The organism is Streptococcus sp. A22, from assembly GCF_043674215.1.
Taxonomy (GTDB): Bacteria; Bacillota; Bacilli; order Lactobacillales; family Streptococcaceae; genus Streptococcus; species Streptococcus suis_V.
On record NZ_JBIMJQ010000014.1, the window covers coordinates 1 to 52664 of the forward strand.

Annotated in this window: 48 protein-coding genes and 3 pseudogenes; 7 read left to right on the top strand and 44 right to left on the bottom strand. The window is 43.6% G+C overall.

Annotated elements, in window-relative coordinates; all coding sequences use genetic code 11:
• The 6 genes and pseudogenes from ACHBHN_RS06800 to ACHBHN_RS06825 form a co-directional block, all read right to left on the bottom strand.
• Positions 1-2864, bottom strand: a 2864-nt coding sequence (locus ACHBHN_RS06800) for a YSIRK-type signal peptide-containing protein (protein ID WP_394733829.1), incomplete at its 3' end; no start/stop codon positions are given.
• A 134-nt stretch (positions 2865-2998) separates the two neighbouring features.
• A pseudogene (locus tag ACHBHN_RS06805) lies at positions 2999-3352 on the bottom strand (ISAs1 family transposase); the annotation flags it as partial.
• Between the two features lie 36 nt (positions 3353-3388).
• A pseudogene (locus ACHBHN_RS06810) lies at positions 3389-4253 on the bottom strand (IS982 family transposase).
• Between the two features lie 191 nt (positions 4254-4444).
• The gene (gene budA, locus ACHBHN_RS06815) at positions 4445-5161 is read right to left on the bottom strand and encodes an acetolactate decarboxylase (protein ID WP_394733830.1); all 717 of its coding nucleotides are present in this window, start codon (positions 5159-5161) and stop codon (positions 4445-4447) included.
• A 3-nt stretch (positions 5162-5164) separates the two neighbouring features.
• The gene (locus ACHBHN_RS06820) at positions 5165-6394 is read right to left on the bottom strand and encodes a tetratricopeptide repeat protein (protein WP_394733831.1); all 1230 of its coding nucleotides are present in this window, start codon (positions 6392-6394) and stop codon (positions 5165-5167) included.
• Positions 6384-7550 (bottom strand): AI-2E family transporter, encoded by a 1167-nt coding sequence (locus tag ACHBHN_RS06825; protein WP_105106807.1) that lies wholly within the window; start codon positions 7548-7550, stop codon positions 6384-6386. Before ACHBHN_RS06825 ends, ACHBHN_RS06820 begins: the two co-directional genes overlap by 11 nt.
• Positions 7551-7685: 135 nt before the next feature.
• Between ACHBHN_RS06825 and ACHBHN_RS06830 the strand changes: the two genes are divergently transcribed.
• Both ACHBHN_RS06830 and ACHBHN_RS06835 read left to right on the top strand, forming a co-directional pair.
• The gene (locus tag ACHBHN_RS06830) at positions 7686-8696 is read left to right on the top strand and encodes a lactonase family protein (RefSeq protein ID WP_394733832.1); all 1011 of its coding nucleotides are present in this window, start codon (positions 7686-7688) and stop codon (positions 8694-8696) included.
• Positions 8697-8751: 55 nt separating this feature from the next.
• Positions 8752-8937, top strand: coding sequence for a hypothetical protein (locus ACHBHN_RS06835; protein WP_105122886.1), 186 nt, complete (start codon positions 8752-8754; stop codon positions 8935-8937).
• Positions 8938-9227: 290 nt separating this feature from the next.
• Here the strand turns inward: ACHBHN_RS06835 and eno are convergent, their stop codons facing one another.
• Positions 9228-10535 (bottom strand): surface-displayed alpha-enolase, encoded by a 1308-nt coding sequence (gene eno / locus ACHBHN_RS06840; protein WP_099871461.1) that lies wholly within the window; start codon positions 10533-10535, stop codon positions 9228-9230.
• Between the two features lie 151 nt (positions 10536-10686).
• Between eno and ACHBHN_RS06845 the strand changes: the two genes are divergently transcribed.
• Positions 10687-11136, top strand: a complete 450-nt coding sequence (locus ACHBHN_RS06845) for a DUF1694 domain-containing protein (RefSeq protein WP_105138268.1) — start codon at positions 10687-10689, stop codon at positions 11134-11136.
• Between the two features lie 50 nt (positions 11137-11186).
• On the opposite strand, the gene ACHBHN_RS06850 is transcribed toward ACHBHN_RS06845, so the two are convergent.
• The 5 genes from ACHBHN_RS06850 to ACHBHN_RS06870 all read right to left on the bottom strand — a co-directional run bounded on the left by ACHBHN_RS06850 (position 11187) and on the right by ACHBHN_RS06870 (position 15680).
• Complete coding sequence (locus tag ACHBHN_RS06850; RefSeq protein WP_394733833.1) at positions 11187-11720, bottom strand: DUF6630 family protein; 534 nt, start codon at positions 11718-11720, stop codon at positions 11187-11189.
• 12 nt (positions 11721-11732) lie between these two features.
• Positions 11733-12179, bottom strand: coding sequence for a hypothetical protein (locus ACHBHN_RS06855; RefSeq protein WP_394733834.1), 447 nt, complete (start codon positions 12177-12179; stop codon positions 11733-11735).
• A 1-nt stretch (position 12180) separates the two neighbouring features.
• The gene (pepF, locus tag ACHBHN_RS06860; protein ID WP_394733835.1) at positions 12181-13983 is read right to left on the bottom strand and encodes an oligoendopeptidase F; all 1803 of its coding nucleotides are present in this window, start codon (positions 13981-13983) and stop codon (positions 12181-12183) included.
• Between the two features lie 72 nt (positions 13984-14055).
• Positions 14056-14697 carry a hypothetical protein gene (locus ACHBHN_RS06865; RefSeq protein WP_105122881.1) on the bottom strand — a complete coding sequence of 214 codons (642 nt, stop codon included), beginning with the start codon at positions 14695-14697 and terminating at the stop codon, positions 14056-14058.
• Between the two features lie 41 nt (positions 14698-14738).
• Positions 14739-15680 (bottom strand): competence protein CoiA, encoded by a 942-nt coding sequence (locus tag ACHBHN_RS06870; RefSeq protein WP_105122880.1) that lies wholly within the window; start codon positions 15678-15680, stop codon positions 14739-14741.
• Between the two features lie 61 nt (positions 15681-15741).
• Between ACHBHN_RS06870 and ACHBHN_RS06875 the strand changes: the two genes are divergently transcribed.
• Positions 15742-16308: a GNAT family N-acetyltransferase gene (locus tag ACHBHN_RS06875; protein WP_099831660.1), complete on the top strand. Its 567-nt coding sequence runs from the start codon at positions 15742-15744 to the stop codon at positions 16306-16308.
• Between the two features lie 29 nt (positions 16309-16337).
• Here ACHBHN_RS06875 and metG read toward each other — a convergent pair whose 3' ends face one another.
• Entirely contained in the window at positions 16338-18344 is a 2007-nt protein-coding gene (metG, locus tag ACHBHN_RS06880; RefSeq protein WP_394733845.1) for a methionine--tRNA ligase, read from the bottom strand.
• A gap of 145 nt (positions 18345-18489) precedes the next feature.
• On the opposite strand from metG, the gene ACHBHN_RS06885 reads away from it, so the two are divergent.
• Together ACHBHN_RS06885 and ACHBHN_RS06890 are read left to right on the top strand one after the other, a co-directional pair.
• Entirely contained in the window at positions 18490-19083 is a 594-nt protein-coding gene (locus tag ACHBHN_RS06885) for a DUF1361 domain-containing protein (protein ID WP_105123247.1), read from the top strand.
• 149 nt (positions 19084-19232) lie between these two features.
• Positions 19233-19826 (top strand): DUF1361 domain-containing protein, encoded by a 594-nt coding sequence (locus ACHBHN_RS06890; RefSeq protein ID WP_105123246.1) that lies wholly within the window; start codon positions 19233-19235, stop codon positions 19824-19826.
• Positions 19827-19867: 41 nt separating this feature from the next.
• Here ACHBHN_RS06890 and ACHBHN_RS06895 read toward each other — a convergent pair whose 3' ends face one another.
• From ACHBHN_RS06895 to ACHBHN_RS06930, 8 genes are all read right to left on the bottom strand, one after another.
• Entirely contained in the window at positions 19868-20611 is a 744-nt protein-coding gene (locus tag ACHBHN_RS06895) for a hypothetical protein (protein ID WP_394733836.1), read from the bottom strand.
• Between the two features lie 431 nt (positions 20612-21042).
• Positions 21043-21249, bottom strand: a complete 207-nt coding sequence (locus tag ACHBHN_RS06900) for a hypothetical protein (RefSeq protein ID WP_105123244.1) — start codon at positions 21247-21249, stop codon at positions 21043-21045.
• Between the two features lie 16 nt (positions 21250-21265).
• Positions 21266-21877 (bottom strand): DUF3885 domain-containing protein, encoded by a 612-nt coding sequence (locus ACHBHN_RS06905; protein WP_394733837.1) that lies wholly within the window; start codon positions 21875-21877, stop codon positions 21266-21268.
• Between the two features lie 54 nt (positions 21878-21931).
• Positions 21932-22270 carry a YlbF/YmcA family competence regulator gene (locus tag ACHBHN_RS06910; RefSeq protein WP_394733838.1) on the bottom strand — a complete coding sequence of 113 codons (339 nt, stop codon included), beginning with the start codon at positions 22268-22270 and terminating at the stop codon, positions 21932-21934.
• A gap of 9 nt (positions 22271-22279) precedes the next feature.
• Positions 22280-23383, bottom strand: a complete 1104-nt coding sequence (locus ACHBHN_RS06915; protein ID WP_257104265.1) for a prephenate dehydrogenase — start codon at positions 23381-23383, stop codon at positions 22280-22282.
• Positions 23384-23390: 7 nt separating this feature from the next.
• Positions 23391-24557, bottom strand: a complete 1167-nt coding sequence (gene aroC, locus ACHBHN_RS06920) for a chorismate synthase (protein ID WP_167785557.1) — start codon at positions 24555-24557, stop codon at positions 23391-23393.
• 1 nt (position 24558) lies between these two features.
• The gene (gene aroD, locus ACHBHN_RS06925; protein WP_105123240.1) at positions 24559-25233 is read right to left on the bottom strand and encodes a type I 3-dehydroquinate dehydratase; all 675 of its coding nucleotides are present in this window, start codon (positions 25231-25233) and stop codon (positions 24559-24561) included.
• On the bottom strand, positions 25230-26390 hold the full coding sequence (locus tag ACHBHN_RS06930) for a class I SAM-dependent rRNA methyltransferase (RefSeq protein WP_105123261.1): 1161 nt from the start codon (positions 26388-26390) through the stop codon (positions 25230-25232). The genes aroD and ACHBHN_RS06930 overlap by 4 nt, the downstream gene beginning before the upstream one ends.
• A 204-nt stretch (positions 26391-26594) precedes the next feature.
• Here ACHBHN_RS06930 and ACHBHN_RS06935 point away from each other — a divergent pair, with 204 nt between their 5' ends.
• The gene (locus tag ACHBHN_RS06935; RefSeq protein WP_394733846.1) at positions 26595-28790 is read left to right on the top strand and encodes an LTA synthase family protein; all 2196 of its coding nucleotides are present in this window, start codon (positions 26595-26597) and stop codon (positions 28788-28790) included.
• 212 nt (positions 28791-29002) lie between these two features.
• Here the strand turns inward: ACHBHN_RS06935 and ezrA are convergent, their stop codons facing one another.
• From ezrA to ACHBHN_RS07050, 23 genes and pseudogenes are all read right to left on the bottom strand, one after another.
• A complete protein-coding gene (gene ezrA / locus ACHBHN_RS06940; RefSeq protein ID WP_394733839.1) occupies positions 29003-30727 on the bottom strand; it encodes a septation ring formation regulator EzrA in 1725 nt (574 codons plus the stop codon).
• A 98-nt stretch (positions 30728-30825) separates the two neighbouring features.
• Complete coding sequence (gene gyrB / locus ACHBHN_RS06945; RefSeq protein ID WP_105110973.1) at positions 30826-32778, bottom strand: DNA topoisomerase (ATP-hydrolyzing) subunit B; 1953 nt, start codon at positions 32776-32778, stop codon at positions 30826-30828.
• A 404-nt stretch (positions 32779-33182) separates the two neighbouring features.
• Positions 33183-33839 carry a phosphate signaling complex protein PhoU gene (gene phoU, locus ACHBHN_RS06950; RefSeq protein WP_105123238.1) on the bottom strand — a complete coding sequence of 219 codons (657 nt, stop codon included), beginning with the start codon at positions 33837-33839 and terminating at the stop codon, positions 33183-33185.
• Positions 33840-33869: 30 nt separating this feature from the next.
• Positions 33870-34628 carry a phosphate ABC transporter ATP-binding protein PstB gene (gene pstB / locus ACHBHN_RS06955; RefSeq protein ID WP_105110975.1) on the bottom strand — a complete coding sequence of 253 codons (759 nt, stop codon included), beginning with the start codon at positions 34626-34628 and terminating at the stop codon, positions 33870-33872.
• A gap of 12 nt (positions 34629-34640) precedes the next feature.
• Complete coding sequence (gene pstB / locus ACHBHN_RS06960; protein WP_105123237.1) at positions 34641-35444, bottom strand: phosphate ABC transporter ATP-binding protein PstB; 804 nt, start codon at positions 35442-35444, stop codon at positions 34641-34643.
• Positions 35445-35468: 24 nt separating this feature from the next.
• Complete coding sequence (gene pstA, locus ACHBHN_RS06965) at positions 35469-36356, bottom strand: phosphate ABC transporter permease PstA (RefSeq protein ID WP_105123236.1); 888 nt, start codon at positions 36354-36356, stop codon at positions 35469-35471.
• Positions 36346-37263, bottom strand: coding sequence for a phosphate ABC transporter permease subunit PstC (gene pstC / locus ACHBHN_RS06970; protein ID WP_105123235.1), 918 nt, complete (start codon positions 37261-37263; stop codon positions 36346-36348). The genes pstA and pstC overlap by 11 nt, the downstream gene beginning before the upstream one ends.
• A 2-nt stretch (positions 37264-37265) precedes the next feature.
• On the bottom strand, positions 37266-38135 hold the full coding sequence (locus ACHBHN_RS06975) for a phosphate ABC transporter substrate-binding protein PstS family protein (RefSeq protein ID WP_105110979.1): 870 nt from the start codon (positions 38133-38135) through the stop codon (positions 37266-37268).
• A gap of 136 nt (positions 38136-38271) precedes the next feature.
• A complete protein-coding gene (locus tag ACHBHN_RS06980) occupies positions 38272-39573 on the bottom strand; it encodes an RsmF rRNA methyltransferase first C-terminal domain-containing protein (protein ID WP_172010044.1) in 1302 nt (433 codons plus the stop codon).
• Entirely contained in the window at positions 39570-40331 is a 762-nt protein-coding gene (locus ACHBHN_RS06985) for an inositol monophosphatase family protein (protein ID WP_105123233.1), read from the bottom strand. The genes ACHBHN_RS06980 and ACHBHN_RS06985 overlap by 4 nt, the downstream gene beginning before the upstream one ends.
• Positions 40321-40599, bottom strand: coding sequence for a UPF0223 family protein (locus ACHBHN_RS06990; protein WP_105123232.1), 279 nt, complete (start codon positions 40597-40599; stop codon positions 40321-40323). Before ACHBHN_RS06990 ends, ACHBHN_RS06985 begins: the two co-directional genes overlap by 11 nt.
• Before the next feature lie 6 nt (positions 40600-40605).
• On the bottom strand, positions 40606-41007 hold the full coding sequence (locus ACHBHN_RS06995; protein WP_105110983.1) for a Spx/MgsR family RNA polymerase-binding regulatory protein: 402 nt from the start codon (positions 41005-41007) through the stop codon (positions 40606-40608).
• A gap of 79 nt (positions 41008-41086) precedes the next feature.
• Positions 41087-41818: a potassium channel family protein gene (locus tag ACHBHN_RS07000; RefSeq protein ID WP_394733840.1), complete on the bottom strand. Its 732-nt coding sequence runs from the start codon at positions 41816-41818 to the stop codon at positions 41087-41089.
• Positions 41811-42734 carry a bifunctional riboflavin kinase/FAD synthetase gene (locus ACHBHN_RS07005; RefSeq protein ID WP_394733841.1) on the bottom strand — a complete coding sequence of 308 codons (924 nt, stop codon included), beginning with the start codon at positions 42732-42734 and terminating at the stop codon, positions 41811-41813. The genes ACHBHN_RS07000 and ACHBHN_RS07005 overlap by 8 nt, the downstream gene beginning before the upstream one ends.
• A 33-nt stretch (positions 42735-42767) precedes the next feature.
• Positions 42768-43643: a tRNA pseudouridine(55) synthase TruB gene (gene truB / locus ACHBHN_RS07010; RefSeq protein WP_394731885.1), complete on the bottom strand. Its 876-nt coding sequence runs from the start codon at positions 43641-43643 to the stop codon at positions 42768-42770.
• 148 nt (positions 43644-43791) lie between these two features.
• Positions 43792-44820 (bottom strand): YeiH family protein, encoded by a 1029-nt coding sequence (locus ACHBHN_RS07015; RefSeq protein ID WP_394733842.1) that lies wholly within the window; start codon positions 44818-44820, stop codon positions 43792-43794.
• Between the two features lie 132 nt (positions 44821-44952).
• The gene (locus tag ACHBHN_RS07020) at positions 44953-46314 is read right to left on the bottom strand and encodes a glycoside hydrolase family 32 protein (protein WP_394733843.1); all 1362 of its coding nucleotides are present in this window, start codon (positions 46312-46314) and stop codon (positions 44953-44955) included.
• An 18-nt stretch (positions 46315-46332) separates the two neighbouring features.
• A complete protein-coding gene (locus ACHBHN_RS07025) occupies positions 46333-47943 on the bottom strand; it encodes an ABC transporter substrate-binding protein (protein ID WP_394733844.1) in 1611 nt (536 codons plus the stop codon).
• A gap of 46 nt (positions 47944-47989) precedes the next feature.
• Positions 47990-48876 (bottom strand): annotated as a pseudogene (locus tag ACHBHN_RS07030) (carbohydrate ABC transporter permease).
• Positions 48877-48885: 9 nt separating this feature from the next.
• Positions 48886-49806, bottom strand: coding sequence for a sugar ABC transporter permease (locus tag ACHBHN_RS07035; RefSeq protein WP_105110989.1), 921 nt, complete (start codon positions 49804-49806; stop codon positions 48886-48888).
• A 156-nt stretch (positions 49807-49962) separates the two neighbouring features.
• Positions 49963-50952, bottom strand: coding sequence for a LacI family DNA-binding transcriptional regulator (locus ACHBHN_RS07040; RefSeq protein WP_394733847.1), 990 nt, complete (start codon positions 50950-50952; stop codon positions 49963-49965).
• 372 nt (positions 50953-51324) lie between these two features.
• Positions 51325-51873: a hypothetical protein gene (locus ACHBHN_RS07045; RefSeq protein WP_105160656.1), complete on the bottom strand. Its 549-nt coding sequence runs from the start codon at positions 51871-51873 to the stop codon at positions 51325-51327.
• An 82-nt stretch (positions 51874-51955) separates the two neighbouring features.
• Positions 51956-52366 (bottom strand): VOC family protein, encoded by a 411-nt coding sequence (locus tag ACHBHN_RS07050; RefSeq protein WP_105123258.1) that lies wholly within the window; start codon positions 52364-52366, stop codon positions 51956-51958.
• Positions 52367-52664: the final 298 nt, after the last annotated feature.

Sequence of the window (52664 nt, forward strand, 5' to 3'; positions counted from 1 at the left end):
GGATCATAGCCAAACTCATCTCCTGTCTGACCATTGAGTGCTTCTGTGAATTTAACGGAATTATCGCTAGTATCCACAAATTTCACACTACCTGTTTGAGCTGCTTTCGCATACACTACTGTCTCAACGAGATCATAGTTTCCTGTTGAGATGAGATCAGCTGTGTCGATATTCTCAACTACTGATACTGCAGTAACTGTACCGTAGTTTGAAGTGACAGACTTAACGGAATAGCCGGCAAGAGTTGGAAGAGCTTGACCTTCAAGAATTGTATCGCCATTCTTAGCTGTCCAAGAATTCCAAGTCACCGATCCCGTCACTTCATTTCGAGTTCCTGTTCGCTCATATGTGACTGTTGTTGTATAAGGAGCCGCAACCTGACTACTATCTTCTTCTTTAATATAGTTAGTAGTTCGAGTAAAGACTAACGGATTATCTGTAACTTGAGTAGTTTTTGGTGTCAACTCAAATACAAACTCTTGAACATTTCCATCAATGGTATCATAGGTACCAGTTGAGCTATAGCCATCCTTGTTTACTACGGTATAGCCAAGAGCTTCGAATTCCGCAATTTTGGTAGCCGGATCCCAACCGAAAGTTTCTGCAGTTTTACCATTTAAGTTTTCTGTATATTTAACACTTGAATCAGTAGTGTCAACAAATTTCACAGCTGCAACTTGAGGATTTGCAGTATAGTAGTACGAAACGTCTGACCCTGTAGAAGCAGTTTGAGTCAAACCAATAGAGAAAGACATCCGTACAGAACTTGTCTTAGTTGGAGCAGTTGTATCCGTATTTAGTACATACTGCGCTGTAAAGGGTACAGACACTCTGCCTGGATTAGTTGTTGTAACTTCAACTGGAGAGTCAGAAACGGTTGGCAAAGCTAAAACTTCTGCAGGAGTAAAATCAGAATAATCATTTGGGTACTGAGCCAACAAACTAGAAGGGTTTCTTAATGGATATACTCCCGTCTTATCTGTTGTAAAATAATCTCCAAGCTTTTTAGTTGCATTCACAGGTGAGTTTAATGTATGCCCTCCTGATAATGTAACACCGTCAGCCTGGGTGGCCGCAAATAGTTTATCTGTGATAATATTTAAAGTTCCCGCTTCCAATTGAGCGAAAAACTCCTCTGGAGAAGGAGTACTTGCCGCATCCCCAATAACTTGATAATACTCAGTGTATATTGTCGAAGTGTCTGTATAAACTAGCTTTCTGTATAACTGTGTTTCCTGTGTCCCAATAATTTTACGAGTCTCTTTGACATCAGAGTTATAGATATTAATTGGTGAATTTGACTTTTGATAGAGTACATCACCAGCTACATAGTTCCGTCCATGGTTAATATAGGAATCTGTATTCCCTGAGTCGCCAACTAATGTATATCCAGGAATATCAATTGGTGCGGTTGTATAAGTATCGTATCGCCAACCTTCTTGAACATAGATTGGTGCTAGTTCGGCACCTGTAGTTTTGTCTCTATATTTAGTCAACTGATATGTATACGGACTAAAAGTCGCACCAAAACCATTACTAGGGGAATTATCTGTATCTACTTCCCCCATTTTGAAAATAGGATCCAAACTTTTATTTGAGCTTGAACCAAAAGAATAGGTGGCCGTTGGCAGATTTGAACCACGAACCCGAACAGGTGTGTCGAGACTAATTGTCCCACCATCGAAAGCTACCGTTGTCCCCGCTGGTTGGGTCAAATCAACAACAATACTAGCTTGAATAGAGTTGGTATTGTTGGCATCTACTTTTGTTAAGTAAAGCTTAGTTGGAATATCATTCCCAGCAGCATCTGTAGCTGTGTCTTCCTTTCGAGTAGAATAGAGGACATAGCTGGTTAGAACATTATTCGTATATTCTTTAGCTATAGCTTGGACATGGTAACCATTAGGATCTTGAACTGGAGGAACCAATTCTGTTACAGTATAGCCATCACGCACTTCTGGAGTTGCAGAAGGATTGGTACGGAAACCTGAAGAACCTGAAGTCGTTGGTTCAGAAACCAGGGTTTCGTCTTCTTTTTTCTTAGTAACAACAAATGATAAAATATTAGTTTGCTTTTCAAAAATTTGTTGTACTAAAACTGGAGACTGGCCATCAGCAAGTTCATACCCTTCAGGAAGACTAGCAATGACTTTTACATATGTCGTTGCATTCAAACGATTGGTCTCAACAGCTTCAGTATGAGCTGTACGAGAAACACGTTGTCCAGTCTCCTCATCAATGTATCGAACCTGGTAGGTAATACCTGCTGTCCGAACATCACCAATTGCTTCCTCATCAGTAGCGATCTGATTGATTTGTTTCGCTACTTCCTCGCCATCTTCAACAGTTAAAGTGGTTTCAACTGGTGCTACAAGATCAGCAGCAGAAACAGTCGAAGACTCCTGAGAGCTATTATCTGTAATTTCAGATGATGCTGACTCAGAGCTAAGTTCTGAACTCTCATTTAAAGCTTCAGAAGATTCATTAACTATTGCCGACTCACTTTCAACATCCTGCGATGTAGTTGAATCCAGCGAACCTGAATTCACTGAAACCGATGAATCTAAACCTGTTTCTGCAGAAGTTACTGAAGAACTTGAAGTTTCATCATCTGTTTTGATTGACTCAGGCTGAGTAGAATCTGTAGTTGGCACTATCGTTTCAGAAATTTTCTCTGTTGAGCTAGTTACACCTTCAGTAGAAGTAATCTCTTGCGCTGAAACAAGTGGACTACCTGCTAGAAGTAGGAAGGCCGCTATGACCGTGGAACCAACACCAACGTTGAATTTCCTGATTGAAAAACGATATTGCTTCTCACCAAACATACGCTTCTTTTTTTGAAACATATCTTTTCTCTTTTTCATGATAGACTCCTTTCAGTTTATCATCATTATAATATCATATCTTGATACATTCTGCAAGCAATAAATATACAAAAAACGCCGTACACATGGAAAATTTCTTCTCTCCTTTTGCCCATGCACCTAGATGTTGTAAATCATGATAAATATTTACCACCTTTTCCTCGATTTCCAAATAATTGTGGCAAATGATTCTCCAAATGGACAGAAATATAGCGTTGTTTGCGTCGGTAACTCCGCTTCTGCTTAGGAAAGATTTTCATTTGCAAGAGATGGAGATAAGCCTTACGAATATCATTTAAATTGAAGGCCGCTCGCTTATCTAAGGTTTGATTCTTATCTACTCGGTAAACCACATCTAACAACTAATGTAGGCACTCAACCGACCAATGACCGCGAATAACCTGAGAAAAAGTCTGTACGTCACTCTTGAAACGGAGGATAAAGTATCGAACTTCTTCCGTAATGACGCCGTCTTTATCAATATAGTTAAATGAAATAAAAACAATACTTTTATACCCGTGGTGCTAGTTCATTTCAAAATAGCGTAAGTTATGAGCTAGAATAATTTGTTCCATTCGTAGCTGTAGTCCAGCTATCCCTCTAGCAAGTGTATGTTCGATGTCAAAGAAACGACACAGTTCAGAAAAACGTATTGCAATAGTTCGTCTCAGAGCCATCACCTTCCAATCATTATGTTCTTAGGCCCCTGTCATGTTTTTACGAAATGGCGTACATAGATGGTAACCTTGTTGATCTAAGTCCTTCTTGAGTGCACTGCTCAGGTAGCCTAAATAACCTAGGATAACCGATAGCTTACACCCCTCTAATAGCTAAAAACCCACCTCAATATCGTGGACAGAGGCGGGTGTAAGCACATAGTTAAAAATATAATCAGATAAGGTCACCAGCATATGAACCTTGAAGCCGTAGAACCTAAGATGTATAGAGGCATTGTGGCAAATATTGGCTAATACTTTAAAAATGGTAGGTCTGTGATTGCGAACGGGTTGGCAAAGTGGCAAGGGAAAACTATCTATAATGGCTAGTTTATCAGATGGAAGCATTTCACTCATAGCTTTTCGGATGAATTGGACGATCCAAATCATTTGTTTTGACCGATGATTGAAACGACTTCTTTCTAGTAACTGACCACAAGGAAAGAGGTGGCAGATGGTGTAGAAATGGCCTTGTGATGTTATGCCTAGTTCTGCTTGTAACAAAAGCAAGACAAGAAGAGATTCATCTGAAACTTTGGCTAAACTATCATTAGGCCGATGTTTGAAGGAATCTGGACAATAGTTTTGGTAGGAGTGATGGCAAATTTGTGATAATTGGCGTACATTCCATTGCAAATGATGAGATTTTAGCGGTATACTGTAAGTGGCTCATTTGGACTAACCTCCTGTATGTTTCATCACTTACAGTATGGTCCATTTGGGCTTTTTATTGTATTTTGAAATGAACTAGCACCACGGGTATTGTATACAAATAGGTTTCATTCCTAAAAGTATGAGTGTTAGTCTGAAACTAACAAAATTAACTTCCTTTCTAGCTTAATGTTACAACTAGAATTAGCATTATTACTCCGCCTTATCAATATCTTCTCTAACTTCCTTAGCATTGAACTTAGCAAACAGATACTGGCGGTCCTGAACTGGAAAGCGTTGATCCAGCTGATCGACTGGGCCAACCTCGATATTTCCTTGTGAAATGATATAGTCCATAACATGGCCCCCAAAGGTCAAATCGTCTGAGATAAAATGCAAATGATAACCTGCCACACTGACCCCGTGAAAAATCTCTGGTGTCCAAATACCAACAATAGTACCCGAAATGTTCTCAGCGGTATATTCGGGCTGACGGCTAGCCACCTCCGCAAATCGAACATCCGAAGCCGATTTTGGAATCATGCGCACGTGCATCCGTGAAAACGTCCCTTTGATTTTGATAGAACGAAAGAGATTTTCTCCATCATAATAGGATTCAATCCGCTGGTGCAATTCATCGCTGGTCATTTCAAAGCGTTGCTTGAAAATCACTTCTGCCTCATGGAAAATAACCGCCGCATAGGGAACCTTCATATCAGAAGGAACTTCAACCACTTCTGGTTTCTCCCCTGCCCCCTTGGCCTGATAAGCCTTTCCATCTAGGACAATCAGCTCACCATCAATAGAATCCAGAGTTCCCAAGCCTAAATCACCATGTTCCAGCAATTCGCCAACCGTCAAAGAACCGTCATATAAACCCGCCATCAAGGCACCGAGTGTATTGTATTGAAATAATCGATTTACTTGCATAACTTACTCTTCATTCAAAAATTCTTGCATGGCTAAATCGTCTGGCACCAATTGGATATAACGGCTAGCTTGCTCTCTTGCCTCCTCCAAACGACCAAGTTGACGTAATAACCCTACATAATCAACCAAAAATTCAGGATTCTCAGCCAATTCTCCAACCAATTCATCGTAAAGCGCAATAGCTTCATCATCTCTTTCTAGAGCTTGATAGGCTTTGGCCACATTCCAACGCGCCAAGACATTGTCCAGCTCCTCGTCAAAGAGGGCCACAACCTCATCAAACCGCTCCTGCTCCAAATAGAGATTGGACAAGCGGAGGGCTAATTCATTACTATCATCTGCCACCTCTTTTACCTTGAGAAGATAGTCTTCAGCAGCTTCCTCATCGTGCATTTCATAGGCATACTGAGAAGCTTGCAGCAAGAGATTGGCATCAAAATCATTTTTGGCCAAGCCCTTTTCTGTCATTGCCAAGGCTTCTTCAATCTTATGCTCGGCATGAAGGGATTGAGCGTAGGCATATTCATAACCCTCAAAATCAGGATTGATGGTATCCAGCTGCTTGAAGTAGAGATTGGCCTTTTGGTATTCTTCGCTTTCAAATAGCAGAGCAGCTAACTCAAAAACAGTCTGGTCATCGTATTCCAACTCGACAGCTTTTTCCAGAAATTCAATGGCCGCTTCAAATTTCCCCAAACTTGCATAGGCAAGACCGATTCGCTGGTAGGTAGAAACCCCAGTTAATTCGTAGATTTCACGATTATCCAGCGGGGCATAGTAAGAGATGGCTTCATTAAAAAATTCCAACTCCATATCCAACTCTGCTAAGCCAAATAAAATAATTGGTTCATCAGATATGTGACTAGCTTCTAACAATTTCTCACGCGCCACATCTGACAATCCTTCTGCCTGATATAGGTCCGCCTTGACCAACAAGACTTCTAGATAGGCAGGACTGTCTTCTGAAATTTCCTCCAAGTATCCGAAAGCTTCTTCAACCTGGCCATCCTCAAAAGCAATCTGAGCCAGTTGTAAGGCTAACTCAGGAAAGTCAGGCAAGAGCTTGATATAGATATCCCGTGCCTGATGAAAGAAACCAATACTCTCCAGATAGGCAGCCAAGGACAAAAGCGTTTCGCTATCATCCTGCACCAAGGCGCGCTTGAAATACTTATCTGCCTTGGCTAAATCCTGCTGGTCCAAACAAGACAACATTTTTTCACTATTGTTCATTCAAAACCTCGTTCTTTTCTTCTTCATATAAATGGCTATTTGCTTTGTACCACTCAAATACTGCCTTGACTAACACTTTAATGGATGCATAGATTGGAATCCCCAAAAGCACCCCAAGAACTCCATACATTTGACCAGCTGTTAAGAGTACAAACAAGATGGTAATCGGGTGAATATTCAAAGAAGAACCAATGATTAGGGGAGTTACAAATCGCCCTTCAATAGTTTGTTCCACCATAAAAACAATTAAAACCTTAATCAGCATAATAGGTCCCGCAATTAATCCTAATATAACTGCTGGAATCATGGCCAAGAATGAACCAAGATACGGAATTAGATTGAGGAAACCAGCCATCACCCCCAATGTTACTGGATAGCTAAGACCGATAATTGAAAACATGATTGAAAACATCAGGGCAACAATGATTGCAACTGTCACCTGTCCCCTCACATAGTTTGCTAGCTGGCTGTTAACATCCGTCAAAACCGTCCCAATCGGATTTCTCCATTTAGTTGGTAAATATTGGGTAATATGTTTATTCAAATGTTGCCCGTCACGTAAGAGATAAAAAAGGATAAAAGGCATAATCAGAACGGCAACAATAATTTGTGATGCAGTCGAAATCAAATTACTTGCCCAATTCACAGCACTTGAGGAAAACTTCTGAGCATAGGCAACGACCTGATCATTGACCTTATTTAACATCTCCAGAGCTGTTGGTCTAAATTGTTCAAAGCGCTGATCCTGCAAGAGCCCTGTTACCTGTCCTTCGATTTTCTGGATATTTGCTGGCAAGTTCCGTGCAAAAGATACCACCTGTTCTTGGATACTAGGAATGGCTACAGCCAGCCCCCAAACAATAAGCAGACTAATTAGGACAAATAAAATAGAAATGCCAATTGTACGAGAAATCTTATGTTTCTCCATCCAATCAACCATTGGATTTAATAGATAATAAAGAAGTCCTGTTAAAATCATCGGTAAGAGTAAAATCTCCAAAAAACTACCAATGGGTCTTAACAAAAAACTAATCTTACTAAATACAAAAATAGTCAAAAAAGTTAGCAAAGTAACCAACAAAAAGATTACTGCTTGGCTGTTTAAAAATAAACGAAAAAACCATGTTAAACTAAATTTTTGATGTTGATCATCCATTACACGCACTCCGCATTCTTTTTTTTCTATTGTATCATTTAATGAGATATTTGAAACAAATGAACTATGAGATTTCTCAGACTTTACAGGAAAAATATGGTATAATTTTAAAAATGATTTACATAGGAGATAGCCATGACTGTTTATTTCGGTACCTACACAAAACGTGATTCAAAAGGGATTTATAAAGCCCAATTCAATAGTGAAACTGGTCAACTCAGTAACTTAGAATTGGTTGCTGAAGAGCCAAACCCAACCTATCTTGCTTTTGATAAGGCTGGTCGACTATACTCAGTCGGGGCTGAAAATGAGCAAGGGGGAATCGTAGCTTTCGATACAGATTTCAGCTTGCTAAACCATATGGTTAGCGAGGGTGCTCCCCATTGCTATGTTGCTGTTGATGAAGAAAGAAATCTAGTTTATGGTTCAAACTTTCATAAAGGTCAATTGCTTGTTTACAAACGTTTAGAGGATGGCTCCTTAGAACTGGCTGATGTAGCTCAACATGAAGGATCTGGACCACATGAAAACCAAGCGTCTGCCCATGTCCACTTTTCCGATTTAACACCTGATAAGTTCTTGGTGACCTGTGATTTAGGTGCTGACCAAGTTGTGACCTACAAGGTTTCAGACCAAGGAAAAGTAGAAAAATTGGCAACCTATCAGGCCGCTGCTGGAAGTGGCCCACGTCATATCGTTTTCCATCCAGTTGCGAAAATTGCCTATCTCATCTGCGAACTTAATTCAACTATTGAAGTTCTTATTTACGATGGCTGGGGAGAGTTCGAGCACCTACAAACTATCTCTACACTTCCACAAGACCATACAGGTTTCAACGGCACAGCTGCTATTCGTATCACCAAAGATGGAAAATTTGTCTACGGTTCTAACCGTGGTAACGACTCAATCGCCGTCTACAAAACACTTGGCGATGCCAGTCTTGAATTGGTCCAAATCGTGTCAACCCAGGGCAAGACACCCCGTGACTTTACCCTAAGCCCAGACGAGAAACACCTAATCGCTGTCCACCAAGATTCTGATAATGCGACTGTTTTTTCAAGAGATACAGAAACAGGTCAACTAACGGAACTTTCTCATGATTTTTACCTACCAGAAGCTGTATGTGTCACATTTTTTGAAGACTAATTATTTGTGAAATCGCTCTACTTTTGGTTTAATATTTGTATAGGAGGTGAATTACATGAATCCAGTAGATCTTTTCAACCAAGTTAAAGACTTAATCGCAAACAAAGACTTTGACGGAGCTAAACAATTTATCGAAGAAAACAAAGACAACTTCGGCGAATACTTGGAGCAAGCAAAAGGCTTGTTGTCAGGTTCTGAAGGCGTAAGCGGTCTTTTGGACAAGGTTAAAGGCTTGTTCTAATACATGTAAAAACTAGGATGAGAATGTTCAGTCTAGTTTTTTGTTATTATTTCAAGAATAATAAGTAGAAAAACCTTCGCTTTTCTAGCTCAGGTATAAAACAGTCTCCCAGACATTGAAAAACAAGTCCGAAGTTTTTCGGACTTGTTCTTACTATATCCCTCGTTATTCTAACTCGGGGATAAATTAGTACACCGTACTACGAAAAACAAGTCTGGAAATTTCCAGACTTGTTCTTATTATGACCCTCGCTATGCTAGCTCGGGGATAAAACAGTCTCCCAGACTGTTTTATTTTTTCAAGTTGTAGAATGAGTTCAAGCCTTTGTAGACTGCAACTTCACCAAGTTGATCTTCGATACGGAGCAATTGGTTGTATTTAGCGATACGGTCTGTACGTGACAATGAACCTGTCTTGATTTGGCCAGCGTTAGTTGCAACTGCGATGTCAGCGATTGTTGAATCTTCAGTTTCACCTGAACGGTGTGATACAACGGCAGTGTAGCCAGCTTCTTTAGCCATTTCGATAGCTTCGAATGTTTCAGTAAGAGTACCGATTTGGTTAACTTTGATAAGGATTGAGTTAGCAGCACCTTCTTTGATACCACGTGCAAGGTAGTCAGTGTTTGTTACGAAGAAGTCGTCACCAACCAATTGAACGCGTTTGCCAAGACGCTCAGTAAGAGCTTTCCAGCCATCCCAGTCGTTTTCATCCATACCATCTTCGATAGTGATGATTGGGTATTTGTTAACCAATTCTTCAAGGTAGTCGATTTGCTCTGCAGATGTACGAACAGCAGCGCCTTCACCTTCGAATTTAGTGTAGTCGTAAACTTTACGCTCTTTGTCGTAGAATTCAGATGACGCACAGTCGAAACCGATCATGATGCCGTTTTCACCAGCTTCGTAACCAGCAGCTTCGATCGCTTCGATGATTGTTTCAACACCGTCTTCAGTTCCTTCAAACTTAGGAGCGAAACCACCTTCGTCACCAACAGCTGTTACCAAACCACGAGCTTTCAAGATTTTCTTCAAAGCGTGGAATACTTCAGCACCCCAACGAAGACCTTCTTTGAATGAAGGAGCGCCAACTGGCAAGATCATGAATTCTTGGAAAGCGATTGGAGCGTCTGAGTGAGAACCACCGTTGATGATGTTCATCATTGGAGTTGGCAATACTTTAGTGTTGAATCCGCCAAGGTAAGTGTAAAGTGGCACTTCAAGGTAGTCAGCAGCTGCACGCGCAACAGCGATAGAAACACCGAGGATTGCGTTTGCACCCAATTTACCTTTGTTAGGAGTACCGTCAAGAGCGATCATAGCGCGGTCGATAGCTTGTTGATCACGAACGTCGTAACCGATGATAGCGTCAGCAATCACGTTATTTACGTTGTCAACAGCTTTTTGAGTACCAAGACCAAGGTAACGAGACTTGTCACCATCGCGAAGCTCAACTGCTTCGTGCTCACCTGTAGAAGCTCCTGAAGGAACCATACCACGTCCGAAAGCACCTGATTCAGTATAAACTTCAACTTCAAGTGTAGGGTTACCGCGTGAGTCAAGGACTTCGCGAGCGTAAACATCAGTAATAATTGACATTATATTACTCTCCTTATGAGTTTAAAATTGTTACAAAGCTATCATACCTTAAAAGCAGGGATTTTTCAAGAAAAAATAGGTTATTTTGCTGAAAGAAATGATGTAAGCGTCTTCCTTGGCGAACTTTTTCAACTATGTTATACTAATCAACATGACTGATTTACATTCTACCATTTTACAAAAAGCATCTGGCGAGACCAGACTGGACCCTGACCAACAGCGTAAATACATGGGAACCTTCCGCGAACGGGTGGTCCTCATTCTCAATTTTGAAGAGGCCAATCATCCTGATCTGGCAAAGAACTTTGCTTCTATCTGCCAAAAACTCCTGTCAGAAACCAGTCCTCTCTTTCTCAAGTTATCCCCTTCCCTGTCCGATAGCCTGCAAATCGCATTGATGAAAATTGCTCAGCAGGGTAGCATCACAGCCAGTATTATTGATGAGAAAGTTGGTGCTTCTCCTTATGCTCTCCTATTCCACACGGACCATGCTGTCGATAAGGAGGATATTGCATTCGCAGCAAACTTTCCAGAATGGATGACAAAAACAGAAAAAAAGGAAGATACAAAACCCTCCTTCTGGAAAAAATTATTTGGGTAAGCAAGGCTTGCCCTTTTTATTCCCCAAAATAACACATTCATACTCAATGATTAGGCAATTACAATATCAAGTCCTTGTGCCAGCTGCTGCAACCGGGCTACTTTTTCAATCTGATTAAAGAAAACATAAAACTTGTCTTCTGTAATTGACAGCAAGCCCGCAGCCAAGCCTTCAGCTTCAAACTTGGCATTAATCGTTACGAGCCACTGGGCAAGATTGGCGCCTGGATTGAGTCCATCCGGATCCAATTTTAGTAAAACACCTGCAGCACGTACCTGTTTGAGCTGATCGAAACCATTGATAAAATCCGTCAAGTCAACTTCTATATCACAAGGGAAAATATAGTCCTGCTTGGTTAACAGCGTGACTAAAATCAACCATAAATTGTCTTTTTCTGACTCCGTCACCTGGTCCAAAAATTGGTCAAACTCCTCAGCTGACAAATAGGATTCGAACATATTCAAAATATGATTGGGATTCGTTGCAAAAACTACCTCTTTCAACTGTGCGAACAGGTCTCTGTCGCTATTTGACAGGATTTCAGCTATTTCAAAAATATCCTGCAATTGATTTTCTGTTAGCATGCTTCCTCCTTCTTAATTCGTAGGAAAATCCCACTGGACATGGGGAGCGACTTCTTGCACAAAATGGTAAATGTCGTTAAAGTCCGCTCCAGCCAGGGCATTCAAATTCACTTCAACTAACAAATTTCCTGTATTTCCAACAATCCTCAGCTTACGCGACAAAAAATCCCGATAAATTGGCCGCACTATATAGCGCATCTCTCCAATTTCTTCCATTGAAAAATGCTGGCGTGGTGAGCCGATTTTTTCCTGAAAGTCCAAGCCTTCAGCTGTTAAGAGAAAGACTTCACCCTGCTGGCGCAAGACATACGCATAGATAGCCGATAGGATAGCGACCAGGAGAAAGACAAATCCTAGTCCAACTGCAGGTTCTGGTTTGGTCATCACACCGATGCTAATCAGCGCCGCAAGGTTAAAACTGACAAGCGGATAGACTAAAGATCGTTTGTAGGAAATCATCTTATAGGTGCACACCTTTCTCAACGAGAGCTTCCAACTCTGTCAAGCGGGCTTCAAAGACCTTGAAGGCATCGTTGAGATAGTCTTCCTTGGTCATATCCACGCCAGCTTTTGCAATGACATTGAGTGGATAATCAGAGCTACCAGCCTTGAGGTAGTTGAGGTAGTTTTCCTTGTCCTCTGGGCTACCATTGACAATCTTATCTGCCAAAGCAGACGCTGCCGCAAAGCCAGTTGAATATTGGTAAACATAGAAATTGTAATAGAAATGTGGAATACGAGCCCACTCATACTGAATCAATGGATTTTCTTCCGCAGACAAGCCATAATATTTCTCATTGAGTTCACCGTAAAGCTGGTTGAGGAAATCAGCAGTCAAGACTTGGCCTTCCTGGTCAGCCTTGTAAATAGCCTGCTCAAACTCAGCAAACTGGGTTTGACGGAAGACCGTTCCACGGAAGCCGTCGAGGTAGTGATTGAGAATAGCAAAGCGGGTCTTTTCGTCTTCTACTTCTGCCAAGAGCTTCTCTGTTAAGAGATTTTCGTTGGTTGTAGAGGCAATCTCAGCCAAGAAAATCGAATAGTGGCCGTATACATAAGGCTGGTTCTTGCGGGTTAACATAGAGTGCATAGAGTGACCAGTCTCGTGAATCAGGGTATACATATTGTCCAAATTGTCCTGCCAGTTGAGGAGCATGAAGGCGTTGGTGTCATAGGCACCACCTGAATAGGCTCCTGAACGTTTGCCTTCGTTGACATGGACATCAATCCAGCGGTTTTCAAAGGCTTCTTTGACGATAGCTGCGTACTCATCACCAAAGATGTTCAAGGTATCCGCACAGGTAGAAAGAGCTTCTTCGTAGCTTACTTTGGTCTCTGTGCTCGAAAGCGGTGTGTACATATCGTACATCTTGAGATCATCGATTCCCAAGAGTTTCTTACGCAAATTGATGTAGCGGTGCAAGAGCGGGAGGTGCTTGTTGACTGCTGACACTAATGTATCGTAAACGGACTCTGGGATAAAGTTGGCAGAAAGGGCTGCGTGGCGAGCAGAGTCGTACTTCCGCAAACGAGCTTTCAGGTTATTGACCTTAACGTTAGACTGAAGGGTCTTGGCGTAGGTATGCTGGAACTGCTCGTAGGTTTCGTAGAGTGCCTCATAGGCCTCTTGACGCACTTCACGGTTTTTGGACTCCATAAAGGAGATGTAATTGCCGTGAGAAAGGGGCACCAAGTGACCGTCTTCATCTGCGATTTCTGGGAAACGCAGGCTGGCATTATCCAAGACAGAGAAGGTTTCAGACGGTGCATCGAAAATCTCGCTTGTCGCTGCAAGGACTTCTTCTACTTCCTGTGACAAGATGTGGTCCTTGGCTGCCAAGAGTTTTTCAAATTGGTGACTGTACTGAGTAAGAGCTGGCTCTTCTGCCTTGAAAGCCTCCAGTTGCTCCTCAGTAATGGCCATAAATTCAGGCTCATAGAAGGCAAAAGCTTGTGAAAAAGCAGAATAAAGCCCCATAGCTTTAGCTTGAAATTCCTGGTATTTTCCTTCGCGAGTATCTTGGTCGTTTTTCATAGACGCATAGACATAGAGCTTTTCAAGTCGGCGCATAAGTCCAAGCTGGGTTTCGCTAATCTCCAAGAGGCTCTTAGCTGAGTCCAGCAAGTGACCAGCAAAGACCTTGGCTTTTTCTGTTTCTGCTTGGAGAACAGCCAACTCGGCTTCCCAAGCCTCATCTGTTGGGAAAATAGTCGCTAAATCCCACTGGTATTTTTCTTCAATTTCATGACGTTGTTTTGACATATCTAATCCTCCGTTCCTACTATTTTACCACAAAAAAGCCCCGCTTTCCATTGGAAAGTGAGGGCTTACAACCTACTCATCAGTAGTCAAGTAGGTCTTGGCATCTGCTACCACTTCTTTGACAAAGCTGTCATAAAAGGCAAGATTGGGGATACCATATTTATTTAACAAATCGTCAACGTAACTGCTTCCTTCAGCATCTTTAATATTACCTTTTTTCTCCTTGCCATCATACTGGTGGGTGAAATTTCCTTGTAAATCAATGAGGAGGGCGCCATCATTTGCAAAAGAAATAGAATAGCCACTGTCTACAAAATACTGTCCGACCTGTCCCTTAGCTGTACTTGCTTTCTCTTCGCCTTCGTATTCATCTGTCGCTACAGTATAATCACCACTTTCAACGAAATAGGTTACCTTACAACCACTTGGATAGGAAAGCATATAATATTCCCCAACGGTTGTATCGGAGACATGAACATACTCAGTTCCATCATCAAAGGTAATGCTGGTACCTCCGCTTTCCGCTATTTCCTTAGAGACTACTTTCTGACTATGTAGGGAGGTAAACTTCTGTACTTCATCCTCATTGATTGTTTGCACTTGCTGACTCGAGGCAGTGCTTGTTTGCCCTTCCTCATACCTGACAGCACAAGCTGATAAGCAAGCTATTAGCAGTAAAGAGGCAGTTACTAAGGTAAAACGACTGAATTTCATTCCACGAACCTCCTTGTAAACCTTTTTTATTATATCATTATTTACATAAATTGTCTATACATTATAGGTGGATACAAGATTTGTCTACTCTTATCTTTTGCTTTGTCGTAAAACCGATCAAATGCTTGGTAAATCGGTGTCAGGTCTTGCTTGATTTGGGCAAAGCCAATAGCAGAGCGGGGCAGACGGATTTGGGGATAGAAGTCTTCCAAGGACTGACTGAGCAAGTTTTTTCCTTGCTGATAGGCCTCCGCCTGTAAGTTCATCCACTTGGGAGTACGGTAATAGAGTTGTTTAGCAACATAGTCTAGCAAGCCCTGATCACACGAACAAGTGAAATATGACAAGGATTGCTTAGCAAATGGTGACCGAAGAACAGACAGCAAATCTCCCTGACCAAAAGGAAAGACCTTGGTCAGACAATGAACCTTGCCCCGCAAGTCTTCATGAATGAGGTAACGAAGTCTTAACTCATTCTTCTCATCATCTAACTCCCACAGATGAAAACCCATGTTCATACTAAAGGAGAGAAATTGCTTGTGCAAATTGGTCAGTCGTCCCTTGAGCCACAAATCCTTGCCAAGCAACCAAACAACCTGATAACCTGCAACATGATAGGCTATTGTTCTCGCCTGCAAACGAGTAATGGGGAGGCTAGAACATTGAACTTCCAAGGCCAGACTATTATTGAACAATAAATCAGCGACCTGGCCAATCTTTGGCAGGCATTTTTCAAGTTCAACCAGTTCGTTTTTAGCCAACCAGTTATAGAGACTGGACTTAAGTGACAGGTGCTGGGCGGACTCATTCTCGGAGAAGTAACTACAATCCCGCAGGGAAACATGGGCAAAGTGCGAACGCAGAACCTTTCCGGACTTGTATCGGACCGGTCCTCCACAACCTGGACAGGAAAAACTGCCTTGCGGCGCAGGATTTTCCAAGACATTAAAAACTTGTCCATCTTCATCAAGTGCAACTAACATAAAACCTCCTCTCTTTATTTAGTTCGCAAGTTGTGGTAAAATGATGAAAAGGAGATGGAAAATGACCAAAAAAATTGCCAAATGGGAAAAGGACGGCTTTGTCCTACAGTCCTTTCAAGCGGGCTTTGCGGAGAAATACTATGAGGACTGTTTTACCAAGCCTTCCGTTGAAATTGATCGTCTGACAGGGAGTTCGGGAACTTATAAGAAAGAGGATGTTGTCAGCTACTACAACCGGATTGTCACTGACCCTGACCGGTTTGATTTTATAATGATTGCACCTGACGGGACCTTTATCGGTGAGTCGGTTATCAATGAACTGGATTGGGAGAACAGCTATGCTAACTTCCGTATCGTTATCTTTGACGAGGACTATCTGGGACAAGGTCTGGGCACTTGGGCAGTCGAGAAAACCAGAGACTTTGCTTTTGAGCAGGTTGGCTTACATCGCTTGGAACTGGAAGTTTTTTCCTTCAATCCGCGTGCGAAACGTGCCTATGAAAAAGCTGGCTTTCGTTTGGAAGGCATCAAGCGTGACAGCCAGAAGACAGCAGACAGTTATGCCGATACACTCATCATGGCAATCCTAGAAGAGGAATGGAAAGCACTCAAAAAACCAGCTGACTAGGGCTGGTTTTTGTGTCTTTTTAAGTAATTTTACCCAATCTGACTGCCGTTTGGCACAGATGGATCAACTGTTAAGAGTGTTAAATTGTCACCATGTTCGGCTGAGAGGATCATGCCCTGACTGAGCAAGCCCATCATCTTACGTGGCTTAAGGTTGGCAACGATTTGAACTTTCTTGCCGACCAACTCTTGCTCATTTGGATAGTACTTGGCGATACCAGACAAGATTTGGCGGTCTTGTCCATCACCAGCGTCCAGACGGAACTTGAGCAACTTGTCAGAACCCTCTACTTTGGCTACTTCTTTGACTTCGGCCACGCGGATTTCCACCTTGTCAAAGTCCTCGAACTTGATTGCAACTTTCTCGTTTTTGAGCTCCACGTCAGCTGGGTTCCACTCTTTTTCTTCCTCTTGGGAAATAGCAGAGCTGCCACCCATTTGAGCTTGGATATAGGCGATTTCCTCTTCCATATCCAGACGTGGGAAGATAGGCGTTCCTTTTGCGACCACTGTCAAACCAGCTGGAAGACCTGCAAAGTCAAGGTTTTCAAGATCAAATTCTGTTCCCAAACCAAGTTGTTCCATAATGGCATTAGACGTCGTCATCATAAATGGTTGAATGAGGTGCGCCACCACACGAAGACCTGCTGTCAAGTGAGCCATAACCGCTGCCAACTTGTCACGGTCAGCTTCTTCTTTTGCCAAGACCCACGGTGCTGTTTCATCGATGTACTTGTTGGTACGGGAGATGATATTCCAAACAGCTTCCAAGGCACGTGGATAGTCAACAGCTTCCATATATTTGTGGTAGCTTGCTAAGTTGTCAGCAACTACTGCCGCCAAGTCCGCATCAAAATCTGTCACGTTGGCAACAAAAGTCGGTACCTGACCACCGAAGTACTTGTTAATCATAGCAACGGTACGGTTGAGCAAGTTTCCAAGGTCGTTAGCTAGTTCGTAGTTGATACGACCAACATAATCTTCTGGTGTAAAGGTGCCGTCAGAGCCAACTGGTAGACTACGCATGAGGTAGTAACGGAGCGGATCCAAACCGAAACGCTCGACCAGCATTTCTGGATAAACCACATTGCCCTTAGACTTAGACATCTTGCCATCTTTCATGACAAACCAGCCATGAGCAACCAAGCGGTCTGGCAACTTCATATCCAACATCATGAGCATAATTGGCCAGTAAATGGAGTGGAAACGAAGAATGTCCTTGCCAACCATATGGTAAACTGTTCCATTCCAGAACTTGTCGTAGTTGGCTGTTTCTTCCTGACCATAGCCCAAGGCAGTTGCGTAGTTGAGTAGGGCATCAATCCAGACATAGACAACGTGCTTTGGATTTGACGGTACGGGCACGCCCCAGGTAAATGAAGTACGGGATACGGCCAAATCTTCCAAGCCTGGCTCGATGAAGTTTTTCATAATTTCATTGAGGCGGCCGTCTGGCTGGATAAAGTCTGGATGAGCATTGAAAAACTCAACCAATTTATCCTGATACTTGCTGAGGCGGAGGAAATAGGACTCTTCTGACACCCAGGCAACCTCGTGGCCGCTCGGAGCGATACCACCTGTTACCTTGCCGTTTTCATCTCGGAAGACCTCTTCTAATTGGCTCTCGGTGAAGAATTCCTCGTCTGATACGGAGTACCAACCAGAATACTCTCCCAAGTAAATGTCGTCCTGCGCCAGCAATTTTTCAAAAACAGCCGCCACCACTTCCTCGTGGTAATCATCGGTCGTGCGGATAAATTTGTCGTAAGAGATGTCCAACAAGTTCCAAAGCTCTTTGACACCAACCGCCATACCGTCAACGTAGGCTTGAGGTGTCAAACCAGCTTCTTTAGCCTTCTCCTCAATCTTCTGACCGTGCTCATCAAGCCCTGTCAGATAGAAAACCTCATGGCCCATGAGACGCTTGTAGCGAGCCAGTACGTCACAGGCAATGGTCGTATAGGCCGAACCAATGTGGAGCTTACCCGATGGGTAATAAATAGGCGTTGTAATATAAAATGGTGTTTTTGACATGATATAATCCTTTCAGAAGGCTAATGAAACCTTTTTCTAAACGCTTTATTTTATCACATTTTTATGCAAAAACAAAGCGACTTCCTATTCCAAACCCTCCACTATGTGATATACTAGTAAACAGTTATGAAAAAGTTTGAGGTTTCCTATGTTTTCTCCTAAGAATTTATTGATTCATCTATTTTATGTACTGATTGTGGTCGGTCTCTTTTTATATGGAGCCCAGGATTCACCCCTGATTGGCAATATGACCATGGCCCTCATCGCCTTGGATTTGGCCATTTTAGTCAAGGAAAACAGCCATGTGGCAAGCAAGCTCCTCCTGACACCATTTTGGCTCTTCTTCTATCCCAACACCTTCTTTATGGTGACCCAGCTAACCAATCTCCAGCTGGCCAGCAATACCCTTTGGGAACAAACCAGTCTGATTCTCTTCATGTTGACCATTCCTGCTATTTTATTCGGTATTATGGCTGGGGTAGAGAGCTTGGAGCTGATTTTCAAGGGCTACAATATCAGACATTACAGCTTGCGACTCCTAGTAATTGGCACCTTGGCTCTGACATCTAGCTACGCTATTTATGTCGCCCATTTTGCCAATCTTCATTCTTGGGATATTTTCGTTCAGCCCTTCATCGTCTTAAATTCTATGTTGGCAGCTATTTCTTGGGAAACCTTCCCCTTCATCATCGGCTTCACCTTCATACAAATCATGGTCTTGGTCTTTGCCGTTGATGAATAAAGGAGTTGAAAGAAACAGTTCAGCTGTTTCTTTTTTGTTTTCTAGTACTTAATCCATTCTTAAACATGTTCAACAATACAATGCCTACTCCCCCTTTTCTTCCTGAATGTGATATACTAGCTTTTATATTTTAATGAAAGAGGTTTGTCATGTTTACAAAGAAAAATGTTTTTATTCATATTTTTTTCCTCATCATCGCTGCTGGTCTAAAGCGTTACGGTGTCACAGCACCTGACTTGACTTGGAATATGTTTTTGGCTTTGGTAGCACTTGATTTTGCCATCCTCACCAACCACACAAAATCTAATATCCTCAAAATCATTGCTGGACTCCTCTGGCTCTTTTTCTACCCCAACACCTTTTACATGGTGACGGACATTGTCCACATGCACTTTGCCAACACAGTCCTTTGGCAGCGAGAAAGCATGATTCTCTTCATGCTCTATGTCCCAAGTATTTTCTATGGGGTCATGACTGGCGTGGAAAGCCTGCGGCTGATTTTCTCTGCCTTTTCTATCAAGTCCTACTGTTTTAGACTGTTTCTGATTGGTGGTCTTTCCCTTCTATCCAGCTTTGCCATTCACATCGGACGCTATGCACGGCTCAATTCATGGGACATCTTTACCAGGCCAAACCTAGTTGTCAGTGAATTGATTGAAGTCGTTTCCTGGGCTGCCTTGCCCTTCATCCTGGGCTTTACCTTTATTCAAATCATGGTCTTAGTCTTCTCCATTGACGAATAACAAAACCGGCAACAGCCTTGTACTGTTACCGGTTTTTCTTATCAAAAATGGAGTTGTTGGAATAGATCTTCCAAGTCGTCAATGATCTCCCGATGAAAATCCAAATAATAGGTTTTCTGGTCAGAATCTGGCAGTTTTTCAATATCTGCTAAAATGTCCTTATAGCGTCGAAGAAGCTTCTCACCAGCCACTTTATCTATCTCATTCATTTCACCGATACCTGCTGCTATGTCATCTAAGTTGTCATATTTTGTCAGCATAGCCTCAGTCCACTCCCGCTTGTCCTTGTTGAGAGTGACAATCTTTTCTGTCAACCAGTCTTCAAACCTTTCCACTTCTGTCAAAGACTGGCTAGTAGCAGCCTTAATCACTTGGTCAGTCCTACTTGAACGAAGGTAATTCCGATAAAACCAAACGGCAAAAAGAATGACTAGAATGATATTGACTGGAAAAACAAAGCTAAGGGTGAACAGTACGATCAGCCACAAAATCAACTTGACATTTCTTGTCGCTTTCTCTGCCCGTTTGTTTTTTTCTTCCCACTCGTCCAATATAGCCTGGGCTTGTGCAGTATAGGTTTCAACCAATTTTGCCAGTCGTACCTTTTTCTCTGGGTCATCTTCCAACTCCACTGCCAAATAGGCTTGATTGGCCCTAGCCTTGGCTGCTTCATAGGTCTGAACTGTCCCCAAATAGGCCGCATTGCTATTCATCTCATTCAGCAAGCGGTCCGTCTGCCCTTTGATAAAAGACCGATCTCTTGATGTTAATTTACGGTAAGGCATAATAACCCCTCCCTGTATATCTGAAATATACTACCATTTTACGATAGGTTATATTCTTTTGCAATGCTTCAATATCATTATTTCCTTCTGCCAAATAATAGACTTAAAATGTCAAAACCACCTGCCAATGCACCAATGATTACAGAGAGGCACAGTTTACGATAAAAACCAAGGCAATACTTTGTCCATCTGTCCTTCCTCCTATTTCCTACGAAAGAATATGAAAGCTATCGCAATAGCAATAATTCCTACCAGATATCAAATCGCAAATGTAAGAAATAGAAACGAACAATTTATTTCTCCAAAAATTTAGTTGATTTGTCAAACTTCATAATTTCAATTTACTTTATCAACTTCAATCTATAATTCATTTAACATAGGAATAAAAAAATATTGTAAAACTGTAACGATTATTTTTTCATAAATCTATGTCACTCATCTGACTGATAATCTTTATAGTACAAATCATACCATTCTATCATAGCTTGTGCTGTTTGAAATGAAATATTTTCTATTTCAGCACGACCATCCTTTAATGCAATTAAACTCATTTCTCTTGCTTTACCCTTAGTATCTCTAAAGATTCTATAGCCTGTAACTTTTTGTTTTTTTAGCAGATGAACAATAGTGTACATCATCTTAAAACAAGGTTTTCTAACTTTCCATCCTCCTCACTATCTCCTCCATATCATAGTCAAAAAGCAGGTCATGGCAGTCCGTAAAAAGCTGACGGCGCTTGTCATCATCCACCACCGCGACATCCACTCCCCTATCATCATAGCAATGATACAGAACCTTTTCCTTGCTAGATAGAAAGATAAGAGAAGCAGAAAGGTAGTTAAAGCCACCATGGTCAGCCTTGATAATCTCCCACAAGAGAGCTTTCAAATCTTGGTCAGCGACCGGAAAAAGATAGCGTTCATAGACCAGCACTTCTCCCGTACAGTCCTCCACTTCAACCAAGTCAGGTTCAGGACACTTGTTAAAGTTAAATTTCGATATAAAATGCCAGAGGTAGGTGTCAATCTCTCTTCCTTCCTCATGAAGTAGGGAGAGAACTAAGTAATCATATTCTGAAGCCGCCTGCTCCATCAATTCAACTGCACGCGCATAAGCATGATCAAGATAAACTTTTCTAGGAAGAGTCTCAGCCTCCTCTGCAGGACCAATCTCAAATCGGAGCGCCAGAGGGGTCGCATAGAAAAATGGACCTACCAATGGCTTGTTTTCTAATCGAAACTCCTCGATCCAGTTCTTAAAAATCATCGTTTGCTACCTTTCAAAAAAAGCAAGTCATTTTCATGACATGCTCCAATTTTTTTACAACAATTCATTCAACGGGGTAAAAATAATGCGCTCCAAATCAGCTACGTAGGTTCCCAACTGCTGTTGCTTGCTGAAGTACTCTGTCAAAAGAGCGTTACCTTGAACCTGCTTATTGAAGTCCAGCATCGTATGTTGATCATTTTCAGTCGGAACCTCACCCGCCTGCAATTTAGCCTGAATAGACTTTTGGAACTCAATGTAGCCTTCCAAAATAGACTTGGCTTCTGGATTAGCTTCCACAGACACCTTAACCGCTTCAACCGCCTTGTATTCAGGCAAATTGCGGATAGCACGCTCCAACTCATTGGCAATATCATAGATATTTGTTGACATAATTTTCTCCTAATCTAGGTGGATTTGGTAGTCCGTCTGCTGACGCAACCTTCCAGCAGCATCCTCCAAATCTTCCTTATTTTTAAACGTAATTTGCAAGATACCGTAAATATCCTCACGGTTTTCCTCGTTGATACGGATATTGACGATAGAAATTCCTCGCAGGACCTCCAGCACCTTCAAGACCGTGTCTTCCTCATCCGGAACATTGATAAACAAATCATAGAAGGAATCCACACCAGCCCGCTTATGAATTTCCATAGCCTTGCGCATCTTCCGTCCATGGTCGAAAAACTCCCAGATAGCATCCTGGTCTTTTGTGGACAATAGCTGAGCTACTTGGTCCAATCTCGCCTTAAATTCCTCAATCCGTCCCAGAATCGGCTCTGGATTGGTCACCAAAATACTGGTCCACATGCCAGGCTCACTCTCAGCAATCCGCGTCATATCCCTGAAACCACCTGCCGCAAAATTATTAGTGAAAGGATGGTCCAGAGCATAGTCCCCAGCCTGATTCATCAAACTAGATGCCAAAACGTGAGGAAAATGGGAAACCTGACTGGTTACCCGGTCGTGCTCCTCCGCATCGATTTGCACAAAACGAGCACCGGTCCCCGACAACAAATCTGTCAATCGTGGCACTGCATCTGGCTTGGTCAGACTAGAAGGCGTCATGATAAAATAGGCATTTTCAAAGAGCAAGCTATCTGCCGCCTCAGCGCCCGATTTATGGCTACCTGCCATGGGATGTCCACCAATAAAGTTGATACCTTTGGGTGCCAGGTATTCCTCAGCTGCTGCCACAATGGCCACCTTGGTCGAACCTGCGTCAGTCACAAGGACATTTTCTTTTAAGTCCAATTGGCTCAGTTCTTTGATAAATTCGATAGTCTGCTGGATAGGCACACAGAGAATAATCACATCTGCCTGACCTGCATACTGGGTAAAATTGTCTGTCGCCAGGTCCACCATGCCCCGCTCCAGAGCCACGCGCCGCGATTGCTCACCGCGATTGTAGCCAATGATTCGGTAATCTGGGTGGGCCTTCCGAATACCCAGGGCCAAAGAGGCCCCAATCAGCCCCAAGCCTGCAATATAAATCGTTTTTGTCATGAGACTCCTAGAAATTCTTCACATAGTCACGGTGGCTAGCCACAGCTGCCTTGAGTTCTTCCAGGTTATCAGATGAGAACTTGTCCAAGATTTCTGTCGCAAGAACTGTCGCCACAACAGCCTCCATGACCACTCCCGCCGCTGGCAAAGCCGTCGGATCGGAACGCTCCACCGTCGCCTTGTAAGGCTCATGAGTGTCAATATCCACTGACATAAGCGGCTTGTAGAGGGTCGGAATTGGTTTCATCACTCCCTTGATGACCAGGGGCTGACCATTGGTCATACCGCCCTCAAATCCACCGAGATTGTTGGTGCGGCGAGTATAGCCCTCTTCTGCATTCCACAGGATTTCGTCCATGACCTGGCTACCTCTCAAATAACCTGCTTGGAATCCTACTCCAAATTCTGCTCCCTTGAAGGCATTGATAGACACAACGGCCTGGGCCAATTTTGCATCTAATTTTCTATCCCATTGCACATAGGAACCAAGACCAGCAGGCACTCCACCGACAACTGTCTCGACAACACCACCAATCGTGTCTCCGTCGCGTTTGATTTGATCAATGTAATCCTTGATTTCCTGCTCACGTTCCTGGTTGACAATAGACACTTCAGACTTAGCAGCCAATTCACGAATTTCTGCAACAGTCAGACCATCTGGAACGTCGATTTCCTTGCCACCGAAGACGACAACGTGGTTGGCAATTTCAATGTCCAACTCAGCCAAAATGCGCTTGGCAACGGCACCTACCGCCACCCGCATGGTCGTCTCACGCGCAGATGACCGCTCCAAGGAATTACGAAGGTCGTCAAAACGGTATTTCATCCCGCCGACCAAGTCCGCATGACCTGGACGAGGATGCTTGATCCGGCGTTTTGACTTGAGCTTGTCCTCAATATCTTCCACTGCCATAATGTCCAGCCACTTCTGGTGGTCTTTGTTGGTCACATTGAGCGTAATCGGTGCCCCAGTCGTCTTACCATGACGAACACCAGCCGTGATTTCCACACGGTCTGTCTCGATTTTCATCCGACTTCCGCGACCGTAACCGCCCTGACGGCGAATCAAGTCCGCATTGATGTCATCTGCAGTCAATGGAAGGCCGGCAGGCACTCCCTCAATAATAGCCGTCAAACGTGGTCCATGGGACTCTCCAGCAGTTAAATATCTCATCCTAATTCTCCAAAATCTCTAAAAACTTTCGGGTATTGGCCAGGGACATTTGCCCAGGCGCAGAAACCTCATCTAAACTTGCAAAAGTCCAGCATGAACCAGTTATGTGACCAGCGATGCGAGTGAGTTTACCCAGCTCACCCATGGAAATCGTCGCAAAGGTCTGCTCTGCATTGAGGGTTTTGAAACCTCGTGTGTAGTTCATCACATCCAGAACATCCTGCTCTGACTTAGCCATCACAGCAATCTTAACAACAGCTGGCGATAGACTAGTCAATTCAGACATGATTTCCAGATAGTTGGCCGGTGTCTCCTCAAAGTTGTGGTAGCTCAGGACCAAATTTGGAAAGTCCAGCATCTGGTCGAAGACGGCCTTATATGAATAGTATTCAAAATCAATGTACTCAGGCTGATAAAGTCCAGCAACTTCCTTGATTAAGTCCACATATTCCTGGGCATCTAGGTCCAGATAGCCACCCTCACGCGTCGTACGAACTGTGAAAATCACTTCCTTACCGTTGCATTTTTCAAAAATAGCAGGCGCAAGAGTCAAGATAGCTTCTTTTTGCAGATAATCTGCCCGCCATTCAATCAAGTCCGCTTCGGCCAGACGCTCAACGTCTAAGGCTTCCACTTCCTCAAAATTTCTAGGCATAATCGGAATGACTATTTTCATTTTTTCACCTGTATTGTAAAGACCTTTAGGTAATTACTACTTTCATCTTTTTTATTGTATACAAAATCCGACGGAAGACGATAGGTCGTCACATAGCGATGCTTGACAGCACCGAATCCTTTTTCAATCTGGTCCTTGAATTTCTCCAGGGAAAGATTGGCCGCATTGGTTGACAAAATCAAATGACCATTTGGCACTAAAATCTCCACCGCCTGACTGACCAGCTTATGGTAGTCCTTGGCAACCGAAAAAGTTTGTTTTTTATTACGGGCAAAGCTTGGTGGATCAATAACGATAACATCGTAGGTCAAGCCCTTACGCTTGGCATATTTGAAGTATTCAAAAACATCCATGACCACAAAGCTATGTTGGTCAACATCCACACCATTTGCCTCAAAATGCGCCTGGGACAGCTCCCGAGATCGCTTAGCCAAATCAACAGAGGTCGTCTGGCTGGCTCCGCCCATAGCCGCTGCTATCGAGAAGGCTGCCGTATAGGAAAACATATTGAGCAGGGATTTTCCAGCTGCGAGACCATCTATCAGTGAGCCACGGACCTCATGCTGGTCCAGAAAAATTCCCGTCATCAATCCATCGTTCATGAAAACTTGATAGCGGACACCATTTTCCAAAACCGTAAAGGTATCTGGAGCCTCCTGACCGTATAGATGTGCACTCTCATAATCCAATCCTTTAAAACGAATCTTTTCATAGGCACCTGCAAGTTCTTGATAAACCTGGCTAAAGGCAGAAATAATCACCTCTTTGATGCCATAAACAAAGGAATTATACCAGGAAAATACAGCATAGTCAGCATACAAATCCACTGTAAAACCACCAAAACCATCGCCATCTTGATTGAAGAGACGGAAGGCAGTCGTCTGCTCCGAATGGAAATAGGCCTGCCGCTTAGATTTGGCTGTCTCAAAGAGTTTGACAAACCATTTCTCTGTCACTGCCTGCTTGGTAGAACTAACCAACCAGCCATAGCCCTTATTCTCTTTGGAAATATAGGCCTGACCAATAAACTGATTGGCTTGATTATAGAGTTCCACCCACTTGTCCAGCTCCGGTTGAACCAAAAAATCGTGTTCCAGGAGCCCATGCTGTCCTCTTTTTAGCCTTTTTTCAGCTTTGGGATGTAGAATCAATTTCATGGAAATATTATACCAAAAAATTATTCGATTCACAAAAAAACTCCTAGAATTCAAGCATGTTTTGAAAATGTGGTATAATGTGGTATAATGATGAGAACCTATATTCACAGACCGGAACTCTTATATAGAGTTAGTTTCTAAATCTGCCTTCGGTGTGAAGGGGCTTATAAAATTTTTTGAAAGGACAGAGAGGACTTTAGAATGGTGAAAAAGATTAGCCAATGGATGAAACAGCAACTGAGTGGCCGACTGGCTTTTATTCTTGCCCTCTTGACCAGCTATTGGCTCAAGGCCTTGTGGGCCTATTTTGTTGACTTTAACCTGGACCTATCCAACCCCTACCAGTTGCTGATTGCCATTATCAACCCTATTCCACTGGGGCTGCTGCTGCTGGGGCTGGCCCTCTATATCAAAAATAGCAAGCTCTTTTACGCAACTGCAGGGACAATTTACTTTCTCCTCATTGCCTGGCTGTTCGCAAATGCCGTCTACTACCGAGAATTTTCAGATTTCTTCTCCGTCTCGACTATTTTGGCATCTTCCAGCGTTTCCGAAGGGTTTAAGGGACAAGCAGTGACCAAGTTATTTCGTCCCTGGGACCTGGTTTATTTCTTAGATTTTGTTGGCCTGATTTTCCTGATTCGTGCAAAAAAAATAAGATTAGAACGTTCAGTTTTCCCTCAGAACCAGGCTCTGGCCCTAACGTCACTATCTGTTCTGCTTTTTTCGATCAACCTATTCTTAGCAGAAATTGATCGCCCAGAGCTCTTGTCCCGCGGTTTTTCCAATACCTATATCGTTCGGGCCCTGGGCTTGCCAGCCTACTTAAGCTATAATGCCAACCAGACCTATTCTGCGGAGAAGGACCGTTCCGGTGCCAGCGCAGCCGATTTGGAGCCTGTGCAAAGCTTCATCCAAACCAATTATGCAGCACCAAATCCTGAATTTTTTGGCAAGGCCAAGGGGAAAAATGTCATCTACCTGCACCTGGAAAGTCTACAGCAGTTCATCATTGATTACAAACTAGAGGTCGACGGCCAGGAATACGAGGTTACTCCCTTCCTCAACTCCCTCTACCATTCCAACTCTACCCTTGCTTTCTCAAACTTCTTCCACCAGGTCAAGGCGGGGAAAACCTCCGATGCTGAGACCATGATGGATACATCTTTATTCGGACTCGACCAGGGTTCCTTTATGGTCCAGTATGGGGGAAGCAATAGCCAGCAAGCTGCTCCCTATATCCTATCCAAGTTGGCCGGTTACGACTCAGCTGTCTTCCACGGAAATACCGGCACCTTCTGGAACCGAAACAACACTTACAAGCGCTGGGGATACAACAACTTCTTTGATATTTCCTACTTCTCAGAACCGACGGAAGAAAATTCCTTCCAATACGGGCTCAATGACAAGGTTGTCCTGGCTGATTCCATTCAGTATCTGGAGCTTCTCCAGCAACCATTCTACGCCAAATACATTCTCGTATCCAATCACTATCCATTCACAACCAGCTTGAGCGGCGACGAAGTCGGCTTCCCACTGGCCAAGGGAGAGGATGCGACCATCAATAGCTACTTTGCTACAGCAAACTATCTCGATGCAGCAGTCAAGGCTTTCTTTGACTACCTGAAAGAAAGTGGCCTCTACGAAAATTCTATCATTGTCCTCTACAGCGACCATTACGGTATTTCTAATTCCCGTAACCCGGATTTGGCTGCCCTCATTGGCAAGGACTCAGAAACTTGGTCCGAATACGACAACGCCATGTTACAACGGGTTCCCTACATGATTGTGGTACCTGGAATGACAGAGGGACGAATCATTGATACCTACGGTGGCGAGATAGACTCCTTGCCAACCATTGAGCACTTACTAGGCATTGAAACCAATCAATTCCTACAAGTTGGACAAGATTTACTGTCACCGCAGAAACAACAGATTGTTGCCATGCGAACAGCAGATACCTTTGTTACACCAGAATATACATCCTATGCTGGCAAGCTCTACTACACCGATAGTGGCATCGAACTCACCAATCCAGATGAAACGACTTTGGCTAAAATCGAAAATATAAAAAATCGGGTAGCTTCTCAGTTAGCAACTAGCGATGCTATTCAAACTGGCGATCTCTTCCGTTTCTTAAAAACCGATATCGGATTCCCAGATGTTTCAACTTATTCCTATCAAGATTCCCTGAAAAAACTGCTAGAAAGAGAAGAAACACTTGGTCAAGAGTCAACCAGCCTCTGGGCACAAAAAAATAAACAATCGACCGTCAGTCTCTTTAAAGCACCGAGCTATCAGGAATTACATAAAGAAACAGCTGAGACAAGTGCGACAACTTCCAGCGACACAGATGATTCTGACACAACAACGGAAACCAGCACCAGCGCAGGGAATTAGGAAATGGGAGATAAGCTAACTTCCTTTCCCTGTGTCATTAATTTGAAACCTGTTGACATATTTCACTACTCCTTAGAATGACCATTCTGAGGAGTTTTTCTATGCAGATTGCACCTATACAACTGTCCTTTCAACCTTAATCCAATTGCTTCGCTGCAATCTCCAAAGCGCAAACAAGGACCGAAGCTACTGCTTCAGTCCTTAATCTTCTGTTAATAACGAATGCTTTCGCGAGTCTTTTCGTATGAACGAACAAAACGTTCTGTAACGCCTGGTTCAACTGCTTCCAAGGCAAATGAGATTTCTTCAAATGATGCTTGATAATCAAAATCTTTTTCAAAAATTGCAAGCGAACGATTGAAGGCTTTTTGAATATTCTCGTCGAATGAACGGTAGCGGTTAGAATACTGAAGCAACTGCTCTGTCAGTGTAGAATACTGAACGATTGAGTAGGCAATTTCTTCTAATTTTTCCATATCATAGGTCGCATTCTCCAACAATCGATTAATGATTTCAATATTGATTTTTGAATACTCTAACTCTGCCGCCAAAGCTTCCACCTGATCGCTGGTACGGAAGAAACTTGAAAGGAAATATTCTGGAATACCAGGAAGATTTCGTTTTTCCATAAAGCGTTTCAGGGTGTGCAGCTTATGAATGTAGAGATTTGCTTTGATACGAGCCGATTTTTCTGAATCCTCTTGGGTCTTGAGATAGTCTGCCAAGACTAGCTGCTCTTCTTCAATTTCTTTCAAACTTGCAAGGGCATGTTCCAAGCGCTCCTGAAGAATTGAATAGGCTACCTGAGGATTGTCCAAATCTTCAACACCTTCTGTCACAACAGCATCCAGTGATGTCAAGCGATTTGCCAATTGTTGAATACGAGAAACCTTGCTATCCGCCAAAACGTAGGTAGCTTGAAGAAGGTTAACCTCTTCTGTCAATTTATCTGAATTGCTGCGGATATGCTCCAAATACTTGGGTAGGGTTTTGCTGATTTTAACTGTCACTTTGTGAGCATCAATTTCCTTCTGGAATACATCATAGAGATGGTCAATGCGCTCTTGAATGTGGGTATTTTCAGCCTCAGCCACATCCAAATCAAATGACACGATGAGGGCTGAATTTTCACGAATAGCAACACGGATTTCCTGGAAAGTCGACTCAATGTCCGTCTCTGTGAACAGGTAATTCTGCTCAACCAACTTACGGTAACCAGACTCCAAATCTTCCAACTGCTCTGGGAAGTCTACATCCACTTTCTCCACCAAGGCAGGGATTAGATCCATGATTTGATTGAGGGCAATCATGTGCTCCTCTGTCTTGTTCAGAATTTCAGCTGCCTCAAGCGGATCACCAGAAGAATTGAGCATAACGAATTCTGAAAATTCCACTTCGATATTCTTAACTTGCTTTTCAAGCTCTGGAAGTGTATCGCCGTACTTGCCTGAATTTTTCTGCAGAGTTGCCTGCAATTCTTCAAACATATCCAAGGCGTATTTGACACGACCAGTATTTTTCTCTTCTTGTTCGGAAAGCTCTGCCAAGCCTTGACGGATTGACGTGATATCTTCTTCAATCAGGTCAATCTGGCTCTCAATGCTGTCAATAGCATTCTTTGTGCTGACAAAGCGGAAAGCATTGTTAAACCCTTCTGCTTCAAAAATATGGTTCTCAATATCTGCAAATGAATTGAGGGAAAGATCCACCCATTTTTGATTCCACTCGCGGAAGGAAATTTGACTCTGACCAATCAAGTGCAAGGTCTTAACTTGCTCAACTTCATCGTTCACTGGTAGGTTGAATAGCTCTTCCTTACGATCCTCCAATTGAAGCAACTTTTGCTCGTTTTTCTTTCGGATAATAAGGCAGGCTACATAGGCAACAATTAATATAACAACAATCGCTACGATTAAATAGATTGTTCCTTTAGACATGTAGTTCTCCTTAGATAGTATAGTAATTTACTAGAATATATCGCCTTATTATACCATATATTGCTAGCTAGTGCACAATTTTTTTCAGTGAATATGTTCTAAATATCCAATGTTGAGTAAACCGCATTTTCCTCGATAAACTCGCGACGGGGTTCAACCTTGTCTCCCATCAACATATCAAAGATTTTATCTGCCTCAGCAGCATCATCTACTGAAACTTGTGCCATAAGACGATTTTCAGGATTCATGGTTGTTTCCCAGAGCTGGTGATCGTCCATTTCTCCCAAACCTTTGTACCGCTGAATGGTTGGCTTGGAACGTCCTGTACTATGTCTTTCTAAGGCTGCCTGGAGTTCTTGTTCTTGATTGGCTCCTGGTTGGATGTATTCCTTAATCTCACTTCCGACCTTGACACCATAGATTGGTGGCTGGGCAATATAGACGTAACCCGCTTCGACAATCGGACGCATGTAACGGTAAAAGAGGGTCAAGAGAAGGGTTCGGATATGAGCTCCGTCGACATCGGCATCGGTCATAATGACCAATTTTTGGTAGCGAGCTTTCTCAACATCAAAATCTGCCCCAAAACCAGTCCCCATAGCTGTAAAGAGACTACGGATTTCTTCGTTGGCCAGGATTTTATCCATGCTGGCCTTTTCCACGTTCAAAATCTTACCACGGATAGGCAGAATGGCCTGGAACTCACGGTCACGACCAGATTTAGCCGAACCACCAGCCGAATCCCCTTCGACGATAAAGAGCTCTGTCTTAGTCGCGTCATTTGACGAACAATCAGCCAATTTACCAGGCAGGTTGGAAATCTCCAAACCTGACTTCTTACGGGTGACTTCACGCGCCCGCTTGGCAGCAATACGAGCCTTGCTGGCCAGAATGCCTTTTTCTACAATTCGACGGGCAATTTGTGGATTTTCCAAAAGAAACTCCGCAAAGGCGTCTGAGAAGAGACGGTTGGTGATTTTAACAACTTCGCTGTTGCCCAGCTTGGTCTTGGTCTGACCTTCAAACTGCGGTCCAGGGTGCTTGACAGAGATAACGGCGGTCAGACCCTCACGAACATCCTCACCAGTCAGATTGTCCTCATTTTCCTTGAGGATTTTATTTTTCTTAGCATAGTCATTGATAACACGAGTCAGGGCCGTACGGAAACCTTGCTCATGGGTACCGCCTTCATGGGTATGGATATTGTTGGCAAAGCTGACCACATTTTCATGGTAGCTGGTCGTGTACTGCATGGCCACTTCGACGGTGATGTCGTCCATCTCACCGTCTGTGTAAATCGGCGTCTCAAAGATGACATCCTTATTTTCATTGAGATATTCCACGTAAGAGGCAATACCGCCCTCATAGTGGTACTCCTTGGTCTGCTCCTGCCCCTCACGCTTATCGCTGATGGTCAACTGCAAACCACGGTTGAGGAAGGCCAATTCCTGGATACGTTTATTGAGCTTAGCAAAGTCAAACTCGGTCGTTTCCGTGAAGATTTCTGGGTCTGGAATAAAGTGAACGGTAGTACCATTGCGGTCTGTCTCACCAATGACCTTCAAATCATCTACCACTTCACCACGACGGTATTCTTGATAATATACCTGACCATTTTTATAGACATGGACATCCAGCTGGGTAGACAGGGCATTGACGACCGATGAACCTACACCGTGCAAACCACCTGACACCTTGTAGCCACCACCGCCAAATTTACCACCGGCGTGGAGAACGGTAAAGACTGTCTCAACGGCCGGACGACCTGTTTTTTCCTGAATATCAACCGGGATACCACGGCCATTGTCAACAACCGTAATCGAATTATCCGGCTCAATAAAGACTTCAATCTTGCTGGCAAAGCCTGCCAGTGCCTCGTCAATCGAGTTGTCGACGATTTCCCAAACCAGGTGGTGGAGGCCTTCTTTAGAAGTAGACCCGATATACATACCCGGACGCATGCGAACAGCCTCCAGTCCCTCTAGGACCTGAATTTGACTGGCATCATATTCCTGGGCTTTTTCTTGTAAATCTTTGATTTCTTCTGTCATGTTCATCCCTTATTTTTCTAGTTATACTTAATGAAAATCAATCTAGCCTAGCTTCAACTGTTTGGGGAACAGTTGAAGGCTGGAAATAGAGCGAACTTGTTCGCCTCAAAAACGCCGAAGGTAGAACTCTGTCGTTCTCTCGTTTCAAGGCGACAGGCTGAAAACCTCCCCCGGGGCTTTTCACTCACCAATGCGCTTGACGACGGATATTTTTGATTTTCGAAGAGTATTAAAACATTCTAACGAATACCCTTCATTATACCATATTTTAGCGCCAATTCCTACTAAAAGCAGACAATTCCCCTGAGAAGCAGACCCTAACTCTCACCCCAACAATCAAGACACAGAACCCAAGAAAAAAGCCTCTAGACGGATGCTAAAGACTTCAATAGTTTATGCTATTCTTACAATTCTGTGATATCACCTGTGCGGAGATAGACCATCCACTCACAGATATTTTTCGCGTAATCCCCTACACGCTCCAGGTAGGTCAAGACTTGGAAGTAATCACGTCCGGCAATCAAAGCGTCCGGATTTTTCTTGATTTCTTCAGTGGTCAATTCCTGGATTGTCGCGTAGAAATTATTGATGATTTCATCACGAGCTGCCACTTCGTAGGCTATTTCGATTTCTGATGCATTCAAGTAGAGATCCAGAGCCGCTTCTACCAGATTACGGACTTCTTTACCCATCTTCTTGATTTCATCTTCAACAATCTGGATACGAACTTCACCCTTCATGCGGATAGTCGCCTTGGCGATAGAAACAGCATGGTCTCCCATACGCTCCAAGTCGCTGGTTGCCTTCAAGACAGTGATAACACGGCGCAAGTCTGTTGATACAGGCTGTTGCAAGGCAATGATTTCAAGTGACTTTTTCTCAAGTTTGACTTCAAACTCATTGATTTTGCTATCTGCCTCGATGACTTCCTTAGCCAATTCACGGTCATGAGTTGTAAAGGCACGGACTGCATTGTTGATTTGCGCCTGTACTTCGTTCCCCATGGCATAGAATTGATTATGCAATTTTCCTAATTCTTCTTCAAATTGTGCTCTTAACATATATATCTCTTTTCTATATCTAAATGAAGATTAACCGAATTTACCAGTAATATAGTCTTCGGTTTCCTTGTGAGCTGGATTCAAGAACATTTCCTTGGTTTTATTGTACTCAATCAAGTCGCCATCCAAGAAGAAACCAGTACGGTCTGAGATACGGGACGCCTGCTGCATAGAACGGGTAACCAGAACCATGGTGTACTTTTCTTTCAAGCCATAGAGCGTATCTTCAATCTTACCAGCCGAAATCGGGTCAAGGGCCGAGGTAGGCTCATCCATCAAAATAATCTTAGGACTGGTTGCCAATACACGGGCCACACAAACACGTTGCTGCTGACCACCTGACAAACCCAAGGCCGAGTCATGGAGACGATCCTTGACCTCATCCCAGATAGAAGCACCTTTGAGCGAACGTTCTACTGCCTCATCCAAGACGGCCTTATCCTTGATACCATTGATACGAAGACCATAGACAACATTCTCATAAATGGTCATTGGGAATGGGTTGGGTTGCTGAAAGACCATCCCGATTTCCTTGCGCAAGTCAACAGTATCTGTGCGTGGACTATAAATATTCTTGCCGTTGTAATCAATAGCTCCTGTCAAGGTTACTTCTGGGTTCAAATCGCCCATACGGTTGATAGACCGCAAAAGCGTTGATTTACCAGAACCTGAAGGACCAATCAAGGCTGTAATCTCATTTGGGTAGAAATCAATAGAGACACTGTTCAAAGCCTTTTTCTTATTGTAGTAAACAGACAAATCTTTTACTTGTAAAATAGGTGTTGTCATGGTGTCTCCTTTCTATCCGAAGTGTCCTGAAACGTAGTCGCTGGTTGACTTGAGTTTGGCATTTTGGAAGACGTTTGATGTCTTATCATACTCAATCAAATCACCCAGGTAGAAGAAGGCTGTATAATCGCTGGCCCGGGCTGCTTGTTGCATGTTGTGAGTCACGATGATAATCGTATAATTCTTCTTGAGTTCAAACATGGTTTCTTCCAACTGCATCGTCGCAATTGGGTCCAGGGCTGAAGCTGGCTCATCCATAAGCAAAATCTGTGGTTTTACAGAGATAGCACGCGCGATACAGAGGCGTTGCTGCTGACCACCTGACAAGGTAAAGGCTGACTTGTGCAAATCGTCTTTGACCTGGTCCCAGAGGGCTGCTTGCTTGAGCGAGTTTTCCACGATTTCATCCAAGACTTGCTTGTCCTTGACACCTGCACGCTCATGGGCAAAGGTAATGTTTTTGTAGATGGACTTAGCAAATGGGTTGGGACGTTGGAAAACCATACCGATGTGCTTACGGATTTCGTAAACGTTCATGTTTGGCTTGTTAATGTCAATTCCTTCATAGAGGATTTGGCCGGTTACCTTGGCAATATCAATGGTATCATTCATCCGATTGAGACTGCGAAGGTAAGTCGATTTCCCACAACCTGACGGACCAATCAAGGCTGTGATTTTATTTTTCTCGAACTGCATATCAATGCCCTTGATAGCCTCATTTTTACCGTAGTAAACATGTACATCCTTTGTCGAAAGGGCAATTTTTTCTTCTGGGAAGGTAATGATATGGCGTTCATTCCAGTTATATTCTGCCATTTTTTCTCCTTATAAGTCGACTGCTTATGCTGCAGAAGTCATTTTCGCATGAAGTTTCTTACCGATATAACGGGCAGAAAGGTTGAAAATCAAGATAAATACCAAGAGGATGGCTGCAGAACCTGCAGATACTTGTGTCGCATCAGGAATCGTTCCCTCACTGTTGACCTTCCAGATATGAACCGCTAGGGTTTCTGACTGACGGAAAATCGAAATCGGGCTGGTAACGCTGAGCGGGTTCCAGTTGGACCAATCAAGGGCCGGAGCTGATTGACCAGCGGTATAAATCAGAGCTGCTGCTTCACCGAAGATACGACCGGATGCAAGGACAATACCAGTAACAATACCTGGCAAAGCCTCAGGAATGACCACGTGGAGAACGGTTTCCCAGCGTGACAACCCAAGGGCCAAACCGGCCTCACGTTGTGTATGGTGAACGTGGCGCAGGCTATCCTCAACGTTACGGGTCATCTGTGGCAGGTTGAATACAGTCAGGGCCAAGGCACCTGAGATGATAGAGAAACCATATTCAAACTGGACAACGAAAATCAAGTAACCAAACAAACCAACGACTACCGATGGCAGAGAGGACAAGATTTCAATACAGGTACGGATAAAGTTGGTCAACGGACCTTTCTTAGCATATTCCGCTAGGTAGATACCAGCACCAGTTGACAGAGGAACTGAAATCAAAAGCGTTACAACCAAGAGGAAGAAGGAATTGTAGAGTTGGATACCAACACCACCACCTGCTTTATAGGAAGATGACTTGCTGGTCAAGAAATGCCAGTCTACATGAGGCAACCCTCTTAATAGGATAAAGAGGATAAGGGCTGTCAAAATAACGACGATAACTGTAGCGATAGAGTAAAGAATACCAGTCGCCAGTTTATCCATTTTCTTAGCGTGCATAGTTTTTCTTACCCTCTCTCGTAATAAATTTCATAATCATATTGAAGACCAAGCTCATCAAGAGCAAGACAAGGGCCAGTGACCAGAGGACGTTGTTCTGGACCGTTCCCATTACCGTGTTACCGATACCCATGGTCAAGACAGAGGTCAGGGTCGCAGCAGGTGTTGTCAAGGACGTTGGGATAACCGCTGAGTTACCCACCACCATCTGAATAGCCAAGGCCTCACCAAATGCACGGGCCATACCGAAGATAACAGCTGTAAAAATACCTGGTTTAGCTGCGTTCAGTATAACGCGCCAGATAGTCTGCCAACGCGTCGCACCCATGGCCAAACTTGCCTCACGGTAGTGACGAGGAACGGCCTTCAAGCTGTCCACTGTCATAAAGGTTACAGTTGGCAAAATCATGACGAAGAGTACGAATACACCTGACAAGATACCAAAACCTGTCCCGCCAAAGATGGAGCGGACAAAGGGTACCACCACCTGCAAACCGATGAAACCATAAACTACTGATGGAATACCGACTAGCAATTCGATAACTGGCTGGAGAATCTTAGCACCACGTTTTGGTGAAATCTCTGTCATAAAGACTGCTGCTCCGATAGCAATCGGCGTTGCAATCACTGCTGACAGGATGGTAACGATAAAGGAACCAGAAATCATTGGTAGGGCACCAAAAGTTTTGGATGCCGGTTCCCACTTGTCACCGAACAAGAAATCTACAATGCTAATGCCATCCACAAAGAAGGTCGAAAGTCCGCGTTGGGCCACGAAAATCAAAATCATGGCAACGATGAAGACAATCAAGCTCAAGCAAAGGAAGGTCAAAATTTGACCAAATTTCTCTAAACGAGAGTTCTTGGAAGGGGTTGACAATTCTTTTTCAAGTTGTTGATTTTTCATTTCTACTCCTTCTCTGTGACCACGCCATCAGCTGTCTTTTCAACTTTCATGGCATTCATAGAAATATAGCCCATGCTGACAACGATACCTTCTTGGACTTCTTCTGAATACATGTAGTCCAAGAATTCCTTGGTCAAACCTTCAGGCTCGCCCTTGGTGTACATATGCTCGTAAGCCCAGATTGGCCAGTCGTTGGTCGCTACATTTTCAGCCGTCGGTTCAAACCCGTTCAATTTAATGGTATGAATTGACTCATCTAGATAGGCAAAGGCCAAATAAGAAATCGCTCCTGGCGTTTGGGCTACAATGGACTTAACCATCCCGTTTGAATCCTGTTCCTGACTTTGAATGGCTTTTTCACCTTGCATGATGATGCCGTCAAAGGTCGCACGAGAACCCGAACTTGCTGCACGGTTGATAATGGAAATTGGAAGGTCTTTACCACCTAGCTCCTTCCAGTTGGTAATTTCACCAGTGAAGATTTTACGCAAGTCCTCTGTCGAGATGTCGTCTACTGTCACCTCTTCGTTGACAATGACCGCTAGACCTGCAACTGCTACTTGATGGTCCACCAGCTGGCTGGCATCAATCCCATCCTTCTCCTCAGCAAATACGTCTGAGTTACCAATTTGGACAGCTCCTGACTGAACCTGTGACAAACCAGTACCCGAACCACCACCTTGGACATTGACAGACTTACCGATGTTGACAGAGCCAAATTCATCCGCTGCCGCCTCAACCAAGGGTTGGAGGGCTGTCGACCCTACTGCTGTAATGGATTCTCCACGATCAATCCATGACGAGCAAGCAGAAAGGGCCAAACTAGAAACTAAAAATAAAGCTGCAATACCTAGCTTATGCTTTTTTTTCATGTCGTTTTTTCCTTTACATTTTTCAGTGGAATCTCCTCTATTTTATGTATTTTTTACATAGAATTTACAAGATTTTTCCACCATTCCACTATAACATATAACCGTACAAGTTGCAAAAATAATCTGCTTGCATCTCTTAAAAACGAAGGCCTTTGGGAAAGCTGTTTTTCAAGGTCCCATTGACAATTTTTGCAAATCCCAGACCATTGCCAGCAACCGCTACCTGATACCAACCATTAGGCAAATCCTTGGACACTTCAAGAGGCTGACCAGCCACATAGGCGGTGAAATCATCCAAGCCAATGTCCACTCGTTTTTTCACCTCATGGCTATGCAGGGCAAGACCAAGGGCAAAACTTGGCTCGAAACGTTTCTTCTTGAAAACGCCCAGATGAAGACCATTTCGGGCAATCTTAACCTTGGATAAGTCTGGCAGACCGGCAGGCAAGAGATAGAGATTGTCGCCAAAGACCTGCAGGAGACCGTCCAACTGAACCCGCAACTGCTGTTCCGCAAACTCCTTCCAGAGCTGGCTTTGTTCCCGGTTGAGATTGGACTTGCCAGACTTGACTTTCTTGCTTCTTCCCTGACCGACATAGCGGAACTTGGCCACAAATTGCCCTTCCCCCTTGAAATGGTGCGGATACATACGAGCCGTCTCAGGACAGCCAATGCCCTCCACCATTCCATTTATTTTAGGAATATCCACCAACTCTAGATGAAATTCTTCTACTAACCAGGCTACAATTTCTTCGTTTTCCTCAGGCGACCAGGTGCAGGTTGAATAAATCAGTTGTCCCTGGGGAGCCAGCATCTCTATTGCAGACTCCAAGATTTCTCTCTGTAGAGCCGCACATTGGGCCGGGTAGTCCGCAGACCAGTACTGAATGGCATCCGGATCCTTGCGGAACATGCCCTCACCTGAGCAGGGGGCATCCAGAACAATCATATCGAAATAGGAAGGGAAAACCTTTGCCAAACGGTCGGCTGATTCATTGGTCACGATAACATTTCTGGCAGCAAACCGTTCAATATTTTCAGCTAAAATCTTGGAACGCTTGGTCGATATTTCGTTACTGACCAAGAGGCCAGTATTATCCAGATAGGAAAGCAGGTGGGTCGACTTGCCTCCTGGGGCTGCCGCCAAGTCCAGGACTTTCATCCCTTTTGCAGGCGCAGCTACTTGACCGACAATCTGAGCGGCCGGTTCCTGGGAATAGACCAGACCTGTCACGTGCTCAGGGGATTTTCCTGAAACTTTGCCATAGTAAGACCAGGGCATGTCCGGAATGGCATCCACAAATTCCATCTGGGCCTCTTTAAGCGGATTGGTACGAAACCCTGAAACAGCTGGCTGGTCAAAACTCTCAAAAAATGCTTGGGCTTCTGGTCCAAGCAATTCACTATATTTATCAATAAAATCTTGTGGTAAATTCATGATGTCAGATACCTTTTTACTTCTTCAACATTGGCGTCGGCCACCAAGAGAACATACTCCCGTCCCTGGTAAAGTGGCTGGTCATTTTCCAAACTCAGGAGACTGAACCCAAGGGCCTGACCAAGTATGGCTGCTGCCGCATAATCCCAGGGGTAAATATAGGAAGCGTAGGCCAGAAGACGCCCCTTCAAAACCTGTAAAAAGCCAATTCCAGCACTTCCTACCGATCGCGTCCCCAGGGTTTGCTGGGCCAAATCCCGCAAACCATAGGCATTTTCTGCATAAATCTTGGCATTGAGCCCCAGCAAACTGTAGGCAAAATCCTTCTTCTGGGGAGCAGGCAAGAGTTGGTCATTGAGCTTGACAGGATAGTCAGCACCACCATGCAAAATCTCATCATTCATGAGATCGTAAATGACCGCAAAAATCCCTTTTCCTTCTTCAAAATAAGCCAGCATAATGGCAAAATCCGCCTTCTGCGCGATAAAATTCGTGGTCCCGTCAATAGGGTCGATGACCCAGACATGACCAGTATCAATGCTGGAAACATCGCCACCTTCTTCACCAAAGATATGGTCGTCAGAATAATGCGATAAAATAGCCTGACTGAGACGCTCCTGGATAGCCATATCCACATGGGTTACCAAGTCCTGGGGATTAGTCTTTGCAGTGATTTCCAACTGGTCGTCCAGATGTTCCAGGAGAAAGTCCCCGGCTTCCTTGACAATCGTCAGGGCAAACTGGTATTTAGCGTCCAAGTCTGACCACCCCCTTCTGCCTTTCTTGGGCAGCCTTGACTACACGGTAGCTAGAGTAGCCAGAAACATCCTCAAAATCACGGTCAATTTGCTTTTCTTGGGCCTTACTGGGAACCACTTCCTTGAAGGCACGGTAGGCTGTCAAAACCTGTCCTGCATCAGCTCCCTTTTCATAGGCCAGCTCCACCTGATTCAAAAAAGAAAGCACGGAGGAAATCTCCTCTGTGCTCCACGAAAAATCAAGTGGATATGAATAATTTTTGTTCATATCAATTTATCCTATTTCTGCTCGCAATGTAGCATTTTTTAATTCTTGTTTACGGTATTTTCTAGGAAGGAAGGCACGGATTTCATCTTCGTTAAACCCAATCTGCATCCGCTTTTCATCCAAGATAATGGGACGACGCAAGAGACTCGGATAGGTTTCTATCAATTCAATCAATTGACCAATGGACAGGTCATCGACATCCACATTCAACTTTTGAAAAACCTTAGAACGTGTCGAAATGAGGTCGTCCGTTCCATTTTCTGTCAAGGCTAAAATTTGCTTAAGCTCGACAGCAGTCAGCGGACTGGTCATAATATTGTGCTCAATAAAAGGGACTTCATGATTGGTCAACCATGTACGCGCCTTGCGACAACTAGTACAGCTTGGCGATAAAAACAAGGTAATCATCTGTTTCAGCTCCCTTCTACATTCCTAATCACTTATATTATATCGCAACTTTAGAACGTTTTCAAGGCTATTCCTGGATTTATTCCTCTTTCTTAATCAAAATGTCGATTTTTTTCTCCAACTCCTGAATCTTCAAACCTTGTTCCTCGATTTTGGCAAGGAGAATATCCATCTTGGTCTCGCGCTCATTGTCGGTAAAAAAGCGGGTAATGGTCGAGGTCACCATACCGAAGGTGCAGATGCCAATCAACATCAGGAGGATGGCCATAATTTTTGAAACAGTATCCGTAGGAACAATATCCCCGTAACCAACCGTTGTCATGGTCACAATAGACCACCAGAGAGCATCAAAGAAGGACTTCTTCTCGATGATAGACAGGACCCCACTGGCCACTAGGACAGCTGATACATTGAGCATCAGAACCTTGGACAGGCTATTGGTGTGGAGGAGCTTATTGAGCGTGTCCCAGAAACGATTGGATAGGGCAAAAATGCGGGCAACCTTGACCAGGCGAAAAAGCCGCGCCAGCCGACCAATCTGCAGGAAACGAAAGACCGAATCGAAGGGAATAATGGCAATCAATTCCAAGATATGGTCCTGTATATATTGCAGATTATCTTCTGCATAATAAAGCTGAACGAAATAGTCCACTACAAAAATGAACCAGAGGCACCAATCCAAGGTCTGAAAGCCAGAATTATACACAAGGCTGGTATCTAGCAGTTCCAAGACAATCAAAAGAACGTAGGCCAGGGCCAGATAGGTCATGACCTTTTCATAAATAGGGTGTTGGACCCATTTTTTAATCATGCTGCCCCCAGTTGAGTGAATAGGCTTCATCACTCTTCATCTGCTCCATCAGAGCCTCAATGCCATCAAACTTAATCATGTCACGAATTTTTTCCAACCAGAAAATAGTCATGCTTTCTCCGTAGATAAAGTCTTCAAAGTCAAAAATATGGGCCTCAATCCGCAGTTCAGTCCCATCAAAGGTGACATTTTTCCCTACGCTGGTCATGGCTCGGTAACGTCGGCCACCGACCTCTACATCTGCTACATAAACACCGTCCGACGGTAGATGAACTCTATCGTAAGGAGCCAAATTAGCGGTAGGATAGCCAATGGTTCGACCTCTAGCATCCCCGTGAACAACCAGGCCTTGAGTCGTAAAGGTGTAGCCCAGCAATTGATTAGCAAGGGTGACATTCCCTTCTTTAATAGCTTGGCGAATGCGGGTGGAAGAAATTTTTTCACCGCCCATGGTCACTGCCTCCACAACCTCAACCCGACCATCAAACAGTTCTGCCAAAGCCGTAACATCTGCTCTGCAATTGCCAAAATGATAGTCGAAACCTGCCACCAAGACCTGAGCCTTGAGCCCCTTGATATAGCGTTCTACAAATTGCTCCGGCTGATTGCTGGCAAATTCACTGGTAAAGGGCGTCAAAAATAGCCGGTCTACACCATGGTCTGCCAAGAGCTGGTAGCGTTTCTCCCGGCTGGTCAAATGAAGGAGTAAGTCCAGCGAAAAGCGGGCAAAAGCCAACTTGGGGGACTCAGGAAAGGTCAAAACCGTCACGGTCAACCCCTCTTGATCCGCAATTTTTCTGGCCCGCTGCAAGAGTGCCTGGTGGCCCAGGTGAATCCCATCAAAATAACCCAAAACCAGCACCGTAGGCTCCTGCTGGTTCAAATCCCTGTAATCATTTATCTCTATAATTTCCATAACAGTTTATTTTATCATATTTTTGGACGAAAACTAGGCAAAAACCTTGCTTGGTTTGTAGAGGTCGTCTCGTTTTTCAAAAACAGCAATCAACTTGTCCTCATATAAGCCAGCTACTCGGTCTGCACTGGCATCCAATTGGAGAAAACGGCCAAAGCCAGCATCTGCCACCTGCTCTTCATTCAAGGTCACAATCGGCAGGTCACCAATGCCTTGCTCAATGGGACGAAGGAAGGAGAAATCATCTCTAGCAACCAAGGCCGCTATTTCCTCCAAGGTCAGTGCGTCATCCAGGCACATGCCTGCTGAACCAGTCCGCTCCAATTTGGACATGTGGCTGGCATAACCTAGCTTGGCACCCAGGTCCACAGACAGGGTCCGAACATAGGTTCCCTTGCCGCATTTGACACGGAACGTAAATCTGGCACAGCCGTCTGACAGCTGAATAGGGCTAGTGCGTTCAAAGCTGTAAATGTCCACCTGGCGTTGGGGACGCTCTACCTGCTCTCCTGCTCGTGCATATTCATAGAGCTTACGGCCATTGACCTTGACAGCTGAGTACATAGGCGGAATCTGGGTAATCCGACCGACAAAGCTAGCCATAGCCTCATCCACTGCCTGCTCTGCTATTTCCAAAACAGGCGTCGTCTCCAAAGTTTCCCCGGACGCATCTTCTGTCGTAGTCGAGTAGCCAATGGTAATCTCGCCCTCGTAGACCTTGCCCTCCTCCTGCATGAACTCAATCATGCGAGTAGCCTTGCCAACCGCAATGGGCAGAACACCTGTCACATCTGGGTCCAGGGTCCCGCCATGGCCAATTTTCTTTTCCTGTAGGATCTTGCGGAGCTTGAAAACCGCATCATGACTGGTCATGCCAGCCTCTTTTTTTAAATTGATAATTCCTGAAATCATAGATTTAATTATACCATAAAAGGACCGCTCTTGTGAGCAAGTCCTCGCTTACTTTCTAAGAAGCTGTATTTACAAGTAAATGTCATTTAGAAAATTTCCTTAGTTAAAGGTGTTGAACTGTAAATACAGGTTTATAAATTCCTGACTAGCCAATCATCCCTAGCAGATACTGCAAGAGGAGGGAGATGCAGGTAATGCTAATCCAGCAGCTGGCCCCTAGCAGAATGGCTCTTCCACCTGTCCTGAGCAGATGAAGCAGGTCTGTCTTGAGTCCAATCGCTGCCATGGCCATGGTGATGAAGAACTTAGACAAATCCTTGATGGGCGCAAAAATTGCTTGAGAATAGCCCAGACCAGTCCAAATCGTCGTAAAAAGACTGGCCCCAAGGAAAAAGAGGATAAAGGTCGGAAAGACCGTTTTGAGCGAGAAATCTGACTGGCTGGACCGAGCTTTTTTGGCTTGCAGAATGGCCAGAACAAGAGTAATCGGTATGATGGCCAGAGTTCGTGTCAATTTGACTGTTACACCTGTATCTAGGGTCTGACTTCCCAGCTGGTAAAGATTATCCCAGGTGCTTGCTGCCGCTGTGACAGAGGAGGTATCATTGATGGCAGTTCCTACAAACAAGCCAAATTCTTGACCCGATTGGGTGGAAAATCCCAGGATTTTTCCTAAACTGGGAAATAGCAGTGCTGCCAAGAGATTAAAGAAAAAAATCACCGAGATGGCTTGGGCAACCTCTTCATCCTTGGCCTTGATAACAGGCGCTGTCGCTGCAATGGCAGAACCCCCACAAATCGAAGAACCAACTCCGACCAGGATTGCAATCGGTGCTTCAATCGCAAAATACTTGTGCCCAAGATAGGCCACTAGCAGGGCTGTTGAAATTGTCGCAAGGATAATAGGCAAGGACTGCTTGCCAGTCTCCCAGATGACACCCAGATTGAGACCAAACCCTAGTAGAATAACCGCATATTGCAATATTTTTTTAGATGTAAAGGCCAATCCAGCATCCAAAACATAGCTATCCTTGATAAAAAATGCTAAGACCAGTCCTATTATCAAGGCAAAGACTGCTCCACCAACCAGCGGAAATTGACTTCCCAGCCACTGACTGGCCAAGGCAATAATGACACAAACACCGATACCAGCTGCTTTTCTCCTAAATTCCATCCTAACCTCCCCCAAAGGAAACTTTTCAAACATTATACTCTTTTTCTGTAAAAAATGCCTGGGAGGGATGATAAACACCTCAGGCCCATTAGAAAAGACCCGCACAAGCAGGTCTTGAATTTTAGGGGGCAGTTAATCTAGATCGGTGACTTGGTAATCACCCTCAATATAGAAAGTCGATGTCAGGCTTTCCTGCCCTTCGTTGACAAGGATTTCCACACAGTTGCTGTCAACCAAAACCAACAAGTCTGTCGCTTGAACCGTGACCGCTCGACGTACGGTTGACCATTCCTCTTCACCAGCTTGCTGGATTTTGAGGTGGCTACGGTCAATATAGACTTCTTGACTTTCCTTGTCGTAACCAAATTGTAGGTAGTCTTGGTCGCTTCCAAGTTTTAACTCCAAACTGTCTTCCAGTTTAAGAGAGAGCTTGCTTGGACCTTGGATGCTTTGTCCAATTTCAATATCCTTGAAGGCTTCCAAGACACTTGTTGGCAGAACTTGGTGCAATCCGTTTTCAGTCTTCTTGAGAATGCGTGGAAGAGTCATCTGACCGTACCACTTATGGCCTAGGTCATTGGTCACCAACTTGCGTCCCCAAGTGTGCATCCAGGCAATCATGACACGTTCGCCTTCTGGACCTTCAGTCGTTTGAGCTGCATAGAAATCATGCCCATGGTCGATTTCCTTAAAGGAATCTGCCACAAAGACTTTCTTGTCCCAGTCCACATGACCTGTCACAAAGATGTTGGAGTTGATATTGATAAAGTCATTTCCGTCTTTTTGGTAACGCATTGGAGAGATAATCAGGTACTCTTGACCGTCCACTTCAAAGTAGTCAGGACATTCCCAGACAAAGCCTTGGTTGGCCTCACCTTTCAAGAAGATAGACTCAAATGTCCAATCCGTCAGGTTGGGAGAGCTGAGTAAGACGATACAGCCGACATTGTCCTTGTGCTTGGTAGCGACAACAGAGTAGTAGTGACCATCTTTCTCAAAAATCTTCGGATCGCGGAAGTCATTGGCGATGACTTCTTCTGGCAGTCCATCTGCTGTTGCGACTGGATTCTGCTCGATTTTTTCAAAGTGAATACCGTCAGTTGAGAAGGCCATGTTCTGAACTTGGCTAACTGTCCCGTCTTCATTGTTGATATGACCGGTATACATGAGCCATAGAACATCATCTTTGACAATGGCAGAGCCCGAGAAACAGCCGTCCTTATCGTAGTCCTTGTCTGGAGCAAGGGCAACTGGAAGGTGTTCCCAGTTGACCAAGTCCTTACTTTTGGCATGCCCCCAGTGCATTGGCCCCCAAACACTCTCGTAAGGGTTGAATTGGTAGAACAAATGGTATTCTCCACGGAAGTAGATAAATCCATTGGGGTCGTTCATCCAGCCTGTTTCTGGTGTTAAATGGGCTTGCGGTTTGAAAATCGGATTGACGTTTCCTTTTTCTGTCTGAATAATTTGATTGGCTTTATCAACTGTTTTCACAGGCAGCCTCCTTTTAAATTACTGTTTTTCTTTGTACTGATCGTAGTATTTTTGCTTAATAGCTAACCAGTCAGAAAGACCATAGCTTTCCAACTCTTTCAAGTAGCTATCCCATTCTTCTTCGATACCACCGTTTACAATCCACTCTGCACGTTTGCGGTAGATGAAGTCGTTCATATCTGCTTCTACTTGGGCAATCTTGTCCAAATCTTCTTGTTCCATGAAGACACGAGGGTAGATATCATCGTTGGTCACATAGTCAAGATAGGTTGCGTGCATCAAGTCCAAACGCCATTTAGCATCATCTGGCATAGTTGTCACTGTACCGTAGTATTCGTCAAGAATAGCAAGCGGTCCTCCAACTTCTGTCTTCTGACGCAATTCACCCGGTGCAGTGCCGTTCAACGGTAGGTGCTTAAGGCTATTGGTTGCTGTATCAAGTTCAAATATGTTTTGTTGGGTTTCGTCCCCATAGGTACCCCAGTTGTTTTGAACAGACTGGATTGGTTTGTATTGGGCATCAATCCATTTAGCAGTCAATTCCAAGTTTTTGTTAGCTGAAGTAATGACCATGCGGTCACGTTGAAAGCCCATACCGTTTGTACGTGTGATGTGCTTGGTTCCGTCAGGACCTGCCAAGACTGGCAAGATGTCATAAGTATCGTTCATCCCTGTAATGTTCGCTTTATCCCAAGTGAAGTATACACCGTAGAGATTTTCACTACCTTTAGCAAGATAAGTATTCCAGTCATGCTCGAAGGCTTCTGGGTCAATAAGACCTTTCTCTTGAAGGGTACGCATGAACTCAACACCTTCTTTGTAGTCTTCATTGTCCGCTGTAAAGTCAACAGTGCCGTCATTGTTGACAACGATGTGCTCGTCGTTATCTCCGACGCCAAAGGCACCAAAGAGAATCTTGAAGTCTTCGCCGCCGTTACCGTTGACAAAGGACATTGGGATTTCATCTGCCTTACCGTTGCCGTTTGGATCTTTTGTCTTGAAGGCTTCAAGGACCTTGATCAAGTCATCGGTTGTTTTTGGCATTTCAAGACCAAGCTTGTTCAACCATTCCTTGTTAATCCAAGCAATATCGCTGACAGTATGGATAGATTCCTTGCCTTCACCCAACTCTTCAATCCATGGGAATGAGTAGATATGTCCGTCTGGTGCTGTAATCATGGAACGATACTCTGGATTTTCATCCAAAATTTTCTTGAGGTTTGGCATATGCTCATCGATCAAGTCTTCAACTGGTACAATAACACCTTGTTTAGCCCAGTTCATCAATTCCACATCAGAAGCCCCGTCGTTATGGATGGCATCTGGCAAGTCACCCGAAGCAATGTCCAAATTCCGCTTTTCACCAAAGTCTGACTGGTAGTTTGTCCATTCAATATGAACGCCAGTTTCTTCCTCAAGACGTTGAAAAATCAACTTTTCATTAGGATCAGCTGGAGCTAGAGGTGAACTAGCTGTCATGAACTTAAGCGTAACGGATTTTTCCAAAGGGAACTGAACATCTTTCAATTCATAATCAGGGCTTGATGCGGTATTTTTCGAGCCACAAGCAGCCAACAAAACGGTACTTGCTAGAAGCGTAACAACTGTTTTTCCAAATTTGTGTTTCATCAGAAACAACCTCCTGTTTTGTTTTCTATAAAAATTTTGAATAATTTTAACCTTTTAATGAACCAGCCATGATACCCTTGTCAAAGTATTTCTGGAAGAATGGATACATAACAATGAGTGGCAAGCTAGAGATGACAATGGTCGCATACTTAATCATTTCTGCGATTCGTTTCATTTCATTCATGGCAGCCTGGGCACCAATCATGTCCTTAGCAGGCTCGCTTTGAATGAGGATTTTACGAAGTACTAGTTGGAGTGGCTCCAAGTCTGGATCCTTGATGTAAATCATAGCATCAAAGTAAGAATTCCATTGACCGACAAAAGCATAGAGAAAAAGTACAAACATAATCGGTTTTGCCAGCGGAATCATGATTTTCCAGAAAATCTGAAATTCATTGGCACCGTCCATAACGGCTGCTTCAACCAACTCATCTGGCAAGCCTTGAAAATAGGTCCGTGCCAAGATGATATTCCAAACATTGACTGCTCCAGGAATAATAATGGCCCAGACAGTGTTCAACATTCCCAAATCTTTAACCAAGAGATAGGTCGGAACGAGTCCACCACCGAAGAACATGGTGAAAACTAGAAAGGCATTGATCCATTTTTTCCCAACCAAATCCTTTTTTGAAAGAGGATAAGCAGTCATGACCGAAATGGCTACAGTCACAAAGGCAAGGAGAAGGAATAAAAGAGGGAGTTGAAGAATCCGCGTAGGATAGACTTGTCTGAAAATACCCTTTGGTAGCCTTCTACTGTCCAGTCCTTTGGATCAAAGCTAATGCCTTTGCTGACCAAAGCCTGCGGATCCATGAAGGAAGCGACTAAGATATAGACCATAGGCACAACTGTTATGAGAACAAGAAATGCCAGCAAGATTTTATTGACAACCAGCATTCGCTTGTCAAATTTTGTGTACATTTGTGTATTCATACGAACCTCCTATAAGCCTTGTCCGTCGTTAATGCGTTGGACAATCTTATTGACTGCAATCAGCAGGATAATATTGATAAAGGCATTGAACAAACCAACCGCTGTTGAGTAGGAGTAGTCCCCTGACACCAAACCAATTTTATAGACATAGGTTGAGATGATTTCAGAGCTGGTCAGGTTGAGGGAGGTCTGCATCAGAAAGGCTTTTTCGTAACCAACGTTCATGATGCCCCCAGCTGCCAGGATAAACTGAATGACCATAACTGGTTTTAGCGCTGGTAAGTCAATATGCCAGATACGTTGGAAGATATTGGCACCGTCTAATTTTGCTGCTTCAATCAAGGCAGGATCAACATTGACCAAGGTTGCTGTGTAGAGCGTTGAGGCCCAACCCATTCCCTGCCAGATACCACTGAGAATATAGAGAGGTCTGAAGTAATCAGGATTCGTCAGGAAGTTGGCCTCCAACCCAAACATACCTAGGATGGAATTGACCGGTCCTCCTACCGAGAAGAAGAGAAAAATCATACCGACGATGACCACGACCGAGATAAAGTTTGGAGCATATAACACCAATTGAATCCGTTTTTTAGCCTTATCGCTCAATAATTGATTGAGCATGATGGCCAAAATAATGGGTGGAAGAAATCCTAGGAGCAGGCCGTAGACACTTAATTTCAAGGTATTGGCAAGCAAATTACCAAAGTTTGGAGAAGAGAGAAACTTGGTAAACTCTTCAAACCCAATCCACTCACTGCCAAGTACCCCTTTTAACGGATTGTAGTCCTTGAAGGCAATCAGCACCCCGTACATAGGAATGTAACGGAAGATGAAGGTTAAGGCCAAACCTGGTAGCAACATCAGCAACAAGAGTTTCTGTTGCTTTATTCTGTCAACTATACTAGCTTGTTGCAGTTTTGATGTTTTCATAAGAACTCCTTTTTGAAACGTTTCAAAATTTTCTGTTTTAGAAAGAGGATGAACTCCTCTATTTTTGAAACGTTTCATTTTTCTTGTAAAAATAAAACCAACTATTTATTGATGATTTTATTCTAACATTGTAACCGTTTTCTGTCAACCCCAATTTCAATTTTTTGTCGTTTTTCCTTCAACATAGGAAATTGGCAGGGTGATTTGTTGTGGCTGTCCTTTTTTATCAATGATATCAATCAAACAAGCCACTGCTTCTTGAGCCATTCTTTCTAACGGCTGACGAATGGTCGATAGGAACATCGGACGATCTCGTGCGATTTGGATACCATCATAGCCAATGACCTGGACATCTTCAGGAATTCGTTTACCCAGTTTCTCCAAAACTTCTACCGTTTCCAAAGCTACAAAGTCATTGATGGTGAAAATGGCATCAATTTGCGGGTTGGCAATCAAAAATTTCTCTACTTCTCCAACAAAATCATTATAGGGTTCTTCCAAATCGAGAACATGGCAGGGATAGCCAGCTTCTGTGATTCGTTTTTCAAAATAAATTCTGCGTTTTTTGGTTTCGTTGATGGTTTTATTGTGCCCACCGATAAAGGCAAAATGGCTACCACCTTTTTCAATCAAGGTGTCCGCTGCTAGTTCTGCACCAGCTTGGTTGTCCGAGCTGACACAGGCTATTTCCTTGTTTTCATAGGTGCGGTCGATACTCACAAAAGGAATATTAGATGATAGGTAATCGTCAATGGGACTATACGTGATGGCGATAATGCCGTCCACCTTATTTTGCTGGAGCATGGTCAGGTAGTCCAGTTCCCTCTTGGGTCCTGAGATATTGCAAAGGAGCAACTTGTAATTTTTCTTACTCAGTTCCACTTCAACATGATAGGCAAATTCTCCAAAAAAGGGATGCCAAACAGTCGGAATAATCAAGGCAATGGTTTCGGTCTTGTTCTTCTTCATACCACGGGCATAGACATCCGGAATGTAATTCAATTCCTGAATGGCTGTCTGAACTTTTTCAAGGGTGCTTTCCTTGATACCAGACTCCTTGTTGATAACTCTTGATACAGTCCCAACGCTTACACCAGCAACCCGCGCAACATCTTTCATGGTGATTGATTTTTGTTCTTCCACAATCGGCTCCTTTCCAAAAGATTTTTTGAAACGTTTCAACATTTATTACTAGGATATCATTGACAGCGTTTTCTGTCAAGAAAAAAATAAAATAGACCAGCTGAGCCAGTCCATTGAGCTGACAAAGTCTAATTATTTCTTTTTCTTTCTTTTCCAATAATCAAATAAATCCAACAAACAATAAGGAATAAGATAAACAAAATAAGCTAGAAAGAACCATCTTGAATCAAGATTGCTAAAATACAAAACAAACAAAACTAGAAGAGATAATACTAAATAGAAATTCTTATTTTTAAATAGTTTGCTCATTGTTATTTACCCCTAAAGTCCGTGAAATGTTTATAGCCTTTTGTTTTAAATAGAGCCGTCCATTCCTTACGATTTATACATCCTCTTCATCGGGTGCTTGGCAATGACTTCTGGGTGATTGTCCAGTGCTGCCTGGCCTTTTTCGGTCAAGGCGTAGCCACGAACCTTGAAGTAAGGTGCCAATTGTTCCTCCGTCAAATGGTCTTTGAGGGCTTGATCAACTTCTGACGCCTTCATTTTCGACAAACCGGTCACACCTTCCGCCTTGAGAATATTTTTCTTGGCCGTTGAAGTAATGTGATCCAGCGACTCAAATGCTGTTTCGACGCGGGCATAGCCATCCGCAATCAGTTGTTCCATATGGGCAGGACCGTCAATCCCATAGCTGTACTCAAAATACTTGGAATAGGGCGTCGTCGTTTCAAAAGAACCTAGACTAATGCGCCAGAGCAAGATAATATCGCCCGGCAAAATTCCCTCTTCCAGACGGACCATATTGCGCTTGGGAACCGGCTTGGGTTCTAGCAACCATTGACCCAAATCGCGTTCAGGAGAAATATAAGGCTTGACCTCATGGTCTTTATACATTTCCTCAATGCGTTTCTCAAATGACATGTTCTCTTCCTCACCAAACTTAAACTTCTACTCAATTATAGCCTATTTATGGGCATAGAACAAGAAGAAGAACTGCAGATTGTTAGGCACCAACCATAATCTGCCAGCAGATACCAAATTGGTCCTCAAGGTTGGCATAGGCAGGAGCCCAAGGTGTTTCCTGGTATTCAGCAATAATCTTCCGTGCATCCCGGCTCAATTTCTCGTAAATACGTCTAGCATTATCCGCCGTATCCACCACAATAAAGGCCGAAAAATTGTAGCCCTGTCGGTATTCAAAGGCAGGATTTTCATCCGAAATCATCAGTCGATGCTCTCCGACCACTAATTCAGCGCTCAAGAGCAAATGTTCGTGCTCCTTGGGACAAGGATGGACAAAGTCTGCCCATTTCTTCAGATTACAGACCTCAGCCTGCAGGGCATCTTGGTAAAACTGGACCGCTTCCACCCCATTTCCATTCGTTACTAGATTGATTTCTAGCGCTTGTATCATTTTAACATCCTCACATTGATAAATAAGCATTCTGCAACTTCTTCATTATACAAAACGGCAATTTTTATTATACAATTTTTGTAGAAAATTTCAAAAACAAACGAATTTCAGATAATTAAAGTCAATTCATAAATATTGGAATAATCAACTTTTTATCGATATTTATTAAAAGATTAACTTAAAATCATTTGTAAATCTTTAGTTATTTTTAATCAAATAAAGGCTCTATAATTTCTGTAGTGGGTAAATCCACTGTAGAGATTATGGAGCCTTTTTGAGTGTAGAAAAAAAGTCCCAT

Bases quoted from the DNA above. Each gene is read 5' to 3' on its own strand.
- budA (WP_394733830.1), bottom strand. From the start codon at position 5,161: ATGCAAGTAAATCGATTATTTCAATACAATACACTCGGTGCCTTGATG.
- ACHBHN_RS06820 (WP_394733831.1), bottom strand. From the start codon at position 6,394: ATGAACAATAGTGAAAAAATGTTGTCTTGTTTGGACCAGCAGGATTTA.
- ACHBHN_RS06825 (WP_105106807.1), bottom strand. From the start codon at position 7,550: ATGGATGATCAACATCAAAAATTTAGTTTAACATGGTTTTTTCGTTTA.
- ACHBHN_RS06830 (WP_394733832.1), top strand. From the start codon at position 7,686: ATGACTGTTTATTTCGGTACCTACACAAAACGTGATTCAAAAGGGATT.
- ACHBHN_RS06835 (WP_105122886.1), top strand. From the start codon at position 8,752: ATGAATCCAGTAGATCTTTTCAACCAAGTTAAAGACTTAATCGCAAAC.
- eno (WP_099871461.1), bottom strand. From the start codon at position 10,535: ATGTCAATTATTACTGATGTTTACGCTCGCGAAGTCCTTGACTCACGC.
- ACHBHN_RS06845 (WP_105138268.1), top strand. From the start codon at position 10,687: ATGACTGATTTACATTCTACCATTTTACAAAAAGCATCTGGCGAGACC.
- ACHBHN_RS06850 (WP_394733833.1), bottom strand. From the start codon at position 11,720: ATGCTAACAGAAAATCAATTGCAGGATATTTTTGAAATAGCTGAAATC.
- ACHBHN_RS06855 (WP_394733834.1), bottom strand. From the start codon at position 12,179: ATGATTTCCTACAAACGATCTTTAGTCTATCCGCTTGTCAGTTTTAAC.
- pepF (WP_394733835.1), bottom strand. From the start codon at position 13,983: ATGTCAAAACAACGTCATGAAATTGAAGAAAAATACCAGTGGGATTTA.
- ACHBHN_RS06865 (WP_105122881.1), bottom strand. From the start codon at position 14,697: ATGAAATTCAGTCGTTTTACCTTAGTAACTGCCTCTTTACTGCTAATA.
- ACHBHN_RS06870 (WP_105122880.1), bottom strand. From the start codon at position 15,680: ATGTTAGTTGCACTTGATGAAGATGGACAAGTTTTTAATGTCTTGGAA.
- ACHBHN_RS06875 (WP_099831660.1), top strand. From the start codon at position 15,742: ATGACCAAAAAAATTGCCAAATGGGAAAAGGACGGCTTTGTCCTACAG.
- ACHBHN_RS06885 (WP_105123247.1), top strand. From the start codon at position 18,490: ATGTTTTCTCCTAAGAATTTATTGATTCATCTATTTTATGTACTGATT.
- ACHBHN_RS06890 (WP_105123246.1), top strand. From the start codon at position 19,233: ATGTTTACAAAGAAAAATGTTTTTATTCATATTTTTTTCCTCATCATC.
- ACHBHN_RS06895 (WP_394733836.1), bottom strand. From the start codon at position 20,611: ATGCCTTACCGTAAATTAACATCAAGAGATCGGTCTTTTATCAAAGGG.
- ACHBHN_RS06900 (WP_105123244.1), bottom strand. From the start codon at position 21,249: ATGATGTACACTATTGTTCATCTGCTAAAAAAACAAAAAGTTACAGGC.
- ACHBHN_RS06905 (WP_394733837.1), bottom strand. From the start codon at position 21,877: ATGATTTTTAAGAACTGGATCGAGGAGTTTCGATTAGAAAACAAGCCA.
- ACHBHN_RS06910 (WP_394733838.1), bottom strand. From the start codon at position 22,270: ATGTCAACAAATATCTATGATATTGCCAATGAGTTGGAGCGTGCTATC.
- ACHBHN_RS06915 (WP_257104265.1), bottom strand. From the start codon at position 23,383: ATGACAAAAACGATTTATATTGCAGGCTTGGGGCTGATTGGGGCCTCT.
- aroC (WP_167785557.1), bottom strand. From the start codon at position 24,557: ATGAGATATTTAACTGCTGGAGAGTCCCATGGACCACGTTTGACGGCT.
- aroD (WP_105123240.1), bottom strand. From the start codon at position 25,233: ATGAAAATAGTCATTCCGATTATGCCTAGAAATTTTGAGGAAGTGGAA.
- ACHBHN_RS06930 (WP_105123261.1), bottom strand. From the start codon at position 26,390: ATGAAATTGATTCTACATCCCAAAGCTGAAAAAAGGCTAAAAAGAGGA.
- ezrA (WP_394733839.1), bottom strand. From the start codon at position 30,727: ATGTCTAAAGGAACAATCTATTTAATCGTAGCGATTGTTGTTATATTA.
- gyrB (WP_105110973.1), bottom strand. From the start codon at position 32,778: ATGACAGAAGAAATCAAAGATTTACAAGAAAAAGCCCAGGAATATGAT.
- phoU (WP_105123238.1), bottom strand. From the start codon at position 33,839: ATGTTAAGAGCACAATTTGAAGAAGAATTAGGAAAATTGCATAATCAA.
- pstB (WP_105110975.1), bottom strand. From the start codon at position 34,628: ATGACAACACCTATTTTACAAGTAAAAGATTTGTCTGTTTACTACAAT.
- pstB (WP_105123237.1), bottom strand. From the start codon at position 35,444: ATGGCAGAATATAACTGGAATGAACGCCATATCATTACCTTCCCAGAA.
- pstA (WP_105123236.1), bottom strand. From the start codon at position 36,356: ATGCACGCTAAGAAAATGGATAAACTGGCGACTGGTATTCTTTACTCT.
- pstC (WP_105123235.1), bottom strand. From the start codon at position 37,263: ATGAAAAATCAACAACTTGAAAAAGAATTGTCAACCCCTTCCAAGAAC.
- ACHBHN_RS06975 (WP_105110979.1), bottom strand. From the start codon at position 38,135: ATGAAAAAAAAGCATAAGCTAGGTATTGCAGCTTTATTTTTAGTTTCT.
- ACHBHN_RS06980 (WP_172010044.1), bottom strand. From the start codon at position 39,573: ATGAATTTACCACAAGATTTTATTGATAAATATAGTGAATTGCTTGGA.
- ACHBHN_RS06990 (WP_105123232.1), bottom strand. From the start codon at position 40,599: ATGAACAAAAATTATTCATATCCACTTGATTTTTCGTGGAGCACAGAG.
- ACHBHN_RS06995 (WP_105110983.1), bottom strand. From the start codon at position 41,007: ATGATTACCTTGTTTTTATCGCCAAGCTGTACTAGTTGTCGCAAGGCG.
- ACHBHN_RS07000 (WP_394733840.1), bottom strand. From the start codon at position 41,818: ATGATTAAAAAATGGGTCCAACACCCTATTTATGAAAAGGTCATGACC.
- ACHBHN_RS07005 (WP_394733841.1), bottom strand. From the start codon at position 42,734: ATGGAAATTATAGAGATAAATGATTACAGGGATTTGAACCAGCAGGAG.
- ACHBHN_RS07015 (WP_394733842.1), bottom strand. From the start codon at position 44,820: ATGGAATTTAGGAGAAAAGCAGCTGGTATCGGTGTTTGTGTCATTATT.
- ACHBHN_RS07025 (WP_394733844.1), bottom strand. From the start codon at position 47,943: ATGAAACACAAATTTGGAAAAACAGTTGTTACGCTTCTAGCAAGTACC.
- ACHBHN_RS07035 (WP_105110989.1), bottom strand. From the start codon at position 49,806: ATGAAAACATCAAAACTGCAACAAGCTAGTATAGTTGACAGAATAAAG.
- ACHBHN_RS07045 (WP_105160656.1), bottom strand. From the start codon at position 51,873: ATGTCATTTGAGAAACGCATTGAGGAAATGTATAAAGACCATGAGGTC.
- ACHBHN_RS07050 (WP_105123258.1), bottom strand. From the start codon at position 52,366: ATGATACAAGCGCTAGAAATCAATCTAGTAACGAATGGAAATGGGGTG.